Raw genomic sequence first — 41,366 nt, forward strand, 5'->3', positions numbered from 1 at the left:
TTAGTGATGATCCGGGGCGGGCAACGTCTCAGGAGGCTGCAACTTCGCTCGCCAGAACGTTGACGGATAGGGAGTTACGACTTCGCAGGTGGCGGAGGCCAGGGTTATTGGCATTCCCCCAGCTCCGCCACCAGCCGGTCCACCAGTTCAGCCTTGAACGCAGGCCACCGCTGGTGCTCCTGAGTTCCGCCCACGGCCCGGTAGATGGTCTTCAGGTTACGAGCCTCGGGCGTGTCGCCAGCCAGGCTCATCGACGTTTTGGCGGCCCGGATCTTCGCACGGATGACGTTCGGCGAGTCGGTCACGTTGATCCGGCTCATGTCGTCCGGGTCGGATTTGCTCATCTTCCGCCTGCCCTCGGTCAAAGACATGATCCGCGGGTACTCGCTGACCACGGCCTGAGGCTTGGTGGAACACCCCATGAGTGGCCACGCACCCCATGAGTGGCCACGCACCCCATGAGTGGCCACGCACCCAAAATAGAGAATTTGGAGAAGTGGGAGTGAATATCTCCTAAGCAGCTCGTCGATTCAGTGGAGGCCTGGCCTACGATGCCCCAAAGTCAGCGTTGGCCAGACTACCCGCTTTGGGTGCCTGGCCTTCGATGCCTTGTGGCCTTGGATGCCTTCGATGTCTGGCCTTAGATGTCCTTGAACTTCTATGGCGTTTCGCGCCCGAGTGGAGGTCGATAATCGTATCGATTCCCGACCTCTTTCCTGCCCCCCTGACCTCTCTCCTGCCCCCCAAGAAAAAAACCCCAGCCGAGGGGCTGGGGTTGAAAGACGTGGTCGACCCGTATCGAACCGAGCATCGGTCGGGCAGGTAAGTCTGCGAACAGGCCCGACCAGTCAAACCGACAAACAGTGAAACGCGGATCGGCCACGCCGAGGTTGTTCAAGGCAAAGGGCGTGCCCAGCCGTTGGATCCGGCCCTATCCAGGGGACGGGATTCCCGGCCTCGCAAGGTGGATCATTCCGCCGGCTCGTCGAACCCTTCCTCCGCCGGCAGCTCGTCCCCCTCCTCAATCGGACGCGAGAAGACCGGGGACTGCACGATATCGTGCTCGAAAGTCCCCCGGATCGGCCCGTAGCCGAAGGTATGGACGTCCTGGCCCTCGCCAATGAGCTGGAGCAGCTCGATGTCGAGCAAGTTCAAATCCGCGTCCGAGAGCCCCTCCTTCGCCATCAGGAAGTATTCGGTCTGCATCTCGTCATGGATGAGGATGGCGCTCCCGACCTCGTGGAATCGTTCGTCGCGTCGCCCCCACCTCAGGGCCGGGCCGAATCGCTCTTCGGCGTCGGGGAGACCCCCTTCATGGACCAGGATGTCGAAGATTTCGACGGGCTGCCGGCGCGATCTGTGGAAAATGAACATGCGAACTCCAGGGGACAATCGGATCGGGCAAGGGCCCCATGATACCGATGCCGAGTGGAATTCAGCGAGGGTCCGCTGTCGCGGCCTGATCCTCGGGGGCCGGGAGGACCCATCTCGGGAACCTGATGACCAGGTCCGCGGGATGGTTCGAGAGGCCGACACGGGATTGTCGCGAACCCGAAAGGGGTTCGATCATCGGACCGGTTCCGGACCCGTTCCTGCCGCGCCTCGATCGCTCGTGGGGCCGAACCGTCGCCCGCCCGCTCGATCGAGACGCGGCAGGAGCCGCTCCTGGCCGAGCCTGGGCGGCGATGCACTCGGCATCCTGCGGAGCGGATCGCCCTGGGCGTCGACGATGCACTCGGGGGGCACCGGCCGAGGTGATGATGAGCCCGACGATCCGAAGTGCGAGAGGCGTCACCGGACGTACGGCGTTCCGCCGGCGCGAGGTGATTCGACGACGTCGTCCTCGGGGACGTGCAAGACACGCAGGCTCGCCTCGGGAGCTCGCGGTCGCTCCACCGGATCTCCCGGGCCGTATGCCCAGGGACGCCACTCGGCGGCCTCGCAGGCCTCGGCCGCGTCCTTGTGCTCGCGCCACATCGCGCGACGGAGTTGCTGCGCCTGGAAGATCGGATCGTCTTCCGGGCCGACGATCACCGTCCCGATGCTCTTGTACTGGTCCATGGAGCTGCGGTGGGCGACGGCGAGCTGGTGGAATCGCTGCCTCCTGCGATTCCAGGACCAGGCGGCCAGGAACGCCGCGATCACGAGGACGGCGAGCAGCAGATCGCGGAGCCGCAACTGGAGTCGCTTCATGATTCGCGGTCCGTTCTCCGAGGGCGTCGTTCGAGCACCGATTGAACTGGTCGCGACGTGGGGATCCGGCCGAGCACTCGCATCACCCGTGCCGCGGACCAGGCCGTCCCGGACCTCGTCGTGTGGCCGTCGGAGTGGAGGGCCTCGGCGGCGTGGCGAGGCGAATTGCTTTTGCCCCGCGGTTCGGTCATGTGCTCGGCCAGGTTGGCATACGCGTCTACGGCCTTCGCCTTCCTCACCCGCGCCGTTTTGGCCAGCCCGGCCGCCATGGGCTCGGACCTCAGGCTCCGGCACTCCGGGAGCGAGGCCCCCTCTTGGCGCCACGCTCGGCCATCACCTCGGCGGGCACGTCCATCCCCCGGGCCCGGTCCAGCTCGCGGAGCCGCCTCGACATTCGGCCGGATCGGCGGTAGGCGGCCTGGACGTCGTTCGTGCGGCCCGAGATGCGCCGGGCCTCGTCCGCCGTATCGGGCTTGAGTGCGGGGCCGCTGTTGGCAGGCCGCCGATTCCCGTGGCCACGTTTTCCCCCGGAGGCCTGAGTTCTGACATCAGCCGTCCTCGGCCGGCTGGGGTGCCCCCGGGTGGGGGTGTTTCAGCTTCTCCTTGACGTCATCCGGGGCGGCCAGGAGCGACACGATGAAGTGGTGGCGGGTGGCCCTGTTGGGGGCGAACCCAAGCTCGAGGGCCTGCTCCCACCGCTTCACGGCCGTTGCCCAGTCGCCGGCCGCGGCCAGCTTCTCGGCCTCCCCGATCAGGGCATGGATCGCCTTCTTCTCTGCTTTCCCGCTGGGGTTCATGGTGGCCTCCGAAGCAAAACCCGGCACCAGCCATCACGATCATAGCCGATATCAGGATGGGTTGTTGGTTTCGCGGGTCTGTCAGCAGGCGTTTGATCCGAGAAACCGGGAGGCAGACTCCATGCGGGAATCGCGTGATGAGGCCGACCCATGGCGGAGAATCCACGGCTTGCCCTATCGCCGGCCGGAGCCGACTCGCTCGAGACGCGCGACGTGGTGCCTCCGTGGTCCACGGTGCGATCGTAGGGTCCCTTCTGAGGATTTTCTCCATTTTGGTGAAACTCGGGGCCTGTTTCTTGGGACTGTATTGAGTAGGGAGGGATTCTTGCGCGCCACGGGTGCGAGAACCCCGAGCGGCTCCTTGGCAATCCGCGAGACGGTGAATGAGCCGGTTGGACCGGCCCGCGCGGAGGACGCGGGCCGGCGGGATTCGTGGCGAAATTTGCGATCAAAGCCAACGTGATTTCGAGACGCAAGTCTTTCAATCGTAAAGGGAAACTCCTTCGCATCCGCGGTCGTTGATTTGACGAACGAACCCAAATTCGCTCCCAACGGCGGAGCCGCGGGAGGTCGCCGTAAGCCCACCGGGGAAGGCCCTGGCAGCGGGCGGGCGGTCACGAATCCCGGTGACGGTTGAGCTTGCGGCCGGAGGTTGGTTGGAGCGCGGAAGTCGACCCACGAGCGGCCCGAGGGTGGAGCGAGAGACCGGAATCCGCGATAGCAAAGCCAATTTGAAATCGACGAAAGTGATTTATGGGGAAAGAGATACGAATCAAATAATGTTCGGTTTATGCGACGAACGGAGCCAATTCCCCGGGCCCTCGGGGGCGGGACCGGCTTGGCATGGTGGCCTGCCTCCGCGATCGCCGCGTCCGTCCTCTGGACATTTAGGCGGACACGCGTATACTAGGCGATCGAAGGATGACGCATCCGGCCGGGGGACATGCGACGGATTTCGGAGGGGCAATCCAGGGATGGCGACATCCGACATCGTGATCCGGGGGGCGAGGGAGCACAACCTCCGGGACGTCTCGCTGACCTTGCCGCGCGGGCGGCTGATCTGCCTGACGGGGGTCAGCGGGTCGGGGAAGAGCTCGCTGGCGTTCGACACGCTCTATGCCGAGGGCCAGCGGCGGTACGTCGAGAGCCTCTCGAGCTATGCCCGCCAGTTCCTCGGGCAGATGCCCAAGCCGGAGGTCGACCGGATCGACGGGCTCTCGCCGTCGATCTCGATCCAGCAGAAGACCGGCGGCCGGAACCCGCGATCGACCGTGGGCACGATCACGGAGATCAACGACTACCTCCGCGTCCTGTTCGCCCGGGTCGGCCAGGGGCATTGCCCGAAGTGCGACCGCCCGGTGGCGGCGCAGACCCGCGAGCAGATCGTGGCCCGGATCCTCGCCCTGCCGGCCGGCACGGCGTTCAGCGTGCTGGCGCCGGTGGTCCGCGGGCAGAAGGGGGAGTACAAGGACCTCTTCACCGACCTGGCCAAGGCGGGGTACGTCCGGGCCCGGGTCAACGGTACGGTCCACTCGCTCTCCGACCAGCTCGCGCTCGACCGGCAGATCAAGCACAACATCGAGGTCGTCATCGACCGCCTGAAGGCCGGGCCGAACGTCCGCGGCCGGCTGGCGGAGGCCGTCGAGCAGGCGCTCAAGCTCGGCGAGGGGACGGTGATCGTCGCCGTCGAGGGGCAGCCGGACCTGCTGCTGTCCTCGGCGTACGCGTGCACCCACTGCGGGCTGAGCTTCGACCCGCCCAGCCCCCAGCTCTTCAGCTTCAACAGCCCGCAGGGGATGTGCCCGGCCTGCGACGGCCTGGGCATCCGCCACGACTTCGACCCCGACCTGCTGGTCCCGGATCCGAGGCTCTCGGTCTGGGACGGGGCGATCTCGCTGCTCGGGCCGGTGAAGGGGATCGGCCGCTGGCGCAGGCACCTGTTCGAGGGCGTGGCCGCCAACTACGAGAGCGACCCCGACGGGCCGCCCAAGGGGAAGATGCTCAAGGGACCCTGGAAGGACCTGGACGAGCGCTTCCGCAAGGTCTGGCTGTACGGCTCCGGCGATCGCGTGATCGTCCACCACTGGAAGAGCCGGGCCAAGGTCTGGTCGCACACCGAGCCCTGGCAGGGGGTGGCCACCGAGCTGCTGGCGCGCTATCGCAAGTCGCAAGGCGGGCCGACGAAGGCCCAGCTCGAGCCCTACATGCGGAGCGTGACCTGCCCCGAGTGCCAGGGCAACCGGCTGAACGCCCGCGCCCGGGCCGTCCGGGTCGGCGGCAAGACCCTCGTCGAGCTCGGCGGCATGCCCATCAGCGAGGCCGCCCGCTTCTTCGACGCCCTGGCGGAGGGGACGACGGCAGAGGCCATATCTCCCAGGAACCCCTCTGGCAAGGGGGAAACCGATCCGGCTCTCCCCCTTACGAAGGGGGAGTCGGAGGGGGTAAATGTCGCGAGCCGAGTCGATCGAAAACACCCCCCTGAATCCCCCCTTGGTAAGGGGGGAAGCGATCTGGCTCTCCGCCGTGCCAATGGGGAGCTTGAGGGGATTCCGGAGCCATCCGGCGGCGTCGTGGGCTCTCCGGCCATCCCCCTCGACGCGGTCTCGCGGACGATCGCCGAGGAGCTGCTCAAGGAGATCCGCGGCCGGCTCCGGTTCCTCACGAATGTCGGCCTCCACTACCTGGCGCTCGACCGCGCGGCGCCGACGCTCTCCGGCGGCGAGGCCCAGCGGATCCGGCTGGCCAGCCAGGTCGGCGCGGGGCTCGTGGGGGTGCTCTACATCCTGGACGAGCCCTCGATCGGGCTCCACCCGCGGGACAACGACCGGCTGATCGCCACGCTCCAGGGGCTCCGCGACGTGGGCAACACCGTGATCGTCGTCGAGCACGACGAGGACACGATGCGCGCGGCCGACTGGCTGGTCGACTTCGGCCCCGGCCCCGGCGTGAAGGGGGGCGAGGTCGTGGCCCAGGGGACGCTCGCCGACCTCTCGAAATCGAAGCAGAGCCTGACCGGCGCCTACCTCTCCGGCAAGGCGGAGATCCCGATCCCGGTCGACCGCAAGGCCCCCGACGGCCGAGCCCTGACGATCAAGGGGGCACGGCAAAACAATCTTAAGAATATTGATATTAAGATCCCTCTCGGCCTCTTCGTCGGCGTCACCGGCGTGAGCGGGTCGGGCAAGAGCTCGCTCGTGGGGGACATCCTCCGCGAGGCCCTGGCCCGCGACCTCAACGGCGCGGAGGGGACGCCCGGGGCGCACGACGCGATCGAGGGCGCGGACCAGCTCGACAAGGTCATCGACATCGACCAGTCGCCGATCGGCCGGACGCCGCGGTCGAATCCGTCCACGTACATCAAGCTCTTCGACCTGATCCGCGACCTGTACACGAAGCTGCCGGAGGCCCGCGCCCGCGGCTACCAGCCGGGCCGGTTCAGCTTCAACGTCGCCGGCGGGCGGTGCGAGGCCTGCGAGGGGAACGGCTCGAATCGGCTGGAGATGGACTTCCTCGCCGACGTCTGGGTGACCTGCCCGGTCTGCGAGGGGAAGCGGTTCAACCGCGAGACGCTGAACGTCCGGTTCAAGGGGAAGAGCATCGCCGACGTCCTGGACATGGACGTGCAGGAGGCGCTCGAGCATTTCGCCAACGTCCCCAAGATCGCGACGATGCTCAAGACCCTGCACGACGTCGGCCTCGACTACATCAAGCTCGGCCAGCCGTCGCCCACGCTCTCCGGCGGCGAGGCCCAGCGGATCAAGCTGGCCCGCGAGCTCGTGAAGCGGAGCACCGGCAAGACGCTCTACATCCTCGACGAGCCGACCACCGGCCTCCACTTCGAGGACGTCAAGAAGCTGCTGGAGGTCCTCCACGGCTTCAAGCGGTCGGGCAACACGGTGGTCGTCATCGAGCACAACCTGGACGTCATCAAGACCGCCGACTGGCTCATCGACATGGGCCCCGAAGGGGGCGCCGACGGCGGCCGCGTGGTCGCCGAGGGGACGCCCGAGGAGGTCTCGAAGGTCGCCGCCAGCCACACCGGCGCGGCGCTCGTGCGGACGCTCCACCCCGACCATGGACGGCACGTCGGGCATGCCGCCAGGCCGGCCGGCAAGAAGCGGGGCAGGGGGGCGTCGTCGTCTTCCGAGGAGGGTTTGAGCGCGATCGCGGTCCGCGGGGCCCGGCAGCACAACCTCAAGGGGATCGACGTCGACATCCCCCGCCACGCGATGACGGTCTGCAGCGGCCCGTCCGGGTCGGGCAAGAGCTCGCTGGCGATCGACACGCTCTATGCGGAGGGCCAGCGGCGGTACGTCGAGAGCCTCTCCAGCTACGCCCGCCAGTTCCTGGCCCCGCTCCAGAAGCCGAAGGTGGAGCACATCAGCGGGCTCTCGCCGGCGATCAGCATCGAGCAGAAGACGACCAGCAAGAGCCCGCGGTCGACCGTGGGCACGGTGACGGAGATCCACGACTACCTCCGGATCCTCATGGCCCGGCTCGGCCAGCCCCATTGCCCGGCCTGCGGGATCCCGATCGGCACCCAGACGGCGGACGAGATCGTCGAGAAGATCCTCCACATGCCGGAGGGGACGAAGGTCTTCATCATGGCCCCCGTCGAGCGCCGGGACAACGAGACGTTCGAGGCCCTCTGGGACGACCTGCGTGCGTCGGGCTTCTCGCGGGTCCGCGTCGACGGCAAGACGGTGGAGCTGGACAGCCCGCCGAAGCTGAGCCATCGCCGCAAGCATCGCGTGGAGGTCGTGATCGACCGCGCGATCGTCCGGCGGTCCACGCGGTCCCGGCTGGCCGACTCGGTGGAGTCGGCCCTGGACCTGGGCAAGGGGGTGCTCCACGTCGCCAAGGTCGGCGACGAGGGCAAGGAGAGTTCGTGGCACGTCGAGCGGTTCAGCCAGCATCGCTCGTGCGACCGCTGCGGCCGGAGCTTCGAGGAGCTCTCGCCGCACAACTTCTCGTTCAACAGCCCGCTCGGCTGGTGCCCCGTCTGCGAGGGCCTGGGCACCCAGCATGGGGCCAACCCGGCCGTGCTGATCCCGGACCCGCGTCGGAGCCTCCGCGAGGGGGCCGTGGACGTCTGGCCGAAGCTCGACGAGAACCCCGCGTTCGGCCGCGTGATCTCCGCCGTCGCCGACGCCGAGGGGATCGACCTGGACATGCCCTTCGACGACCTGGAGGGCCGCCTGAGGCGGATCATCCTCCACGGCGCGGGGGAGACCTGGTATCCGGTCCCGCCCGACGAGGACGCCGGCTTGCCCGGGTATTCGGTCCAGTACAAGGGGCTCTTCCCGGCCATCGAGGAGGCGGCGCGGGTCTCGTTCGTGTACCGGTGGAAGCTCCAGGGGATGGTCGACGACGTCCCGTGCGCCGCCTGCATGGGGGGCCGGCTCCGCGACGACTCCGGCGCCGTGCGGTTCCACGGGCACACGCTCGACCAGATCAGCCGCTGGCCGCTCGGCCAGGCGCTCGAGTTCTTCCGGGGGCTGAAGCTCGGCAAGGACGAGTCCCACATCGCCGGCGACCTCGTCCGCGAGATCCGCGAGCGGCTCACGTTCCTCGTCGACGTCGGGCTCGATTACCTGAGCCTGGCGCGGGGGACGCCCACGCTCTCGGGCGGCGAGAGCCAGCGGATCCGGCTGGCCAGCCAGATCGGCAGCGGCCTCACCGGCGTGCTCTACGTCCTGGACGAGCCGACGATCGGGCTCCATCCGCGGGACAATGCGCGGCTCCTGAAGGCACTCCGGCACCTCCGCGACCTGGGCAACACGCTGGTCCTCGTCGAGCACGACCGCGAGATCATCGAGGCGGCCGACAACCTGGTGGACTTCGGCCCCGGCTCCGGCGCCTTCGGCGGCGAGGTCACGGCGGCCGGGCCCCCCTCGAAGGTGAAGGCCGCCGCCAAGTCGCTCACCGGCAGGTACCTCAGCGGCAAGTCCGCGATCCCGATCCCGACCAACCGCCGGCCGGCCTCGGCCAAGGCGAACGTCCCGGCGATCGTGATCCGGGGGGCCCGTCAGCACAACCTCAAGGACATCGACGTCCGGTTCCCGCTGGGCGTGGTCACGGTGGTGACCGGCGTCAGCGGCTCGGGCAAGAGCTCGCTCGTCGAGGACATCCTCTGGAAGGCCGCGGCCAAGCAGCTCCACCGCGCCCAGCTCACGCCCGGGGCCCACGAGCTGATCGAGGGCCTGGAGCAGGTCGACAAGGTGATCAGCGTCGACCAGACGCCGCTCGGCTCGACGCCGAACTCCACGCCCGCCACGTACTCGGGCGTCTTCGACCTGATCCGCGAGCTCTTCGCCAAGCTGCCGGAGGCCAAGGTCCGCGGCTACACCTCGCGGCGGTTCAGCTTCAACATGGCCGGCGGCCGATGCGAGACCTGCGAGGGGGCGGGCCAGAAGAAGATCGAGATGCACTTCCTGCCGGACGTCTGGATCACCTGCGACGCCTGCAACGGGGCGCGGTTCACGCCCGAGGTCCTGGCCGTGAAGTTCCACGGCAAGACGATCGCCGACGTCCTGGACATGACGGTGGACCAGGCCCTCGAGCTGTTCGCGAGCGTGCCCCGGATCCGGAAGATCCTCCGGACGCTCCACGACGTGGGCCTGGGGTACGTGCCACTGGGCCAGTCGGCGCCGACGCTCTCCGGCGGCGAGGCCCAGCGGGTGAAGCTGGCGGCGGAGCTCGCCCGGCCCGACACGGGCAAGACGCTCTACATCCTGGACGAGCCGACCACGGGCCTGCACCTGGACGACATCCGCAAGCTGCTCGACGTGATCCACCGCCTGGCCGACCTGGGCAACACGGTGGTCGTCATCGAGCACAACCTCGAGGTGATCAAGACGGCCGACTGGCTGCTCGACCTCGGCCCCGAGGCCGGCCTGAAGGGGGGCGAGCTCGTCGCCGAGGGGACGCCCGAGGAGGTCTCGAGGAGCGACCGCAGCCAGACCGCGCGGTTCCTCGTCGACCTCCTCGCCGCCGGCCCGTTCGCCGAGCGGGAGCGATTCGACCCCAAGGCCGCCGCCAAGCAGGCGATGGACGAGGCGAAGGCCCTCCGGGAGTCCGCGAAGGCCCAGGCCGCGGGCGTGGGCGTGACGTCGACGGCGAAGGGGGGCAGGGGCGCCGCCGGCAAGAACGGACAGGCCGCCGTGATCTCCGCGGCCGACGCCCTCACCCCGTGGGAGCTCGACGGCCGGACCTGGCACACGAAGACCCGGACGGCCCGCAACGGCAAGCCCGCGCGGTGGGACGGCGCGATCCTCGAGCAGGTCGTGGACCGGATCGAGGCCCTCGGCGGCGACAAGCTCGCCCCGACCGACTGGTCCGAGCGGGGCGTCGTCCGGATCGCGGCCGCGCCGCGCGACGGCGAGAAGAAGCGAGGAGTCCTCGTCTTCCATTCGACGACGTCCGCCGAGTGGGTGGTGACGCTTCAGTTCTTCGTCCCGCGGAACACCTTCCAGGCGAAGACCCTGGAGTCCTCGCTCCGCCTGCCGCCGTTCCACGAGTGCTCCCCGCCCGTCCACAGCGACGCCCCGCGTCTGAAGGTGGAGCACGAGGCCTCCTTCCAGGTCGTCACCGTGACCGCCCACACCACGGATGGCCTCGACACGCCGGCCTTCCAGAAGTTCGTCGAGAAGGCCGTGGCCGCGGCCCTGACGATGTCCGCCGAATCGAAGGGGAAGCTGAAGAAGGCGAGCGAGATTTGATGTAGATAGGTTGATTTTGAGAAGGTGAGCAAAGCCCGTCCTCGGGGAATACGGAGACCGTGGCCATGGACGGATTGGGCACGCAGCCTGCCCGGCGCGAGCTGGGACGTGAGCCCTCGACCCCGCCCGACGCCCGCCTCACTGGTTCATGTTTAACCCGGGCATGGCCTCGCGGAGCTCCCCGATCGCGCGTTCCGTGATTCGCGTGCTCAACATCAGCGTCTGCAGGCGGGACATCGACTTCAGGCCCTGAAGGCCGGCGTCCGAGACCTGGCTCCTGGACATGTCCAGCATCGACAGTTCGCGGAGGTCGAGCAGGGCGGCGAGGCCGGCGTCCGTAACTCGATCGGGCAAGGTCAATGATTGCAACTCGGTGAGCCCGCGGAGATGGGCGAGCCCCGCATCGGTCACTTCGGTCCCGCGCAGGTTCAGGGATCGGACCTGAGCCAATCCGCCCAGTGTCGCCGCGCCTCGGTCGGTGATCATGGTTTCGCTCAGGTCGAGCATCCGCAAGCTCGGTAGCATGCCGAGATTGAGCTGTTCCAGGTCGGTGTCCGTGAGGTCCGTCCCCTTCAGGACCAGCCTCAGCGAGGCCTTACCGCCCGCCATGGGACCCGGGATCTGGGTGACGCTCCCCCCCAGCCTCTTGACCTCCGCAAGGACCTCCGCGGCGGTCGTCGGATGAGGTCGGGGCGTGAGGTTTGTGGTCGTGATCACCGGGGTCGTCGGGCGCGCCGAAGCGTCCCAGAGCCTCGCCGTGTTGTCCCAGCTCCCGGAGGCGATCGTCCGTCCGTCGGGGGAGAAGGCCAGGCATTTCACCGCGTTCGTGTGTCCGCGGAAGGTCGCGAGCAACTCGCCCTTGGTCGCGCTCCAGAGCTTGACCGTCTTGTCGAGGCTGCCGGTCGCCACCCATTTCCCATCCGGCGAGAAGGCGACGCCGTGGACCGTCCTGCGATGGCCGCGAAAGGGGGGACGTTCCCGGCCGGTCGCGACGTCCCAGAGCCGGAGCTCCGGCGTCGCCGTCGCGGCCGCGATGGTATCGCCGTCGGGGCTGAACGAGAGCGCCCAGATGATCCCGAAGAGCCCGGCAATCCGCCTGGCGAGGGTCGGATGCCGTTCATCGGACACGTCCCAGATGGTGAGAGTCACGCCGTTACCGGACCTCAGGGATGTCTCGTCGAGGGAGTAGCTGCTCTGCGCGTCCATCGTCGCGACGGCCAGCGCTTTCCCCGCCGGGGAGAATGCCAGGGCGGTGGCGACGTCGTCGTCCGGGAGGCCGGGAAGCGGGGCGAGGAGAGAGCCGTCGGACAGGCTCAGGAGCACGGCCGAGCCGTCGCCCTCGGTCCCCACGGCCAGCGTCTTCCCGTCCGGACCGATCGCCACGCCGAGCGTCTTTCCGGCCTCGAGCCTCCTGGCCATGGTCCTTCCCGGCACGTCCCAGAGCCGGACGCCGTCGAGCGCGCCGGAGGCGATGGTCCGGCCGTCGGGGGAGAACGAGAGGCTCTCGATCCACCCCTCATGGCCCGGAAGGTCCGCGAGCTTCCGGCCCGAAGCGACGTCCCAGAGGCGCACGACCTCGTCATAGCCGCCGGTGGCCAGGATCGAGCCGTCCGGCGAGAACACCACGCTGCGGACGGTGTCGGACGAGGCCGGCAGGACGTACCGTTCGCCCGTCTCGTCGCCCGCGAATGAAACCTCCGCCACCATCACGGCGAGGACGAATGAGGCGACCGATACTCCCCCGAAACGCGAGAACGTCAGCATGTGTTACGCTCCTCCCCTGCGAACGCCTTCATCGAGCTTGCGACGGGAGCCGCGACGCGACCGAACGGAGGTCCGGCGGCCCTCCTGGCCATCGCGAGGATCGTCGGCGAGAAGGGCGAGAGGAACGCGATGCACCTCGGTGCCTCGGAGGGACCCCATCGATCGAGCCGGGGACCGGTCGCCGGGTCTCCATGGACCCGAAGAATCGCCACGCGACGAAGGGGGAGGCCCGGCCGACGACGGATACCATCATGTCCAGGATGGTGGCGGCCCGCCGCGGAGGCTCGGTCATGTGCTCCCCGGCCCGGTCGCGACCAAGGTCAGACAGGAGTCGGATGGGCCGACGATAATCGCGCGGCGTGGAGGAGTCAAGCGGGCGACCGGCCGGAGGCGTGAGGATGCGCCCCGCCGAGGATGAGGGAATCGGTGAACGCGATGAGGGCCTGGTGTGATTCGGCCGGCCCGACCTCGGTCCAGCTCGCCGGTCGGGGGATCGCTTTGCAGGTCCCCCGGCCGGGGCTGCCGACATCAGAGGACCCGGCATGCCTCCTCGAAGGTCAGCCGCGGTGCCCGCGGCGGCAGCTTGGTGTGGTCGCCGTAGCCGAGGTTGCAGAGGAAGTTGACCTTCCACTTGCCGTCGGGGAAGAACTCGGCGTTGACCTTCGCCCCGTCGAAGCCGGCCATCGGGCCGCAGTCCAGGCCGAGCGCCCGGGCGGCGAGCATCAGGTAGGCGCCCTGCAGGGTGCTGCTCTGGGCGGCGGTGTGGGCGATCATGGCGTCGTTGCCCACGAACCAGCTCTTCGCGTCGACGAACGGGAAAAGCTTCGGGAGCTGCTCGTAGAACTCCATGTCCTGGGCGACGATCACCGTCACCGGGGCCGCTTTCGTCTTGTCCACGTTCCCGGGCATGAGCGCGGGGATCAGCCGCTCCTTCGCCTCCGGGGTCGTCACGAAGACGAACCGGGCGGGGGATGCATTGGCGCTCGTCGGGCCCAGGCGGGCCAGGTCGTACACCTCGCGCAGCAGCGACTCCGGCACCGGCTTGGGCAGCCACGCCCCATGCGTGCGGGCCTCGCGGAAGAGGACGTCGAGCGCCGCCCCGTCGACTCGCCCTCGATCGTTCGTCTCCGACATGGCGATCATCTCCTTCGAGAAAGTTCGTCTCGTGACGGTCAATGCATTGACCGTAAGACCACGGGACACGGTCTATTCATCCCTCGGGCAAGCGGCGATGAGCCGCCCGAGCAACGCGTGCAGTTGCCGGAGTTCGGCCTCGGAGAGGTGGCCGAAGATCTCCCGGATCAGTTCGTCCTGGCCGGGCCGGACCTTGCCCGCGAGCTTGCGCCCGGCGGGGGTCACGTGGATCCGGTTGACGCGACGGTCCTCCGGATCCGGCCGGCGCTCGACCAGGCCGGCGGCGCCGGCGCGGTCGATCAACCCCACGATGTTGGCCTTGGTCACCAGGAGCCGCTCCGCCAGGTCCTGCTGCGTGACCCCGTCGCCGTGGCAGAGGGTCAGCAGCATGTCGAACTGGGCGAGCGTGATCCCGTGCTCCGCCAGCCGCGATGCCATCCGTCGCTCCAGCCGCCCCTGGAAATCCAGCAGGGCCACCGCGACCTTCACCTCCCACGGGCGAGGGTCGTCGTTCAGGATGGGCAACGAGGACTGGGGCGGCCTGCGTGACTGGCTCATTTCGTCAACATGTTAACCAGTTCGGGCCGGAGGTCAAGGGGAGCCGGGCGGCTGGTTGATGGAATCCTTCCAGACCTGGTGGATGTGGCGGGCGATCGTGGCGTAGCCGGCGGGGTTGGGGTGGGTGTCGTAGGGCCAGTACTGGGGGCCTTCGGAAGCCTCGGCGGCCTCGAGGGCCGCGGTGGCGTCGGCCAGGGGGATGTCCAGGGCGCGGCAGACCTCGGCCAGATGGCGGGGCTGGCTGCGGTATTTCGGGTCGACGGGGAGGGCCTCGGCGGTCGCGGGGTCCATGCCCAGGGCGACGAGCGCGGGGGCGTATCGCGGGTGGACGACGCCGAGGAAGGGCGTGTAGGCGACCATCAGCCGCGCCCCGGAGGATCGGCAGGCCGCGCGCATCGCCTCCAGGAAGGGCCGGGGCGAGCCCCCCTTCGCGGCGAAGTCGTGCGAGAGCAGGCCGGGCATCTCGGCGGACTGGAAGATGAGCCAGGGGTTGAGGCGGCCGGCCCGCATGTCGTCGTACAGGTCCTCGCGCAGCCCGGGGGGCCGGGGCCGGCCGTCGGACCAGGGATTCGTCGAGTCCGGGACGGGGGCGAAGAAGTCGATCGGCGGGTGGAACCAGCGACGATGGATCGGCCGGTCGTGGATCACGCGGTCGAGCAGCACCGCGAGCCGAGGGGAGCGCGAGTCGGGCCGCTCGAGGCCGATCCGGCGCGGCGGCGACTCAAGGCCCCTGACGTCGGTGCTCGGCATGTCGTTGGCATAGAGCGCGACCACGACGTCGGTCGGCCTCAGCAGCGGGACGCCCTCGCGGAGGATCGACCAGAGGTGAGGGAGGCTGGCGGCGATCACCCCCAGGTTGATCACCTCGGCGTCGGTCCCCTCGCGAGCCAGGATCCGCGACCAGGCCGCGGGGATCGTCTCCGTGTTGCCGGCCCCCTCGCCCTCGATCACCGAGTCCCCGATCACGAGGATCCGCCGCCGCCCCGGGGCCGGCTCGATCGCGAAGTCCGGGCCGCGGAATCCGCGGAGGTTCAGGGAATGGATCGTCACGAATCCATCCGGCCGGCTCGCGATCCTCAACCGGTCGTAGACGAGCCCCCGGTCCAGGGCCTTGCCCAGGCTCGGGTGGGTCTGGGCCATCTGCTGGTAGTGGATCCGATTGAACCTCGGCGCGTCCGGGATCGGGAAGATCGCGCGGAAGAGGACCTCCTGGCCGATGAGGAGGAGCAGGAGCGTGAGGACGCGGAAGAGCCATCGCCGCCTTCGACCCGACCGGGGCCGCGCCGCCTCGGCCTCGACGGCCGGCGAGCTCGGATCGGAATCGGGGGGCTGCGAGTCGGCCTCGGACGGGGTGTCGGTGATCATGACCGGCCCGGGATCGTGGGTTCTCGTCTCCTGGCTCACCTCGATCATCCGCGGATCGGCGTCGGCGAGCAAGGATCGCCGCCGGTCGAATCATCGGGCTCGCACCCGGTCGCGTTGCTATAGTGACATGCCGCGGGCCGTCGCCGACGGGCCGCCGATCTAATTCAATTGTTGAACTATTTGACTTCGGAAGTCGGCGGGACTACCATGTCGTCGAGCGGGAGGAAGGGCGGGCGGGGTATCTCGATCACCCCGGCGAATTACTGGAGGCTGATGCAGTCGGTCCTGGACGATTCGGAGCCGGCGCTGCAGGCCCTGGGGCTCTCCCCCAAGGGGTACTTCCTGCTGGAGACGGTTGCGGATCATCCTTTTCCCGCCGAGCTCGCCCGGCGGATGCACGTGCCGCCGCCCACGGTGACGTACCTGGTCAAGCAACTGGAGTCCAGGGGGTTGCTGGAGAGGCGGCCGGAGGCCGGCGACCTGCGGAAGTTCCGCCTGGTCCTGACCCCGGCCGGCGGCGAGGCCCTGAGGAGCGGGGGGGCCGCGCTCTCCGCGGCCTTCAACGAGCGCCTTCGCCGCCTCTCCCGCGACGAGCTGGCCGTGTTCGAGTCGCTCGTGGCGCGGCTGGCGGCCCGCGACGAGGGGGCGTGACGCGACTCACGTCCCATCCATGCCATGGAGAACGACGATGCGATACCGATTGCTCGGGAAGTCCGGCCTGCGGGTCTCGGAGCTCTGCCTGGGGACCATGACCTTCGGCGAGGACTGGGGATGGGGCTCGTCGAAGGACGAGAGCCGCCGCGTGCTGGACGCCTTCCTCGAGGCCGGCGGCAACTTCATCGACACGGCGAACCTGTACACCGGCGGCACCAGCGAGTCGCTCCTGGGCGAGTTCCTGGAGAACGACCGCGACCGCGTGGTCCTGGCGACGAAGTACACCAACGCCATGCCCGGCACCGACCCGAACGCCGGGGGCAATCAGCGCAAGAGCATGATGCGTTCGGTCGAGGCCAGCCTGAAGCGGCTGAAGACCGACTACATCGACCTCTACTGGTTGCACATCTGGGACCGGATGACGCCGCTCGAGGAGGTGATGCGGGGCTTCGACGACCTCGTGAGCCAGGGCAAGATCCTCCACGCGGGGGTCTCCGACATGGCGGCCTGGGCGGTCGCCCGGGCGAATACCATGGCGGAGCTTCGCGGCTGGACGCCGTTCGTCGGCCTCCAGGTCGAATACAGCCTCGTCGAGCGGACGGTCGAGCGCGAGCTCTTGCCGATGGCCGAGGCCCTCGGGCTGGGCGTGACCGCGTGGTCGCCGCTGGCCGGCGGCATCCTGACCGGCAAGTACGCCGCGGGCAAGGCGGAGGCCGATGCGCGGATGAATTCCGACATGATGAAGCGATTCGCCCGGTCGAGCGAGCAGGTGGAGGCCATCGTCGCCGAGGTCCTCTCGATCTCGAAGGCGGTCGGCCGATCCCCGGCCCAGGTCGCCCTGGCGTGGTTGCGTCAGCGGCCCGTCCCGGTGATCCCGATCGTCGGGGCGAGGAAGCTGGACCAGTTCATGGACAACCTGGCCTGCCTCGACCTCAGGCTCGACGCCTCGCAGCTCGATCGCCTCGACGCGGCGAGCCGAGTCCCGCTGGGGTTCCCGCACGATTTCCACGCGAACGAGATGGTCAACGGCTTCATTTATGGCGGGCTGCGGGACCGGATCGACGCGTGAAGTTCGGGCCGTTCGGGAAATCGGCGGCACGGGCAAGCCGGCACTGTCGCTCTCCTGGGGGGGGCCTCGGCGCCGGCCACGTCCTTGTTGCCGTTCCGATGTTCAGTCGTCGACAAACGCGCCGCGGCCCGTTAGCCTTTGGGGGTTCACCTCGCGATCTCGGCACGAGAATCCTTCATCCGGGAGAGAAGATGATGATGCTGAGAGCCATGCGCTCCGCCGCGGCGGCGTTCGTTGTCCTGGGGACCTGCGCGGGGGCCGGCCTTGCCGGCGACCTGACCGAAGGTCTCAAGTCCGGCACGCCGGACCTGAAGTCGGCCGGCGCGCTGGCGTTCGGGCCGGACGGGGTGCTCTTCGTGGCCGATCAGGCCGGCGGGGCGATCTTCGCGATCGACGCCGGGGATCGCGGCCAGGCGCCGTCGCAGGCCCCCGCCGCGGTCCACGTCGAGGGGATCGACGCCAGGATTGCCGGCATGCTCGGCACCACGGCCGACCAGATCCTGATCCGCGACGTGGCCGTCAACCCGGCCTCGGGCAAGGTCTATGTCTCGGTCGCCCGCGGTCGCGGCCCGGACGCGGCCGGCGTGATCGTCCGCGTGGGGGCCGACGGCGAGATCCAGGAGCTGCCGCTGAAGGGCGTGAAGTTCGCCAGGGCGGAGATCTCCGGCCTCGCCACCGGCCGCGGCCGGCAGGACTCGATCACGGACCTCGCCTACCTGGACGGCCGCGTCTTCGTCGCGGGGCTGTCCAACGAGGAGTTCTCCTCGAACCTCCGCGCCATCCCCTTCCCGTTCGCCGGGGCGGGCGAGCAGGGGGCGCACATCGAGATCTACCACGGCTCCCACGGCCGTTTCGAGACGACCTCGCCGGTCCGGACCTTCATCCCGTACGACATCGACGGCAAGCGATATGTCCTGGCGGCCTACACGTGCACCCCGCTGGTCAAGTTCCCCGTCTCCGACCTCCGGCCCGGCGCCCGGGTCAAGGGGACGACCATCGCGGAGCTGGGCAACCACAACAAGCCGCTGGACATGATCGTCTACCAGAAGGATGGCCGCGACTTCATCCTGATGGCCAACAGCAGCCGGGGCGTCATGAAGATCCCGGCCGACCGCGCCGGGACCCAGGAGGGGATCATCCGCCGCGTCAGCGACAGGGCCGGCCTGCCGTATGAGACCGTCGACGGGCTGAAGGGGATCGAGCAGCTCGACAAGCTCGGCAAGGAGAGCGCCGTGGTCCTCGCCCGCGGCGAGAACGGCCGGCTCGACCTGAAGACGATCGCGCTCCCCTGAGCGATCGATCGGGCGAATTCGATCGACGCCCCCCGGAGAGTCCTCCTCGTGGCAACCTGCCCGGCCAGCGGCCTTCTCCTGTGGATCTTACCGGCGGCGCTGGCCCTGACCGCGTCGCCGGCCCCGTCGTCCGCCGAGGAGGGCCCGTCGGTCGTGCTTCGTCGCGAGGGGGACGAGGCCTCGGTGGAGGTCCGTGGCCTGGACCTCGCGGACCTTCGCCGCCTGGCGGCGGTCGACTGGGACGCTCGCCGCTGGTCGTCGCTGCTGGCGATCATCGTGGCGGCCCGGGGCCAGGCCGCCCGGCCCGATCCGCCCCCGGTGCTCGGCACGTACCGGGTCGAGGGCGGCGTCCTGCGATTCCGGCCTCGCTTCCCGTTCGTCCCCGGCCTCCGCTATCGCGCGGCCTTCCATCCCGGCCGGCTTCCCGGTCGCGTCGAGGCAGCCCCGGCGACCCGGTCCGTCGCCGAGCCTCCGCCGGTCACGGCCGAGTTCGCGCTGCCGGAGCCCGCGCCCGTCGCCCCCACGGTCGTCCGGCAGGTCTATCCGAGCCGTTCGACGCTGCCCGAGAACCAGCTCCGGTTCTATCTGCACTTCAGCGCCCCGATGAGGCAGGGGAACGTGTACGACTTCATTCATCTCCTCGACTCGACCGGCAGGGAGATCGACGGTGCCTTCCTGAGGCTGGATGAGGAGCTCTGGGACCGCGACGGCCTCCGCCTGACCCTGCTCATCGACCCCGGCCGGATCAAGCGCGAGGTCGGGCCCCGCGAGGGATTCGGCCCCGTCCTGGAGGCCGGCAAGGACTACACACTCCGCATCGACGCCCGCTGGCCCGACGCCCGGGGCCGCCCGCTGAAGGAGGCTTATCGCAAGGCGTTCCGCACGACGGCCGCGGATGACGCCTGCCCCGACGTCGCGGCCTGGCGGATCGGCCCCCCGGCGGCTTCGTCCGTCGCCCCGCTGGTCGTCGATTCGCCGGAGCCGCTGGACCACGCCCTCTTCGCCCGACTCGTCCGCGTCCAGGACGCCGACGGCCGCGACGTGCCCGGCCGTGCCGACGTGTCCGCGGAGGAGACCCGGTGGTCCTTCGTCCCCGAGCGTCCCTGGCGGCCGGGCCGGTATCGGCTCATCGTCGACACGGCCCTCGAGGACCTCGCCGGCAACAACCTCCGCCGCCCCTTCGAACTCGACGTCTTCGAGCCCGTCAGCCGCCGCATCGAGTCCCGCGTCGTCGAGCGTCCCTTCGAGATCCGGCCGGGATCGTGACGGCTGGCGCCGTCGGCTGCGATCGCGCACCGGGGCTCACGGTCTCCTCGCCGCCTCCCTCGATGCGAGGAGTGCCTGGAGTGCCCAGCCCGTGGTCGAGAGTCGTTCGGCGTAGCTCTCGCCGTCCGGCGGGCGGGTCGTCTCGGGCCAGCTCCCGTCGGGGCGCTGGGTCGCGATGAGGAAATTGCGGCCGCGACGAATCCGATTCGAGCGGTCGGGGAAATCCTCGGATCCGGCCAGGGCGATCAGGACGACCGCCGTGTCGAACGGCTCGGCCGGCGCGTTCGGAAACGGGCCCCAGCCGCCGCCGGCGGCCTCGCTCTTGAGGATCAGCTCGAGGCAACGCCGGCGCTGAGCGAGCGCCTCGGGATCGCCGGCACGCTCCAGGCCGATCCGCACGGCGGCGGCATCGAGGACGTTCCGCGCGTCGGCCCGTCGGAGCCAGCGTCCGGCCCGGTCGATGGGGGCGGCGAAACGCGTCGCGTCGGCCGCGAGCAGGGAGCGTCGGGCCACGGCGGTGGCCAGGGCCGTCCCGTAGGTGGCCGGCGACCCGACGGTCGCCTCGGCGTCCACCCGCCACGATCCATCCCCGCCCTGATCGGCCGCGACCTGGCCGGCGGCGTGGACCAGCGCCCCCCGGTCCTTCGACCGCCGTGCGTCGATCGCGTCGGCGAGGGCCGCCGCGAACTCGATTCGCGCGAGCACCCTGTCGTTGAACGGCCCGTCGCCGCCGTTGCGGTCCCAGCCCTCCGGATGCTCGAGCCATCGGACCGTCCCTGCGGTCGCCTCGTCCGGGACCGGGTCGCCGAGCCGGGCCGCCTGCAGGAGGCCCCGGGCGGCGTCGCCGTTGTTGTGGCAGGAGAAGCAACGATTCTCGGCCGGCCACCGCGGGACCTCCCGGGCGAGGTAGGCGATCGCGCGGGCCTCCGGCGTGCCTTCGTCCCCGTACCCGCAGAGACAAACCAGGATCGCGATTACCGTCATCGAGCCGGTCCGCCGCAAGGTGTCGGGATTCAGCCGCGTGCCATCGCCTGATTGTCGTCCGCCGGTCAGGGAGTGTCGAGCGTCGTCGGGCGGTAGAATCGAGCGATCGAAGGAGCCGCCATGTCCACGGCCGAGAATCGAGAGCTGACGCCACGGGAATACCTCGCCCTCGAACGGGCCGCCGAGATCCGGCACGAGTTCTATCGGGGCGGGTTGCGGGCGATGAGCGGGGCGACCCGGTCTCACAATCTCATCGTGACCAATCTCGTGACCGCTTTCGGAAATCGCCTTCGGGGCCGGCCGTGCGAGACGTACTCGAACGTCATGCGAGTCTTCGTCGAGCCGACGGGACTGTATACCTACCCGGACATCGTCGTGACCTGCGGCGGCCCGCGATTCCAGGACGGGGTCCACGATACGCTCCTCAATCCGTCGCTGATCGTGGAGGTGCTCTCGGACTCGACCGAGTCCCACGATCGCGGATTCAAGACGATCCAGTATCGGCGGCTGGAGTCGCTGCGGACCTATGTGCTCATCTCGCAGAAGTCGATGCTGGTCGAGTGGCATACCCGGGTCGGGGCGGACCTCTGGGCGATTCGCGTCGCCATCGGCGCGGACGGTGTGCTCGACCTGGGCGACGCGCTGGCCGTCCCCGTGTCGATCCCGCTGGCGGAGATCTACGACCGGGTGGAATTCGCGCCCGTGCCGTCGGACGGCTGCCGCATCTGATCGCTGGCCCGGGACCCGGACGACCATCGATCGGACCATCGGATCATCGCCGCCCGCAGGATTGGCGTTGACCGCTCCAGGATTCCCGGCAGAATACGCCCGGTATCGCTGGAGGCCATGAGTCAACCCTCACGGAATGGATGAACCGCGAACGCCGCGGCCGGCATCGCCGTCGCGGCGAGAAGCACGGGGATTGCCCGCCCGGGCATGCCGCGCTTGCCGTTGTGGAAGGTGGCGTCGAACTGGATTCGACCCCCCCTCGTCGGAAGGTGAGGATCGAGATCCGCTCCCAATCCCGACGCCGTGTGTTGCTTGCTGTGACACTCGCTCCGACCCAGGGTCGCGCCGCGGCGTGGCCCTCAGGCATCCGGATCGCACCGGAGGATGCCGGAAGTCATCGACGCGTGGATTCCCCGAAGCACGCCGGCATGGGATGGCGACGAGCGACGTAAGTCATCTGCCAGCGATCTCGGGTATCCCGCCCGGGTCACGAGGGAGACGCCGCCGGAAAGCGGCGGATCCGGTGCCTCATCAGGGACGATGGACGATGGGAATCGATTCGATGTTCAGAAGCAGAGACGGGGTGCCGATTCGGGCGTTCGATCGCGAGCCGTGGCTCGACGTCTCGTCGCCGCGGAGCCGATCTCGAGCCCACCGCATCGCGGTGTTGGTCGCGGCCGCGGCGGCACTGGGGGGATGGCTCGCCCCCGGTCGGGCGAACGCGGGTTCCATGAAGCTGGGGCCGACGGCGCGCACGGCCGCCATGTTCGAGCGGCTCGAGCGGCAGAACGTCGGCGTCTACGAGCGGATGGTCCAGATGCGCGATGCCAATCCGGCCGCGTTCGACCGGAACCACCCGTTCTACGGGGCCCTGCTCACGAGCCCGACGGACTTCGCCTACTGGCTGAACCGGTGGCAATCGCATCACCAGCGATTCGAGCACTTCCACCCCCTGGCCTGGCGGGTGATCGCGGGCGAGGCCTATGCCGGCGGCCCGCCGACCTCGGCCGTCACCACCCCGGAGGTCCCGCCCACGACCTCGCCGCTGATCCCGCCGGCGGGCCAGGGCCTTGACCCGACGGGCCCCCCCACCACCCCCACGAACCCGAACCCGCCGGCCGGCCCGACGGCCTCGGGCGCGGTCCCCGAGCCGGCCTCCTGCGTGATGCTGGTCTCGTCCATGGCCGTTGTCGCCGCGGCCATGGCCCGCTCGCGGCGAAAGGCCCGTCCGGAATAGCCAGCGGCTCGCCAGGTCCCGGTCCCCGGCGCTTTTCGCCTCCGCGCCGGCGGGACCTCAAATCGTGGTGTAAGCTTGGGTTGCCGATTCGCCGGCCCTCCCTTCGTCGGCGCCCAGCAACCGTACGATTCCACCACCTTTGAAGCGAGGCGACCATGCACCCCCGGACGAGGTGGCTTCTCGCGGCCATCGGGTTGACCGCCCTTTGGGGCGGGCCCGCAATGGCTTGTCACGTCTGCAAGCAGACGCCCTGCGCGATCGCGCCCCAGCCAACTTACGAATGCGTCATCGAGAACGTCCCCGTCACGGTGATGAAGACGAAGACGAAGGTGGACCTCGTCCCCGTCCGCACCAGGACGATCATGGAGACGAAGCTCGAGACGACGTACGTCGATGAGAAACGGACCATCTGCTGGCCCGCCTTCGAGACGACCTACGAGACCCGCACCTACACGGTCTGCCGCCCCGTCTACGAGACCACTCTGGTGGACCAACCGTTCACCGTCTGCCGGCCGGTGAGCACCACCCGCCAGGTGACCGAGTGCGTGATGAAGCCGTTCACCGAGCAGGTGATCGTCCCCGTGAAGACGGGCTGCGGGCTCTGCGGCCACCCCGCCGGGGGTTGCACCTGCCGGACCGTGGCGAGGACCTGCTACAGGCCCGTCCTGGTCACGCGAGACGTGGTCGAGACCCGGATGGAATCCACCGTCGAGGTCCGCCAGGTCCCGGTCACCACCTGCCGGCTCGTCCCCGAGACGCGGTTCGAGAAGATCCCCGTCACCGTCCGCAAGATGAAGACGGAGGACATCTACTTCAAGGTCCCAAGGGTCGTCTCGAAGTCGGTCCCCAAGACGCTCGTCTGGAAGAAGGCGGTGGTCACCTGCGTCGAGGTCCCGGTCACGGTGTACCGGCCGGTGATGAGGATGGTCCCGGTCGTCCCGTGCGAGGGGGACGAGATCATCGCCAGCCCGCAGTCCGAGGCCCTCGCCCCGGTCGAGTCCGCCCCCCCGCCAGCCGCGGCGGCTCCGCCGCAGCCCAGCGAGGAGCGGGCGGAGCCGGAGGGGAGCAAGCCCAAGCCGAAGCCCACGCCCAGCCCGGCCGTACCCCCGCCCCCCACGCCGGCCCGCCTGGTCCCGGGGGCCGCGGCCTCGCACCCCGCGGCCCCGGAGTTCGCTCCGGAGCTCGGCACTCCCCCGGAGCCGGCCGCCTGATCGGGCTCCCTCCGCGAGCCCGCCGCCCCGGCCCCGGCCGCTTCTGTGGTTGACGGCCGCCGCGATTCCTTGAAGACTCATATCCTCGCGCGGGGGGCGATTCCTATCGGGATGGCCTCCCGCTCGATTGCGTCCAAGGGAGCGGGCCGGGGGGCCCACCTCCCGGGGCGAGACGAGATGCGCCGAGGAGAACGATGAGCCAATCATTCGAACACGAGCAGACCGCGGCCCTCGCGGCCGTCCGTCAGGCCGCGCGGCTCTGCCAGTCGGTCCGCCGGGGGATCCGCCCGGAGGTGCTGGACAAGAAGGACAAGAGCCCCGTCACGGTGGCCGACTTCGGCAGCCAGGCCCTCGTCTGCCGGGCGCTCCTCGCGGCCTTCCCGGACGACCCGGTCATCGCCGAGGAAGACTCCGCGGAGCTCGGCGAGCCGGCGAACGCGGAGATCCTGGACCGGGTCCTGGCGCACGTCCGGGACGGTGGCGGCGATCCGAGCCTCGCCGACGCCACGGCCGACCAGGTCCGCGGCTGGATCGATCGCGGCGCCACGGCCGGGTATCGCGACCGCTTCTGGACCATCGATCCGATCGACGGGACCAAGGGCTTCCTCCGCAACGAGCAGTATGCCGTTGCGCTGGCGCTGGTCGTCGATGGCCAGGTCGTGGTGGGGGCGCTCGCGTGCCCGAACCTGGCGGAGCGAGGTGTCGTCTTCACCGCGGTCCGCGGCGGCGGGGCCTTCGCGATGCCGCTCGATGAGGCCGGATCGACGCCCGAGCCGATCGGCGTGAATGCCGCGGACGATCCGGGATCGACGCGATTCTGCGAGTCCGTGGAATCGGGCCACAGCGCGCACGGGGACGCGGCGGCCATCGCCGGGAAGCTCGGGATCTCCGCCCCGCCGATCCGGATGGACAGCCAGGCCAAGTACGGGGTCGTCGCCCGGGGCCAGGCGGACATCTACCTCCGCATGCCCACCCGCGCCGACTACCGCGAGAAGATCTGGGACCATGCGGCCGGCGCGATCCTCATCGAGGAGGCGGGCGGGACCGTCACCGACATCACCGGCCGTGCGCTGGAATTCCGGCACGGCCGGGAGCTGACCGTCAATCGGGGCGTCGTCGCCTCGAACGGCCGGATCCACGACCGCGTCCTCCGGGCCATCGCGGACCTCGGGCTGATGCCTCCCCCTTGAAGCAGGCCGGGAGGGGCCGTCGACGAGTCGGACGAGCTGATCGCGGGCCCCTCGGCCGCCTGGCTCGCCGACCTCGCCTCAGGGGGTCTTCGGCTGGGTGCTCGAAAGCGGCGAGGGCGATGCGTCCGGCATGTTCGCCGACGGGAACGGGCTGAACGGCGCGGGGGCGGGCGCGGCAGCCCCGGCCGCAGCCCCATTCCGCTCGATCGTGGGGGCACTCGGGAGCTGGACGGGCTCGTGCGGGACCCTGTCCTTGTGCCTCAGGTGGCCTCCCGTGCATCCCGAGACGAGCGTGAGGGCGGTCGTGAGCACAGCCAGCCGGGCCGTGGTCTTCATGGGACGGTTCCTCCGTGAATGCATGATGTTCGCGAGGGCCGCCGGGTCGTGATGTGATGGGGCGGGTCGCGACGCGACGCCCACAGCATATCGCGACGGCCGGATCTGAAAACCCGAATCCGGCTGGCGGGATCGGGTGCCGGTGGCGATGATGGCGGGCGGTGACGATCCGCGGGTGCCGGATCTTGCGGAGAGCACCGGGAGTCCCCTCATGAGTCGTGCCTGGCCGTTCGCCGATCCGGAAGACACCGTGGCGATCACGCTCGATCGGATCCTGCAAGGGGCGTCCCCCCTGCTGCTGGTCACCCACGACCGCGAGGACGGCGCCTGGCAGTTCCTCGACGGCGAGCACGTCTTCGAGTCGGACGGCACGGCGGTGACCCTTGCGGAGATGGTCGCGTTCGACCCCAGCCTGGAGGCTCTCGCCGACCTCCCCGCCGGCTGGCGGGCCTGGCGGGGCCGCCCGGGCGAGCCCTGGCACCGTGCTGAAGGGGACCTTGGTGACGACCCGGCGCCCGTCCTGGAGGTGGACGGGGCTGGAACCGCGCCGGAGCCCGATCCCGCGGACAGCCCGGCCTTCCTCGCGTCGCGGAACATCGAGATCAAGGCGACGGTCGCGGACTACGAGGCCATGCGGACGGCCATCGAGTCGCTGGAGGACGTGGAGGGCGCGGCGGAGATCCTCGACCAGGAGGACATCTTCTACGAGGTGCCCTCCGGCCGGCTCAAGCTGCGGATCTTCCACGAGGCGGCGGGCGAGCTGATCCGCTACGATCGCGACGACGTCGCCGGGCCGAAGGCGTCCAGCTATGAGATCGCCCCGACCTCCGCGCCGCTGACGATGAAATCGATCCTCGACCGCGTGCTGACCGTCCGGGGGGCCGTCCGCAAGGAGAGGTGGCTCTACCGTGTCGGCCCGACGCGGATCCACCTCGACCGCGTGGAGGGCCTGGGCGATTTCCTCGAGCTCGAGGTCGTCCTCCGGCCCGATCAGCCCGACCTGGAGGGGGCCCTCATCGCCGAGGAGCTGCTCACCCGGCTGGGCATCGAAGAGTCTCAGCTCGTGAGCGCTGCGTACATCGACCTGATCATGGACGACGAGGCGGGGGCCGACGGGGCAGCCCTTGGATGAGGCTGGCCATCGCATTCGGACTCCTGGGTCTGACGATGATCGTCCTGGCCATGCGGCTCGCGTCCCATTCATCGGGCGCGTGGTGCCTGGTGGTCGGGATCGAGGCGTACCTTGCGGCTTGCTTCCTCTCCCTCGCGGGGGTGTATGCCTCTCGCGAGGCTGGGGTTGATGTCGAGGGGATCCTGGCGGGCTCCGGCTTGGGACTTCTCCTGCGGGTGATCCTGCTGCCCTACCTTGGCGTTGGCGTGATCGCCCTTTTCGCGGACCGCATGTTCGGCCGCAAGGGCCCGTTCCAGGCCGTGGCGCCGAGCCTCTATGTGGGGCGACTCCCGTTCCTGGACGAGCGCGGGCGACTTAAGGACGCGGGCATCGACGCCGTCCTCAACCTCTGCTGCGAGTTCCCCCGCCTCTCCGGGATCCAGGCGGACCCGAGGTTCGAGACGGCCCTCGTGCCGATCCTCGACGGTTCGCCGCCGACCGACGCACAGCTCTCCGACGCACTCGATACGCTCGAGCGCTGGCATGCCGCCGGGCGTTGCACGCTGATCCATTGCGCCCAGGGGCACGGCCGGACGTCCACGATCGCGGCGGCGGCCCTCATCCGACTTGGCATAGCACGAACCGTGGCTGAGGCGCTCGAGATGCTCGCGGCCACGAGGCCCGGCGCACGGCCCTCGGCCTCGCAACGGGCGGCCCTGGTGGCGTACGTCTCGAGGATGTCAGGGTGCGGAGGGGGCGAAGGGCATGATAGGGAATGAAACGTCCCGCATCAGGGACTGGAAATCCTCCCGATCGCGGAGGCTGTCCAGGGCCGGTTCGTTGAGGTACTGTCCCAGATTGCGAATGCCGAGCTCGGCGGCTCGGCGCAGCAGGGCGACGGCGGCCTCTCCCTCCCGGGCGGAGTCGACGCGCGTCGTGGTCGACATCAGGGCGCGGCAGCACGCCAGGTGGTAGGCCGCCAGGTCCTCGGTATTCGCATCCGGCGAGAGGATCTCGACGGCCTTCTTCCATTCCGCCGAGGCGGACGCGGTGTCGCCCTCGGCGGAATGGACCTGGCCCAGCCGCAGCAGGCTGACGCCCTTCAGGAGTCGCGGCATCGCGTCCTTCGACCCGTCGCGTAGGAACGGCTCGAGGATCTCCAGGACGCGTTCGCAGGATCGCCGGGCGTCTGCGGACTTGCCCAGGCGGAGGTCGGCGGTTGCCGAGTCGACCAGGCAGCGAGCCAGGCGATTGGCGTTCGCGGCGGCGGATGCGGGTGAGGACTCACCCGCCAGCTTCTCGCAGATGGCCAGCTCCTCGGCGAATCTCCGTGTAGCCTCCGCCGAACTCCCCTCGGCGAGCGCGTCCATGCCCGCGGCGTTCAGGCATGAGGCCAGTTCCTTCTGGTACTCGACGAAGGAAGGATCCTGGCTGGTCAGCTTCCGCCACAGTGCCAGGGCCTCGACTTGCAAGGACCTCGCCTCGGGTATCTGACCGATGCCCGCAAGCACGATGCTGAGATTGTTCAGGGTGGACGCCAGGACGTAGAAGGCTTCCGCGGAGGCCTTCCCCTCGCGGGCGAGCTCTCGGTAGATCGCGATGGCCTCGCGATAGGCGGGGGCCGCTCCCAGGGGGCGGGCCGAGGCTTTGAGGATGTCCCCGGAGATGAGGAGGCTGGCCGCCAGATGATTGCGGAACTCGGAGCGCATCGGATTCCGCTCGACGAGCCCCCGGAGGATGGACGTCGCCTCTCGGATGGCCGTCAGACCTTGCTCGATGTGGCCGGTCAGCGAAAGGAGCGGGGCGAGGTTGAGCAGGCTGAGGGAGAGGTGATCTGCATACAGGACGACCTCCGGATGGGAGGCGAATAACTTGCGGTTCAGGGCCACGCTCTCGCGGTGGGAGGCGATCGCGTCGTCGGACCGGACCATGCTCTCCTGAAGGATGCCCAGGTTGGTGAGATTCGCGGAGAGGTCCTTGGTGTACTCGGCGATCTCGGGATGGTTGGCGGCGAGCTTCCGCCGGATCGTCAGCGCCTCGAGATACGAGTCGAGGGCCTCTTGTTGCCGCCCGACCTGAGACTGGACGAGCCCGAGGTTGGAGAGGCTGTCCGCGACCCAGTCCCTGAAGTCGTCGACGGCGGGATGGTCGGCGGCGAGCTTGCGGCGGATGGCGAGTGCCTGTCGGTGGGAAGCCATCGCGTCGTCGGATCGGCCGGCTCGGCCATGGAGCAGTCCGATGGCGTCGTGCACGCCAGCCACATCGACGCGGAAGGCCGTGACGGCGGGGTTGGCGGTGGCCAGCTTCGCCCGGTGCTCGAGCGCGTCGCGATAGGACGCCAGGGCGGCTTCGACCTGGCCCGCCTCGATGAGCACATGGCCGATGAGATACTCGCTGGTCGCGAGCTGGCCGAGGCGTTCGACGGAGTCGGGCCGGGCCGCCGCGAGCTTCCGCCGGATATCCAGCGCCTCGCGATGGGTCGCGATCGCCTCCGGTGTGCGACCCAGCTCGGACCGGATGACGGCGATGTCCTTGAGGGTGGAAGCGACGTGGTCGAGGGGCTCGGCCGATTCGGGGGATTCCGCGGCGAGCCGTCGACGCAGGGCCAGGGCCTCGAGGCAGACCTCGAGGGCGTTAGTCAGTTCGCCGCGGGCGCGAAACGCCCGGCCGGAAGCGATCAGGGTCGAGGCCAGGACCTCGCGAGCCGGCGCGGGGGCGGTCGGTGCGAACGCCAGCGCGGAGGCCAGGCGACGAGCTTCATCGAACGCCGCGAGTTCGAAGGTCCTCTCGCCGGTCGTCCCGGCGAGGCTCCCGGTCGCGATGAGGCTCCTCACCAGATCGAGCGCGATGTCCGCGTCGGCCCCGTCGGCCAGCTCGCGGCGGATGGCCAGGGCCTTGCGGTGGACGGCGAGCGCCTCCGGCTTGTCGCCGATCTTGTCCGTCAGATCGCCGAGCTCCGCATAGGACTGGGCGAGGACGGCCCGCGAAGGGCGGTCGGCCTGACCGCGGAGGAGCGATTCGAGCCGCTCGTAGAACCCGGCCGCGGAGCGGAGGAGCTTGTTGCGCAGGCCGACCAGCTCCTTGCCCTTGAGCATCTCGTCCTCGGTGACGGCGGCCTGGAACGAGCGGATCGCGGACCGGGCGAGCTCGAACCGCGCCTGGACCCGCTCGTTGGCCTCGCGGAGCCCGGCATTCGCGGACGCCTCGCGCTCGTTGGCGCTGAGCAGCTCGACGTTCTTCGCCTCGAGGCGAACATTGGCGCGAGACTGGACCGCGAGCATCCCGAGCAGCCCGGCGATGGCCATGAGGACCGCGGCCGCCCCGCCGATCGCCGCGGCGCGATTGCGCCTCAGCCAGCGTCGTAATCGGGCGACGGCCGGCTCCGTCCATGCGGAGACCGGCTCGTCGGCCGCCCATCGCTCGACGTCGTTGGCCAGCGCCCGCGCCGTGGGATAGCGGTCCTCCGGGCGCGTGGCCATCGCCTTCAGGCAGACGGCCTCCAGCGCCTTCTCGACCGCGGGGGAGACCCGGGCCGGCGGAGGGAACGAACCGAGCTGGACGTCGCGGATCACCGCGAGGGGGTCAGGCCCCTCGAAGGGGGCCTTCCCGGTCAGCAGGCAGTAGAGGGTCGCGCCCAGGCTGTACACGTCGGATCGCGGGCCGAGCCGGTCGATGTCCCCGGCCGCCTGCTCCGGGCTCATGTAGGCCGGAGTGCCGATGACGGACCCGGGCAGAGTCTCCGCGCTCCCGCTGGCCGACGACGGCAGCACCGGCCGTTCCCCAGAGCCGGGCTCGACGTCGGGCCGGCCCATCGGCTTCGCCAGTCCCCAGTCGATGACCAGGGTCTCGCCATGTTTCCCGACGATCACGTTGCCGGGCTTGAGGTCGCGATGGAGCACCCCCCGGCCGTGCGCGTAGTCGATCGCGTTGCAGACGTCCACGAACCGCCGAAGGAGTTCGCGGAGCTCCAGCGATCGGCGGCCGGGATCGCTCCGGTTCGCCTCATCCGCGTGGAAAGCCCCGATGGCCTCCTTGAGCGAGTCCCCCTTGATGAACCGCATCGCATAGTAGGGCCGGCCGCCGCCATAGGTCCCCAGGCCGTAGACCGGGACGATGCCGGGATGCTCGAGCCCCCCGGTGATCTCCGCCTCGATCAGGAATCGCTGGCGGCTGGTCGGATCGTCGGCATGATGGTCGAGGATCTGCTTCAGGGCCACCTCGCGGTTCAGCTCGGAGTCGATCGCCACGAAGACCGCGCCCAGGCCGCCGCGTGCGTGCGGCCGGAGGACGCGGAATCGCTGGCCGTCGCCGGTGGCCGAACCGACGGAGTAGACGGCATGCGGTCCAGGTCGGCTCGCTTCCGTCGCGGGCCCCGAGGGCACGTGGCCGAGCGTCGCCTCCAGGTCCGGGTCGCCGATCGCGAGCAGAGATTCCCTCGTCGAGGCCCCGGCCGACATCGCTCCCAGGCTCCTCGTCGAATCGCCGCCGTGGCGCCTCAGCATCCGCTCCGCCAGGGCTTCGACCGCACGCCGATCATCCGCATCCATGATGCCGCTGCCAACCATCTGATCGGCCAGGCTGCGGGACTTGTCGAGCCTCCGGGCCCGGAAGGCGGCCACGAGCTGTTCCCGGTCGATCAGGCCGTTCTGGAGCGCGAGCAGGCCGAAAATGAGCTGAATCTCGGCGGACGGCATTCGGATCCTCCGGCTCACGACGACGCGATATGGGCAGATGGCATCATGGCATGGGGGATCTTAACCCCTATACATCGCCCCGGTCGAGTCTCCGACGCCGACCGCCTGCGACGCGATGGACAGCCCCCCTCGGCGGGCACGGCGCGAATTTCGAAACGAAGACGGCCGGGCCCGCGAAGGCCCGGCCGTCGCCGAAATCGCGAGATCACTCACTTGTGGGAGTGCTCGTGCGCGGTCTTCGAGTGGCCGTGGGCCTTCTCGCTGTGCGAGTGGGCCGAGCTGGCATGCTGCTTGGCCTTGTCGTGCTCGCCGATCTCGTGGTGATGGGCGGCCTGGTGATGGTGATGTGCCGCCGCGGCGTGGCGTGCGGCCGCCTCGTGATGATGCTCCGTGGAGGCGTGCTTCCCCTTGTCGGCCATGTCGTTTCTCCTGGCTGAGGTGGCTGCGGGATGGGGCACACGGGCGGAAGTCGGCCGGGCCCACCCCGGCCGCTAGAGGCAGCAACGGACGTGCCGGCCCCGGCCCGATCGGCGAAGATCTCGATCGTGAGATCAAGATTTAACCACGTTAAGCAATTCTGTGGCACGGTCGGCCCAGGCTGCCCCGGCAGTCCGGATTGCCGTGGCACCTCGGCCGACGAGGCCGGGCCTCACCTCCGCGGGATGATCCAGCATGAATCATGAAATTGCATGCCGATGTGGGGATAGTATTCGCGGGCCTTGGGGGCGGCCAGGAGGATGAGCGTGGTCTTCAGGCCCGCAGCCTCGTGGGTGAGCCGGATCAATTCCCTGCCGATCCCCTGGCGCTGGTAGGCGACGTCCACGGCCAGGTCGGAGAGATAGGTGCAGAACTGGAAGTCGGACAGGGCCCGGGAGATGCCGACCAGGCGGCCGGCGTCGCGCGCGGTGATGAGGACGTCCGCCTTCTCGAGCATCCCGAGCATGGCCTCCGGGTCGTCCACCGGCCGGCGCTCGGCCAGGGTCGAACGCTCGAGGAGGTCGACGAAGTCCGCGGGGGTCAGGCCCGGATAGCTCTCGCGCTGGTAGGTCAGGTCCATCTCGATCGTTTTTCCCTGGGAGGTTGATGAGGCCGCCCCGGCGCCATCGCAGGGCGCCGGGGCGAGGAGTCGCGGTTCATCTCACCCGCGAGTACTCGAGGATGACGGCGCCCGGCCGCTCGTCAATCGTCACGGACAGGCCGCGATCCATCAAGTCCGTGCCGGAGAAGGTCCGGGGAGGATCGCTGCGGTCGAGGTCGCGGATGCTGTAGGTCGCCTGCGAGTCGAGGCCGCGGAGCGGCAGCCGGGCGGTCTCGTAGGGGCTCGACCCGTGGCGGAAGGCCTGGACGTGGCCGCGGCCCTGTTCCGGGACGTCGAACTGCCAGGCCATCCAGGCCGTCGGCGAACGGTCGTAGGGCGTGAGCGGATAGTAGTCGGCCAGGTACGACGTCCGCAGCTCCGTCCACCGCGAGAGATTGCGCCGGGCCTCCTCCAGGTTCAGGCCGGACTGCCGCATGTCCAGGCAGACCGTGACGTGCGGGCAGACCTGGCTGTAACATCCGTAACGCGACGTCGGCACCGCGGCCGTGCCGTAGAACGGGAGCCAGAGGGCGACGCCGTAGGTATGCCCCTGCTGGCCTTCGGGCTCGATCAGGTAGTCGCTCCGGAGCAGCGGGACGGACCGCCGCATCGTCTCGAGGTCGTTGCGGCGGCCTCCGCTGGCGCACGAATCGATGAGCATGCCGGGATGGCGGCGGCGGAGCTCATCCCAGTAGGCCAGGTAGCCCTGGATGTGGTGATTCTCGGTCGCTCCCCGGCGGTCGGATGCGTCGTTCTTCCGCCAGTAGTCGAGCGGATCGATGTTGAAGTCCTGGCGGTAGAGGTCGATGCCCTGGCCGACGATCAGGCCGTCGACATGCTCGGTCAGCCAGCGCAAGGCGTCGGGGTTGCCCAGGTCGAGGAGGCCGCCGGCCTTGCCGCCGAGGATCCAGCCCGGATGCTCGGTCGCCAGCCACGTCCCGCCGGCCACGCGTTCGGGCTCGAACCAGACGATCGAGCGGATGCCCTTCGCGTGGGCGTGATCGGTGATCGACCTCAGGCCGCCGGGGAACCGCGCCAGGTCGACTTCCCACGTCCCGGTCTCCGGCCAGCCCGTCTTCTGGACGTACCAGCCGGCGTCCATCCACCAGTAGTCGAGCCGGATCCCCTCGGCGTCGTAGCGGTCGATGAACATTTTCTGATTCGCGTCGTTGGCGTGGATCATCTCGCCGAACTGCCAGGAGCTGCACGCCGCGAGCTGGGGCGCGACGGCCTTGCCGCCGGGCCTGGGGAGGTTGTGGGCCGTCATCCACCGCCGCCAGACGTTCTGGGCAGCGAGCCAGTCTCCCTCGTAGAACTGGAGGACCATCAGCGGCGTGCGGATCGTCTCGCCCGGCCTGAGGCTCAGGTGCGTGAGCTCCTGACCGGCGCGGATCGCCACGGCGCCCGAAGGCTGCGCGGTGAACTCGGCCGCCCACTGGCCGGGCCAGCCGACGACGACGAGTGCGCCCCGCCCGGCGCGTGGCCATTCCAGGTTGAAGTACGGCATCCACGGGTCGGTCCCGCGGCCGGCGCGAGGGGCGAATGGCCTCGGCTCGCCCGGCTTGAGGGTCGCGGCCAGGGGCTCGTAGTCGATCGGCTCGCAGACCGACCCCCGCTGGTAGTGGAGGGTCGCATCCCCGGCGAGGCCCGACGCGAGGCTCGCGTCGAGTCCCCGGATCGCCTCGACGATCGGCGTCGGCTTCGCGCCGCGGTTGGTCAGCTCGACCGTCCATTCGACGGTCGGGAAGTCGCGGTAGAGGATCCCCTTGCGGCGGACCTCCAGGCCGGTGGCGGGGTCGGTCCAGGCCTGCTCGTACTGCGTCCGAGCGGGGTCGAGCTCGCGCGAGGTCCGCCGCGTCGGCCAGCTCGCGAGGAGGCCCGCGGATGGCTTGCCGCCGTAGACGAACGAGAACTCGGGCCGGGCGTCGATCGCCGGAGGTTCGCCGATCTCCGTCAGGTCGCCGAGCCGGAGCGTCTTGCCGTCCGCGAGCAGGACGCTCGCGTCGGCCCAGTCGGATTGATCGCAACTGATGCCGTCGCCGCCGTCGTTGATCTGGAGGTGGAAGGCCGCGGCGCCTCCCAGCGGGACGTCCACGGTGACGGGCTGGTCGCCCTCGCGGAGCAGGGGGGATCGGAACAGCTCCCTGTCCCCGGCGCGGACCGCGAACACGACGCTGCCGCGACCGCCGCTCGTCTGCTCGTTGCTATCGACGCCGACGACCGCGTGGAACGATTTCGCGGGGCCCGGCAGGCGGATTTCGACGTCGCTGTTCGCGTGGCAATACAGCCCGCTGGCGAACGTCTTGCCCGCGAGGTTGAGGGGGCCGCCGTTCCGGCGGTTGCGCTGGACAGGGTCGTTGTTGGCGACCACCCGGAACCCGATCTTCGGCTCCACCGGCGTGACCTTGCCCGCGAACTTCGCCTCGGCCCAGCGTTTCGCCCGGGCCAGCTCGTTGGGGCCGGGGCCCGAAGCATGGACCGGGGCCGCGATCATCAGGGATAACCCCGCAAGGGACGCGAGGGTTGAGGATGCCCGACGTGGCATCATGACGAGCCTGCCTTTCCTGTCGTGCGGGTCGAGGACGGGTCCTCGATGCGTGGGAGGGTCTGGAAGGAGGGCGAGGGCCGGGGCCGTGTGGCAGGTGTCTGGGGGCGGAGATCCGACCCCCGACATCGGCCAGTATCGCCGATGGAGTCGACCGCGGCGAGATCCTACCGGGACATCCCGATTTCAGGACCGGCCCGGCCTACCACGGATGACACGGATGGAAGACATCGGGCCGGGAGTACCATGGCTTGGAGGCGTCTGCCCCCTTTGTGGTCGATCCGGGAGCCTGTAGGCTAGAACGAGCTGGGCCGTCGGGCCAACGTGCCGGCCGTGGCGGCCGTCCAGGATGCGATCGAGCCATCACCATGGCCGGCCTTGGAGGAAAGGGAACGCGGTGGGAAGCACGAGTCACGACCGGGCCTTCCGGATCGATCCCGAGGGCGTGGACCCCGCGGCGGTCCCCTCCCGGACGCTCGCGAGCGGGGCCAGGATCCCGAGCATCGGCCTGGGGACTTTCGGCTCGGATAAGTACGACGCGGGGCAGGTCGCCGCGGCCGTGCTCGACGCGGCCGGCGTCGGCTACCGGCACTTCGACTGCGCCTCGGTGTACGGCAACGAGGCCGAGGTCGGCCGGTCGCTCCGCGCGATCCTGGGCGGGGGCGTGAAGCGGGAAGACCTCTGGATCACCTCCAAACTCTGGAACGACAAGCACGCCGAGGCCGACGTGATCCCGTCGTGCGAGGCGTCGCTCCGGGACCTGGGGCTCGATTACCTGGACCTCTACCTCGTCCACTGGCCGTTCCCGAACTACCACCCGCCGGGCTGCGACGTCAGCTCGCGGAGTGCGGACGCGAAGCCGTATATTCATGAAAACTACATGAAAACCTGGCGGCAGATGGAGGCCCTCGTCGATCGGGGCCTGGTGCGGCACATCGGCACGTCGAACATGACGATCCCCAAGCTGCGGCTGGTCCTCCGCGACGCCCGGATCCGGCCGGCCTGCAATGAGATGGAATTGCACCCCCACTTCCAGCAGCCCGAGCTGTTCGACTTCGTCGCGGCGAATGGAATCCTGCCGATCGGCTACTCCCCGATCGGCTCGCCGAGCCGGCCGGAGCGGGACCGGACGGCCGAGGACACCGTGGACACCGAGGACCCGGTCATCGTCCGGATCGCCGAACGGCTGGGCGTGCATCCGGCCGTCGTCTGCATCAAGTGGGCGGTGCAGCGGGGGCAGGTCCCGATCCCGTTCTCCGTGAAGCGGCCGCAGTACCTCGCCGCGCTCCAGGCCGTGGCGGGCGGGCCGCTCTCCGATCGCGACATGGCCGACATCGCGGCGATCGACCGGGGCTGTCGGCTCATCAAGGGCCAGGTCTTCCTCTGGAAGGAAGGGCAGTCCTGGGAGGACCTCTGGGACCCGAACGGCGAGATCACGCCCCCGTGAGGCCGGCTCGCGAGCGTCCGGGCGGAAGATGACGGGAACCGTGGGAAGGATCATGCGATGAGCGACAAGGCGGCGACCATGACGGGCGTCGTGCTGCCCGGCGACAGCACGGTGAAGTTCCGGGAATACGAGATACCGGAACCGGGCCATGGCCAGGTCCTGGTGAAGATGAAGGCGTCCTCCATCTGCGGGAGCGACATCCGGGCCATCTACCGCGAACACCTGGGCAAGGGGCCGGAGGGCTACCAGGGGGTGATCGCGGGGCACGAGCCGTGCGGCCAGGTGGTCAAGGCCGGCCCCGGCTGCAAGCGGTTCGGGCCGGGGGACCGGGTGGTGATCTACCACATCTCCGGCTGCGGCGTCTGCGACGAGTGCCAGCACGGTTACATGATCAGTTGCCGGGATCAATCCCGGGCCGCCTACGGCTGGCAGCGCGACGGCGGCCACGCGCCCTACCTGCTCGCGGAGGAGAACACCTGCATCCGCCTGCCGGACTCGCTCTCCTACATCGACGGGGCGCTCTGTGCCTGCGGATTCGGCACGGCGTACGAGGCCCTGCGGAGGATGCAGGTCAGCGGGCAGGACCGGCTCCTGATCACCGGGATGGGCCCCGTCGGGCTGGCCGCGGCGATGCTCGGGCGGGCGCTCGGCGCCTCGACGATCATCGGCACGGACCTCTCGGATTCCCGCCTCGGGCTGGCCGTCGATCTCGGGCTGGTGGACCTGGCCCTGAAGGCGGACGACTCGGCACTCGACCGGGTCCTGAAGCAGACCGGGGGCCACGGCTGCGAGGCGAGCATCGATTGCTCCGGCGCCGCCCCGGCTCGGCTGCTGGCCCTCCAGGGGACGCGCGACTGGGGCCGCTGCGCGTTCGTCGGCGAGGGGGGCACGGTGAGCTTCGAGGTCTCGAAATACCTCATCCACAAGCAGATCACCCTGTTCGGCTCGTGGGTGACCTCGCTCAGGCACATGGAGGAGCTGGTCGAGCGGCTCGACCGCTGGAAGATCCATCCCGACCGAACATGCACCGTCCGCCTCCCCCTCTCCGAGGCCGCGAGGGCCTACGAACTGGCCGCCGACGGCCAGACGGGCAAGGTCTGCATCGTCCACGAGGAGCCCTGATCGATGATGAGCCACTCTCCCTCCCGTTCGTGGTCGTTCACGCGGCCGCATCCCGAGTTTGCCCTGGTCGTCACGCTGATCGCCGCCCTCGCGTCGCCGGGTCGCGCCGGGGCCCAGGCCCCGACGGTCACCCCCGGACCGTTTCAGGCCACGTCCGATTCGCTTAAGGCGTATGCGTATCCGGACTGGTTCCGCGACGCCAAGCTGGGGATCTGGGCCCACTGGGGACCGCAGTCCGTCCCGATGTTCGGCGACTGGTACGCCCGCCAGCTCTACCAGCAGGGTCATCCGCAGTACAAGGACCACCTGGAGCATTTCGGCCATCCGTCGAAGACCGGGTACAAGGACCTGATCCCGCTCTGGAAGGCGGAGAAGTGGGATCCGGATCGACTGATGGATCTCTACAAGAAGGCCGGCGCCCGGTACTTCGTCAGCATGGGAGTCCATCACGACAACTTCGACCTCTGGAACTCGACGCATCACGCCTGGAATGCCGTGAAGATGGGGCCGCATCGGGACGTCGTCGGCGACTGGCAGAAGGCGGCCCGGAAGCGCGGCCTGAAGTTCGGCGTCTCCGAGCACCTGGGCGCCAGCTTCACCTGGTTCCAGGACAGCCACAGGTCGGACAAGACCGGGCCGCTGGCCGGCGTCCCGTATGATGGCGCCGATCCCAAGTACCAGGACCTCTACCATCCGCCGGCCGCGGCCGACGACACCGGCTGGTACAGCAAGGATCCGCGCTGGCAGGGCGAGTGGTTCGCCCGGATCAGGGACCTCGTCGACCAGTACCAGCCGGATTTGCTCTACACCGACGGCGCCCACCCGTTCCAGAACGAGGTCGGCCTCTCCCTGATCGCCCACCTCTACAACGCGAGCGCCGCCCGGCACGGCGGCACGCCCGACGTCGTCTACACGTGCAAGGAGAAGTCCGACGGCCGGTGGGTCGAGGACCTGGAGCGCGGGGTCATGCCGGGCATCCGCCCGCACCCGTGGCAGACGGATACGTCGATCGGCGACTGGTTCTACAACCGGACCTGGAAATATCGCGACGCCGGCTGGGTGATCACGATGCTCGTGGACATCGTCAGCAAGAATGGCAATCTGCTGATCAACGTCGTCCAGCGCCCCGACGGCAGCCTCGACCCGCAGGCGGAGGAGACCCTCGCGGAGATGGCGAGCTGGATCGCGATCAACGGCGAGGGGATCTACGGGACCCGCCCCTGGCTGATCCACGGCGAGGGGCCCATCCGCGCCCGCGGCGGCCACTTCCGGGAGGACTTCGCCTACTCGGCCCGGGACATCCGGTTCACCGCCAAGGGGGACGTGCTCTACGCCTTCGCCATGGGCTGGCCGGCCGACGGCAAGCTCCTGATCCGTTCGCTGGGGCGCTATCCCGGCGTCACGGGCAGGATCGACGAGGTTACCCTGCTCGGCCACGGCGGCCCGCTCCGTTTCAACCACGACGAGGCGGGCCTGGCCGTCGACCTGCCGGCCACCGCCCCGTGCCGGTATGCCGTCGCCCTGAAGATCCGCGGCGCGGACCTCCGCGGGTTCAAGCCCGAGCTCGCCCCCTCGCAATCGATCGTGATCGCGCCCGATGCCGCGGGCAAGATTGCCCTCGACGCGGACAGGGCGGAGCTCCACGGCGACCAGATCAAGGTCGAGGAGAAGATGGGCAAGGCGAACATCGGCTTCTGGGATCGGCCCGAGGATCACGCCTCGTGGAAGGTGAAGTTCCCCGCGGCGGGCAAGTATCGGGTCGCCGTCACCGCGGCGACGATCGCCCCCGACGCCAGGGTCCTGCTGGACGTGGCCGGCAGCACGCTGTCGATCGCGCCGGAGAACACCGGCGGCTGGGACGTCTTCCATGACTCCTCGGCCGGGACGATCGACGTGCCGCGTGCCGGCGAGCTCGAGGTCGCGCTGCGGCCGGCGGGCCGGACGAATTGGCGGCCGATCAACGTCCGCGCGGTGACGTTGACTCCCGAGGGCCGGTGATCGACTGCGGCGTGATGCCGCGGCGAGATGAAACGAGCCGCGTCGTCGAACGGGGGGTCATGTCCCGTCGGCGACGCGGCTCGGAGGCTTCCCTGTTCCGACAGGGAAAAGTCGATCGGACCGGGTCAGAGTCCGATCGATGCGAGTGGTATCACCGTTCGCCGCCTAGAATGATGTGGCCGCGAGGGGCCGGCGACGAGGGCGATGGGACGGGCGTTGCACGGGGGCCGCCGGGACGTCGGGCTCGTCATCCCGGGCGGCGTTGAATTCGGCCTCGAGCCGGTGCGGGTCCAGGTCGGCGATCGACGGCACGACCCGGTCCGGCCGGTAGGCGTAGCGGGCGAGGTCCTCGGCGCGGGTGCTGCCGCTGAGGACCAGGATGGTCTTGTAGTTGAGCTGGACGCCCCCCAGGATGTCGGTGTCCATCGTGTCGCCGATGACGACGGTCTGGTCGGTGGGGAGGGCGAGCTCCTTGCGGGCGGCGCGGAGCATCACCGGGCTGGGCTTGCCCACGCTGAACGCCTTCAGGCCGCTGGCGGTCTCGAGCATGGCGACCGTGGCCCCGCAGCCGGGCCGGATGCCGTCGTTGTGCGTCGGGCAATTCGGGTCCAGGTTGGTGGCGACGAGCTTGGCGCCGCCGCGGATCATGCCGAGCGCGGCCTCGAGCAGCTCGAAGCTGACGGTGCGGCCCTCGCCCACGACGACGTAATCCGGGTCCTTGTCCACGATCGCGTAGCCGTTCTCGTGGAGCGCCGTGAGCAGGCCCCCCTCGCCGATGACGAACGCGGTGCCGTGGGGCTTCTGCTGGGACAGGAATCGCGCCGTGGCCATGGCGCAGGTGAAAATATGGTGAGAGGTGACGTCGATCCCCAGCCGCTGGAGGCGGGTGGCGACGTCGCGGCGGGTGCGCTGGCTGTTGTTGGTCAGGAAGAGGAAGGGGATGTTCGCCTCGCGAAGTCCATTCACGAATCGATCCGCGCCGGGGATCAACTGCCCCCCGCGATAGATCACGCCATCCATGTCGATCAGGTAGCCAAGCATCGAGCGCAGATCCTCGGAGGAATCGAGCGAGAACCCGCGCCCCGCGGGGAAGGCGGCGCCTCGCGGTCGGATTCGTGACCTCGATGACGTCGCGAACCCCGAGGGCCGCGGGACACGGATGAGCCCAAGAGCGAATCATGTACCAAGCCCGCGCACGAATCCGCGTCCGTCCGAAATCGGGCGCGAAGCATCGTTCTGGACAGAGTTTAGGGAATGTTGATCGGCGGCGACACACGCCCCGCCCGGATCGACGGGCCCGGGTACTGCCCAGAACGCGCGCATGGCCTGCCCGCGCCGAGAGTCGTTCCGCCGTGATGGTTAGACAAGTTGAAAGAACATATAAAGAGACAAAAGTTAAAAAGATGTTCGGGTCGTCTGTGTTCGGCCCTTTGTGAATGTTCGTGCGGCGGGAGCGTTCCAGGCCCGTGACGAGATCCGACGAGGTGATCCCGCGCGACTCTCCCCGCTCGGGTTGCCCAGCGATGGAGGGCCCATATCGAATCGCAGCGACACCACGGGATCGCGGGCCGGCGCCTCGGACGCGGGCCATCCCGAGGCCGTGACACGGTCGGCCCCGCCAGAGTTCCGCCGGAGGCCGGTGACCGCCTCTCACGACGAATCCCTGCTCCCGCCGGCACTCGCTTCTCCCGGACGATCCGGGACCTTCGCCGAGAGCTCGTGTGAATCTCAACACCTCGGAGTGGTTGGCCTCGTGCAGGGCACGTCCTGCGGCCACCACCCCCGGGCCCGCGGCGGGGGCCCAGGGATTCCGCCCCCTTTCGGTCGATGGGCAGAGCCCGGAACGTTGCGAGTGCGGTCCGGTCTTCCTG

General features: G+C 69.4%; 29 protein-coding genes. 14 read left to right on the forward strand and 15 right to left on the reverse strand.

The genetic code is table 11. The features are described 5' to 3' along the window. Nucleotides 1–104: 104 nt before the first annotated feature. The 4 genes from G6O54_RS29330 to G6O54_RS29345 all read right to left on the reverse strand — a co-directional run bounded on the left by G6O54_RS29330 (nt 105) and on the right by G6O54_RS29345 (nt 2,990). The gene (locus G6O54_RS29330) at nt 105–422 is read right to left on the reverse strand and encodes a nucleotidyl transferase family protein (protein ID WP_256369013.1); all 318 of its coding nucleotides are present in this window, start codon (nt 420–422) and stop codon (nt 105–107) included. A 547-nt stretch (nt 423–969) separates the two neighbouring features. After that, nucleotides 970–1,374 (reverse strand): hypothetical protein, encoded by a 405-nt coding sequence (locus G6O54_RS29335; protein WP_165231664.1) that lies wholly within the window; start codon nt 1,372–1,374, stop codon nt 970–972. 417 nt (nt 1,375–1,791) lie between these two features. Next, a complete protein-coding gene (locus G6O54_RS29340; protein WP_165231667.1) occupies nt 1,792–2,193 on the reverse strand; it encodes a hypothetical protein in 402 nt (133 codons plus the stop codon). A 548-nt stretch (nt 2,194–2,741) separates the two neighbouring features. Then, nucleotides 2,742–2,990: a hypothetical protein gene (locus G6O54_RS29345; RefSeq protein ID WP_165227073.1), complete on the reverse strand. Its 249-nt coding sequence runs from the start codon at nt 2,988–2,990 to the stop codon at nt 2,742–2,744. 974 nt (nt 2,991–3,964) lie between these two features. On the opposite strand from G6O54_RS29345, the gene uvrA reads away from it, so the two are divergent. Further along, nucleotides 3,965–10,711 (forward strand): excinuclease ABC subunit UvrA, encoded by a 6,747-nt coding sequence (uvrA, locus tag G6O54_RS29350; protein ID WP_165231670.1) that lies wholly within the window; start codon nt 3,965–3,967, stop codon nt 10,709–10,711. A gap of 138 nt (nt 10,712–10,849) precedes the next feature. Here the strand turns inward: uvrA and G6O54_RS29355 are convergent, their stop codons facing one another. The 4 genes from G6O54_RS29355 to G6O54_RS29370 all read right to left on the reverse strand — a co-directional run bounded on the left by G6O54_RS29355 (nt 10,850) and on the right by G6O54_RS29370 (nt 15,532). Beyond that, a complete protein-coding gene (locus tag G6O54_RS29355) occupies nt 10,850–12,475 on the reverse strand; it encodes a PD40 domain-containing protein (RefSeq protein ID WP_165231673.1) in 1,626 nt (541 codons plus the stop codon). Nucleotides 12,476–13,003: 528 nt separating this feature from the next. Continuing rightward, nucleotides 13,004–13,609 carry a malonic semialdehyde reductase gene (locus G6O54_RS29360; protein WP_165231676.1) on the reverse strand — a complete coding sequence of 202 codons (606 nt, stop codon included), beginning with the start codon at nt 13,607–13,609 and terminating at the stop codon, nt 13,004–13,006. A 72-nt stretch (nt 13,610–13,681) separates the two neighbouring features. Beyond that, a complete protein-coding gene (locus tag G6O54_RS29365; protein WP_165231679.1) occupies nt 13,682–14,167 on the reverse strand; it encodes a MarR family winged helix-turn-helix transcriptional regulator in 486 nt (161 codons plus the stop codon). A gap of 33 nt (nt 14,168–14,200) precedes the next feature. Further along, entirely contained in the window at nt 14,201–15,532 is a 1,332-nt protein-coding gene (locus tag G6O54_RS29370) for an SGNH/GDSL hydrolase family protein (protein ID WP_165231682.1), read from the reverse strand. A 207-nt stretch (nt 15,533–15,739) separates the two neighbouring features. Here G6O54_RS29370 and G6O54_RS29375 point away from each other — a divergent pair, with 207 nt between their 5' ends. The 4 genes from G6O54_RS29375 to G6O54_RS29390 all read left to right on the forward strand — a co-directional run bounded on the left by G6O54_RS29375 (nt 15,740) and on the right by G6O54_RS29390 (nt 19,813). Next, nucleotides 15,740–16,183 carry a MarR family winged helix-turn-helix transcriptional regulator gene (locus G6O54_RS29375; RefSeq protein ID WP_165231684.1) on the forward strand — a complete coding sequence of 148 codons (444 nt, stop codon included), beginning with the start codon at nt 15,740–15,742 and terminating at the stop codon, nt 16,181–16,183. Nucleotides 16,184–16,220: 37 nt separating this feature from the next. Beyond that, nucleotides 16,221–17,255 (forward strand): aldo/keto reductase, encoded by a 1,035-nt coding sequence (locus G6O54_RS29380; RefSeq protein WP_165231686.1) that lies wholly within the window; start codon nt 16,221–16,223, stop codon nt 17,253–17,255. A 191-nt stretch (nt 17,256–17,446) separates the two neighbouring features. Beyond that, nucleotides 17,447–18,547: a PQQ-dependent sugar dehydrogenase family protein gene (locus G6O54_RS29385; RefSeq protein ID WP_165231688.1), complete on the forward strand. Its 1,101-nt coding sequence runs from the start codon at nt 17,447–17,449 to the stop codon at nt 18,545–18,547. Nucleotides 18,548–18,595: 48 nt separating this feature from the next. After that, nucleotides 18,596–19,813, forward strand: coding sequence for a hypothetical protein (locus tag G6O54_RS29390; RefSeq protein WP_165231690.1), 1,218 nt, complete (start codon nt 18,596–18,598; stop codon nt 19,811–19,813). A 36-nt stretch (nt 19,814–19,849) separates the two neighbouring features. Here the strand turns inward: G6O54_RS29390 and G6O54_RS29395 are convergent, their stop codons facing one another. After that, nucleotides 19,850–20,797, reverse strand: coding sequence for a prenyltransferase/squalene oxidase repeat-containing protein (locus G6O54_RS29395; RefSeq protein ID WP_165231692.1), 948 nt, complete (start codon nt 20,795–20,797; stop codon nt 19,850–19,852). A gap of 120 nt (nt 20,798–20,917) precedes the next feature. Between G6O54_RS29395 and G6O54_RS29400 the strand changes: the two genes are divergently transcribed. From G6O54_RS29400 to G6O54_RS29415, 4 genes are all read left to right on the forward strand, one after another. Next, nucleotides 20,918–21,526 (forward strand): Uma2 family endonuclease, encoded by a 609-nt coding sequence (locus G6O54_RS29400; protein WP_165231694.1) that lies wholly within the window; start codon nt 20,918–20,920, stop codon nt 21,524–21,526. Nucleotides 21,527–22,088: 562 nt separating this feature from the next. Continuing rightward, nucleotides 22,089–22,763 carry a hypothetical protein gene (locus tag G6O54_RS29405; RefSeq protein WP_165231697.1) on the forward strand — a complete coding sequence of 225 codons (675 nt, stop codon included), beginning with the start codon at nt 22,089–22,091 and terminating at the stop codon, nt 22,761–22,763. 221 nt (nt 22,764–22,984) lie between these two features. Further along, complete coding sequence (locus tag G6O54_RS29410) at nt 22,985–23,974, forward strand: hypothetical protein (RefSeq protein WP_165231700.1); 990 nt, start codon at nt 22,985–22,987, stop codon at nt 23,972–23,974. A 194-nt stretch (nt 23,975–24,168) separates the two neighbouring features. Further along, nucleotides 24,169–25,164: a 3'(2'),5'-bisphosphate nucleotidase gene (locus G6O54_RS29415; RefSeq protein ID WP_165231703.1), complete on the forward strand. Its 996-nt coding sequence runs from the start codon at nt 24,169–24,171 to the stop codon at nt 25,162–25,164. A 78-nt stretch (nt 25,165–25,242) separates the two neighbouring features. On the opposite strand, the gene G6O54_RS29420 is transcribed toward G6O54_RS29415, so the two are convergent. Continuing rightward, nucleotides 25,243–25,500, reverse strand: a complete 258-nt coding sequence (locus tag G6O54_RS29420) for a hypothetical protein (protein ID WP_165231706.1) — start codon at nt 25,498–25,500, stop codon at nt 25,243–25,245. A 211-nt stretch (nt 25,501–25,711) separates the two neighbouring features. Between G6O54_RS29420 and G6O54_RS29425 the strand changes: the two genes are divergently transcribed. Both G6O54_RS29425 and G6O54_RS29430 read left to right on the forward strand, forming a co-directional pair. Then, nucleotides 25,712–26,632 (forward strand): class IV adenylate cyclase, encoded by a 921-nt coding sequence (locus tag G6O54_RS29425; protein WP_205679079.1) that lies wholly within the window; start codon nt 25,712–25,714, stop codon nt 26,630–26,632. Then, complete coding sequence (locus G6O54_RS29430) at nt 26,629–27,390, forward strand: protein-tyrosine phosphatase family protein (RefSeq protein WP_165231709.1); 762 nt, start codon at nt 26,629–26,631, stop codon at nt 27,388–27,390. The genes G6O54_RS29425 and G6O54_RS29430 overlap by 4 nt, the downstream gene beginning before the upstream one ends. Here the strand turns inward: G6O54_RS29430 and G6O54_RS29435 are convergent. The 4 genes from G6O54_RS29435 to G6O54_RS29450 all read right to left on the reverse strand — a co-directional run bounded on the left by G6O54_RS29435 (nt 27,352) and on the right by G6O54_RS29450 (nt 34,877). Then, on the reverse strand, nt 27,352–31,305 hold the full coding sequence (locus G6O54_RS29435) for a serine/threonine-protein kinase (RefSeq protein ID WP_165231712.1): 3,954 nt from the start codon (nt 31,303–31,305) through the stop codon (nt 27,352–27,354). The genes G6O54_RS29430 and G6O54_RS29435 overlap by 39 nt on opposite strands. A 209-nt stretch (nt 31,306–31,514) precedes the next feature. Next, nucleotides 31,515–31,724, reverse strand: coding sequence for a hypothetical protein (locus tag G6O54_RS29440; protein WP_165231715.1), 210 nt, complete (start codon nt 31,722–31,724; stop codon nt 31,515–31,517). A 230-nt stretch (nt 31,725–31,954) separates the two neighbouring features. Continuing rightward, the gene (locus G6O54_RS29445) at nt 31,955–32,362 is read right to left on the reverse strand and encodes a GNAT family N-acetyltransferase (RefSeq protein ID WP_165231718.1); all 408 of its coding nucleotides are present in this window, start codon (nt 32,360–32,362) and stop codon (nt 31,955–31,957) included. 76 nt (nt 32,363–32,438) lie between these two features. Next, the gene (locus G6O54_RS29450) at nt 32,439–34,877 is read right to left on the reverse strand and encodes an NPCBM/NEW2 domain-containing protein (RefSeq protein ID WP_165231721.1); all 2,439 of its coding nucleotides are present in this window, start codon (nt 34,875–34,877) and stop codon (nt 32,439–32,441) included. Nucleotides 34,878–35,325: 448 nt separating this feature from the next. Between G6O54_RS29450 and G6O54_RS29455 the strand changes: the two genes are divergently transcribed. From G6O54_RS29455 to G6O54_RS29465, 3 genes are read left to right on the forward strand one after another with little or no spacing between them, the layout of a single operon-like run. Next, nucleotides 35,326–36,375: an aldo/keto reductase gene (locus tag G6O54_RS29455; protein ID WP_205679080.1), complete on the forward strand. Its 1,050-nt coding sequence runs from the start codon at nt 35,326–35,328 to the stop codon at nt 36,373–36,375. Nucleotides 36,376–36,432: 57 nt separating this feature from the next. Beyond that, nucleotides 36,433–37,497: a zinc-dependent alcohol dehydrogenase family protein gene (locus G6O54_RS29460; RefSeq protein WP_250847154.1), complete on the forward strand. Its 1,065-nt coding sequence runs from the start codon at nt 36,433–36,435 to the stop codon at nt 37,495–37,497. A gap of 3 nt (nt 37,498–37,500) precedes the next feature. Continuing rightward, the gene (locus G6O54_RS29465) at nt 37,501–39,495 is read left to right on the forward strand and encodes an alpha-L-fucosidase (protein WP_165231727.1); all 1,995 of its coding nucleotides are present in this window, start codon (nt 37,501–37,503) and stop codon (nt 39,493–39,495) included. A 165-nt stretch (nt 39,496–39,660) separates the two neighbouring features. Here G6O54_RS29465 and G6O54_RS29470 read toward each other — a convergent pair whose 3' ends face one another. After that, nucleotides 39,661–40,536: an HAD-IIA family hydrolase gene (locus G6O54_RS29470; RefSeq protein WP_165231730.1), complete on the reverse strand. Its 876-nt coding sequence runs from the start codon at nt 40,534–40,536 to the stop codon at nt 39,661–39,663. Nucleotides 40,537–41,366 lie beyond the last annotated feature (830 nt).

The organism is Aquisphaera insulae (genome assembly GCF_011064615.1).
Classification (GTDB): Bacteria; Planctomycetota; Planctomycetia; order Isosphaerales; family Isosphaeraceae; genus Aquisphaera; species Aquisphaera insulae.

Bases quoted from the DNA above. Each gene is read 5' to 3' on its own strand.
- G6O54_RS29330 (WP_256369013.1), bottom strand. From the start codon at position 422: ATGGGGTGTTCCACCAAGCCTCAGGCCGTGGTCAGCGAGTACCCGCGG.
- G6O54_RS29335 (WP_165231664.1), bottom strand. From the start codon at position 1,374: ATGTTCATTTTCCACAGATCGCGCCGGCAGCCCGTCGAAATCTTCGAC.
- G6O54_RS29340 (WP_165231667.1), bottom strand. From the start codon at position 2,193: ATGAAGCGACTCCAGTTGCGGCTCCGCGATCTGCTGCTCGCCGTCCTC.
- G6O54_RS29345 (WP_165227073.1), bottom strand. From the start codon at position 2,990: ATGAACCCCAGCGGGAAAGCAGAGAAGAAGGCGATCCATGCCCTGATC.
- uvrA (WP_165231670.1), top strand. From the start codon at position 3,965: ATGGCGACATCCGACATCGTGATCCGGGGGGCGAGGGAGCACAACCTC.
- G6O54_RS29355 (WP_165231673.1), bottom strand. From the start codon at position 12,475: ATGCTGACGTTCTCGCGTTTCGGGGGAGTATCGGTCGCCTCATTCGTC.
- G6O54_RS29360 (WP_165231676.1), bottom strand. From the start codon at position 13,609: ATGTCGGAGACGAACGATCGAGGGCGAGTCGACGGGGCGGCGCTCGAC.
- G6O54_RS29365 (WP_165231679.1), bottom strand. From the start codon at position 14,167: ATGAGCCAGTCACGCAGGCCGCCCCAGTCCTCGTTGCCCATCCTGAAC.
- G6O54_RS29370 (WP_165231682.1), bottom strand. From the start codon at position 15,532: ATGATCACCGACACCCCGTCCGAGGCCGACTCGCAGCCCCCCGATTCC.
- G6O54_RS29375 (WP_165231684.1), top strand. From the start codon at position 15,740: ATGTCGTCGAGCGGGAGGAAGGGCGGGCGGGGTATCTCGATCACCCCG.
- G6O54_RS29380 (WP_165231686.1), top strand. From the start codon at position 16,221: ATGCGATACCGATTGCTCGGGAAGTCCGGCCTGCGGGTCTCGGAGCTC.
- G6O54_RS29385 (WP_165231688.1), top strand. From the start codon at position 17,447: ATGATGATGCTGAGAGCCATGCGCTCCGCCGCGGCGGCGTTCGTTGTC.
- G6O54_RS29395 (WP_165231692.1), bottom strand. From the start codon at position 20,797: ATGACGGTAATCGCGATCCTGGTTTGTCTCTGCGGGTACGGGGACGAA.
- G6O54_RS29400 (WP_165231694.1), top strand. From the start codon at position 20,918: ATGTCCACGGCCGAGAATCGAGAGCTGACGCCACGGGAATACCTCGCC.
- G6O54_RS29405 (WP_165231697.1), top strand. From the start codon at position 22,089: ATGTTCAGAAGCAGAGACGGGGTGCCGATTCGGGCGTTCGATCGCGAG.
- G6O54_RS29410 (WP_165231700.1), top strand. From the start codon at position 22,985: ATGGCTTGTCACGTCTGCAAGCAGACGCCCTGCGCGATCGCGCCCCAG.
- G6O54_RS29415 (WP_165231703.1), top strand. From the start codon at position 24,169: ATGAGCCAATCATTCGAACACGAGCAGACCGCGGCCCTCGCGGCCGTC.
- G6O54_RS29420 (WP_165231706.1), bottom strand. From the start codon at position 25,500: ATGAAGACCACGGCCCGGCTGGCTGTGCTCACGACCGCCCTCACGCTC.
- G6O54_RS29425 (WP_205679079.1), top strand. From the start codon at position 25,712: ATGAGTCGTGCCTGGCCGTTCGCCGATCCGGAAGACACCGTGGCGATC.
- G6O54_RS29430 (WP_165231709.1), top strand. From the start codon at position 26,629: ATGAGGCTGGCCATCGCATTCGGACTCCTGGGTCTGACGATGATCGTC.
- G6O54_RS29435 (WP_165231712.1), bottom strand. From the start codon at position 31,305: ATGCCGTCCGCCGAGATTCAGCTCATTTTCGGCCTGCTCGCGCTCCAG.
- G6O54_RS29440 (WP_165231715.1), bottom strand. From the start codon at position 31,724: ATGGCCGACAAGGGGAAGCACGCCTCCACGGAGCATCATCACGAGGCG.
- G6O54_RS29445 (WP_165231718.1), bottom strand. From the start codon at position 32,362: ATGGACCTGACCTACCAGCGCGAGAGCTATCCGGGCCTGACCCCCGCG.
- G6O54_RS29450 (WP_165231721.1), bottom strand. From the start codon at position 34,877: ATGATCGCGGCCCCGGTCCATGCTTCGGGCCCCGGCCCCAACGAGCTG.
- G6O54_RS29460 (WP_250847154.1), top strand. From the start codon at position 36,433: ATGAGCGACAAGGCGGCGACCATGACGGGCGTCGTGCTGCCCGGCGAC.
- G6O54_RS29465 (WP_165231727.1), top strand. From the start codon at position 37,501: ATGATGAGCCACTCTCCCTCCCGTTCGTGGTCGTTCACGCGGCCGCAT.
- G6O54_RS29470 (WP_165231730.1), bottom strand. From the start codon at position 40,536: ATGCTTGGCTACCTGATCGACATGGATGGCGTGATCTATCGCGGGGGG.